Origin of the sequence: Alteromonas salexigens, assembly GCF_025628895.1 — a bacterium.
Classification (GTDB): Bacteria; Pseudomonadota; Gammaproteobacteria; order Enterobacterales; family Alteromonadaceae; genus Alteromonas; species Alteromonas salexigens.
Window position 1 is genome coordinate 288,357 of sequence record NZ_JAOTJC010000012.1, and the last position, 56,323, is coordinate 344,679.

Consider the following 56,323-nt stretch of genomic DNA (forward strand, 5'->3'; position numbering starts at 1 on the left):
GAATCCATTGATGTAGTGCCACATAAGAAATTGCGCGACGAAGTGAAGTTCGCTTCATTCGGTGCGTTAAAACAGCAAATTCAACGGGACGCCGAGCAAGCGCGTCTTTTTTTACAAGCCAACTCTGCGCTGTGACAGGTTCTCAGCAATAACAGAATAATGCTGGTCAGCACGCGCTGATACAGCGCGAAGAGTAAATGGGTATACCAAGTTTATGAGTGATTACAAAGCCACACTGAATCTTCCTGAAACGCCATTTCCAATGCGTGGCAACCTGGCCAAGCGTGAGCCAGATATGCTTAAAGCGTGGAGCAAAGACGGCCTGTACGAAAAAATCCGTGCAGCCAAAGCCGGTAAAAAGCCGTTTATTCTGCATGATGGCCCTCCGTATGCGAACGGCGATATTCATATCGGTCACGCGGTGAACAAGATCCTCAAAGACATTATTGTAAAGTCAAAAACCTTGTCTGACTTTGATGCCCCGTATGTGCCTGGCTGGGATTGTCACGGGCTGCCCATTGAGCTGATGGTTGAGAAGAAAGTCGGTAAGCCGGGTAACAAAGTCACTGCAGCTGAGTTTCGTCAAAAGTGCCGGGAGTATGCCGACAAACAAATTGATGGCCAGAAAGCGGACTTCAAGCGGCTGGGGATCTTCGGTGAGTGGGATAATCCGTATAAAACAATGGATTATCAGTCAGAGGCTGACATCATCCGGGCGCTGGGTAAAATCGTTGACTCAGGCCACCTTGAGAAAGGCTTTAAACCTGTCCACTGGTGTACCGATTGTGGTTCAGCGCTGGCTGAAGCAGAAGTCGAGTACAAAGATAAAGTCTCACCGGCTATTGACGTAAAATTCCCACTGGCGGATACCGATGCCATTGCCGCCGCATTTGGTGTGGCTGCCGACGACCTGATAGCACACAAAGCTGGCGTAGCAATCTGGACCACCACGCCATGGACGTTGCCGGCCAACCGTGCCATCAGTCTGCATCCTGAACTTACGTATTCACTGGTAGAATTACAACCGTCGAAAGAGTGGATTGTGGTCGCGCAGGATCTGCTGGAAAGCTGCATGAGCCGGTATGGTGTAGAAGATTTCCGTGAAGTGGCCTCCTGTATTGGTGAGTCACTGGACACCCTGCGGGTGAATCATCCGTTCCTGGATATCACCGTGCCGTTAGTGCTCGGTGACCATGTAACCACCGAATCCGGTACTGGCTGTGTTCACACCGCACCGGCCCACGGTGTGGACGACTTTAATGTTGGCAAACGCTATAACATCGAAGTGTATAACCCGGTGGGCAACAACGGTGTTTATCTGGATAACACGCCGCTGTTCGCGGGGCAGTTTGTATTTAAGGCTAACGATGCCATTGTCGAAACCGTGGCGGAGCGGGGCAACCTGCTGCTGAACGTGAAATACGAACACAGTTACCCGCATTGCTGGCGCCATAAAACCCCAATTATCTTCCGCGCCACACCGCAATGGTTTGTGAGCATGGACAACAAAGGGTTACGGGCTGAATCACTTGAGCAAATCAAGCAAACCAAATGGATCCCGGAGTGGGGACAAAACCGCATCGAGAAAATGGTCGAGGGACGTCCGGACTGGTGTATCTCCCGTCAGCGTACCTGGGGTGTGCCCATCCCCTTGTATGTACACAAGCAGACCGGTGAGCTGCACCCGGCTTCCTCGTCTCTGATTGAAAAGGTAGCGGAAAAGGTCGAACACGCCGGCATTCAGGCGTGGTGGGATCTTGACGATGCTGAGTTGCTGGGTGACGAGGTGGCTAATTACGACAAAGTACTGGATACACTGGATGTCTGGTTTGATTCCGGCGTTACCCACTATTTTGTCGTTGATCGCCGCGACGATATTCCTGCTTCCGCCGATCTCTATCTGGAAGGCTCCGATCAGCACCGCGGCTGGTTCATGTCATCGTTAATGACCTCGACGGCCATGTATGGTCACGCGCCCTACAAAGAAGTACTGACCCACGGCTTTACCGTAGACGCCCATGGCAAGAAAATGTCTAAGTCATTAGGCAATGTGGTCGCTCCGCAGCAGGTAACCAATAAACTGGGTGCCGATATCCTGCGCTTGTGGGTGGCCTCTACCGACTATCGCGGTGAAATTGCGGTGTCGGATGAAATACTGAAACGTGCCGCCGACAGCTATCGCCGTCTGCGCAACACGGCCCGCTTCCTGCTGGCCAACCTCAACGGTTTCACGCCGGCTGACGCTGTGCAGCCCGACGAGATGGTGGCGCTGGATCGCTGGATCGTGGCCCGTGCAAAAGCGCTGCAGGATGAGCTGATCAACGCATACGAAAAGTATGACCTGCTGGTGGTAACGCAGAAGCTAATGCATTTCTGCTCAATTGAGCTGGGCTCATTCTACCTGGATATCATCAAGGATCGTCAGTATACCGCCAAGCAAGACAGTAACGCCCGTCGCTCGTGCCAGACCGCCCTGTTTCATATCGTCGAAGGGCTGGTGCGCTGGATGGCGCCCATTACCAGCTTTACCGCGCAGGAAATCTGGCAGGAAATTCCTGGCGAGCGCGGCGAATACGTATTTACCGAAACCTGGTATGACGGTTTGCAGGATTTTACCGCTGACAGCACCTTCGATAACAGTTACTGGCAGACGGTCATGAAGGTAAAAGATGCCGCCAACCAGGCAATGGAACAGGCCCGGAAAGACGGTCGTCTTGGCGGTTCTCTGGAAGCCACTATCACGCTGTACGCTAACGATAACTTACTCAGTGATCTGCAAAAGCTGGAAGACGAGCTGCGTTTTGTGCTGATTACGTCAGCGGTAAACCTGAAGCCTGAAGCAGCGAAGTCTGATGCAGCTAACGCCACCGATGTTGACGGGCTATGGGTTGAAGTGGCTAAAAGTGATGGTGAAAAGTGCGCCCGTTGCTGGCACGTAAGAACCGATGTAGGCAGCGACAGCAGCCATCCAGAATTGTGTTCGCGTTGCGTGACTAACGTCGATGGCGAAGGGGAAGACCGTCACTATGCCTAATTTATTTCGCACTACCGGCTTGCGCTTCTTATGGATAAGCGTGGTTGGATTTGTGTTGGATCAATGGTCGAAATATGCCGTCATGGATGCCATGGCGCTTTACGACTCGGTACAGGTGTTGCCGTTTTTTAACATTACCTACGTACACAACTACGGCGCGGCGTTTAGTTTCCTGCACTCGGCGGGCGGCTGGCAACGGTGGTTTTTCACCGCTATCGCGCTGGTGGTGAGTGCCATGATCCTGTGGTGGTTGCGCCAGACGCCGAAAGAGCAGCGTCTGCTGCCGGTGGCTTTCGCCTTTATCTTGGGCGGGGCACTGGGCAATGTGTATGATCGCATTGTGCATGGCTACGTAATCGATTTTCTGGATTTTTACGTGGGCAACTGGTCATGGCCGGCTTTCAATATTGCGGACAGCGTAATTTTCATCGGTGCGGCACTGTTGATCCTGGATATGTTTATTAACCGGGAACAAGACAACGACAATGTGGCAGACAGTTCTGTCGAGAAGAAGTAGAGAGAGCGATTATGACCGAGGCACTTGCCATTGGCGAAAACTGTGAAGTGATTTTGCACTTTGACCTGAAACTGGAAGACGGCTCAGCCGCAGACAGCACCCGGGTGAACAATAAGCCTGCTAAGATGGTCATAGGAGACGGTAGCCTGACACCGAATTTTGAAGCGTGTTTATCAGGTTTAAAAGCAGGCGATAAAAAGTCGTTTACACTGGCGCCTGAAGACGCTTTCGGCCAGCCTGATCCGAATCAGATTCACTACATGGACAGAAGCCGTTTTGGTGCTGACATTGATGTCCAGGAAGGCGCTATACTGGCGTTCGCGCAACCGAACGGTACAGAAATTCCCGGCATTATCCGCAGTGTGGCGGGCACGTCTGTGACGGTGGATTTTAATCATCCACTGGCCGGGCAAACCGTTATTTTTGACGTAGAAATTATAGAAGTTCGTCAGCGTTAGACGAACTCTGAGGAGCACGATATGCAGATCCATCTGGCTAACCCGCGGGGTTTTTGTGCCGGCGTAGACAGAGCTATTACGATAGTGGAGCGGGCTCTGGAAATGTTTGAGCCACCCATCTATGTGCGCCACGAGGTGGTACATAACCGCTTTGTCGTAGAGGGCCTGAAAAAACGCGGCGCGCTGTTTGTGGATGAACTGGACGAAGTGCCAGACGACTGCATTGTGATTTTCTCTGCCCACGGCGTTTCCCAGGCTGTACGCAATGAAGCCGCTGAGCGCGGATTGAAAGTGTTTGATGCGACCTGCCCACTGGTAACAAAAGTGCATATGGAAGTGACCCGGGCCAGTAAAACCGGTACTGAATGCGTACTCATCGGCCATGCCGGCCACCCGGAGGTAGAAGGCACCATGGGCCAGTACAGTAATCCGGAAGGGGGCATCTATCTGGTGGAGTCGGTAGACGATGTGGCCAAACTGGAAGTTAAGAATTCACAGCGGTTGTATTATTGTAGTCAGACGACCCTGTCCGTGGATGATACTGCCGGTGTTATTGATGCCCTGCGAGAGCGCTTCCCGGCCATTGAAGGGCCGCGTAAAGATGATATTTGTTACGCTACGCAAAACCGTCAGGATGCGGTGCGCGAACTGGCCAGCGATTGTGAAGTACTGCTGGTGGTTGGCGCGCAGAACAGCTCCAATTCTAACCGCCTGCGGGAGCTGGCTGAGAAAGTCGGCGCCCGGGCGTACCTGATAGCCGATGCGAACTGTATTCAGCAATCCTGGCTGGAAGGTGTTGAGCATGTAGGTGTAACCGCGGGCGCTTCCGCGCCAGAAGTGCTGGTAAAAGGCGTGATTGACAGGCTGCTGGAGTGGGGCGCCGTGAAAGCCTCAGAACGTCCGGGCCGGGAAGAAAACATTGAGTTTGCGGTACCGAAAGAACTGCGTATTCGTCAGGTAGGCTGATGTAGTCTTGCTGAGATGATGAAAAAACCGAGGACGAACCCTCGGTTTTTTAATGCGCAGACATAAATCAGCTTACCAACACGCAGCAGGCGTCTTATTAGAAGACTGGTCGATAGTAAGTACCTTGCAATTTACGTCTTTAACCTGCTCGTTTTTAGCGGTGGCTACTAATGAAAACTGGGTGGCCGAAGCCCCCGTGACACTGAACGTGTAATAATCAGATGCGGGCATTCCAAGTTGGGCGGAAGTGGCATAGGCGTTATTGTCCAGGCGATAACTTTCCTGTCTTAACTTCAATTGAAGTAGTTCATTTTTTGCTTCCATGCGTCGCGACTCGCGAATATTTTCCAGGTAACTGGGGACTGCAATAGCTCCCAGAATTCCTACAATGGCGAGAGCTATCATTAGTTCCACTAGCGACCAACCGTGGTTAGCTGCGCGAAATCTGGCTTTGTTCATACGTTATCATCACTTTCAATACGGCGAAGTTTTTAACCTTCCTTTACTATTGTATCAGCGAGTAAAGGTTGGTAGCAGGAATATAATGATTCTAGGGCAAGTTTGGGCGGTTATAAGTTTGCTTGCTCATTCAAAGGTATAAATGCAATGACAACAAGACAGCAGGGCCTGACTCTGCTTGAACTCATGATTACTGTCGCGATTGTTTTGTTACTGATAACCGTCGGTTCACCCGCTATTGTCAGTGCGCAGCGTCATTTAAGCTTATCAGGTGCGGTTGAAAACACATATTTCATGTTTCAGCAGGCAAGAAGTCACGCTGTTCGTCAGTCTTCCGACATTGTTATGGATTTTGAAGGAGCAAGCTCATCATGGTGTATAGGCCTCACTGACCAGGCCGACTGTGACTGCAGTGTTGTAAATAGCTGCACTATTGATGGCGTAGATGCGGTGTTATCCAATGATGAGTTTCCGCATACCTGGTTGAAAAGTATCAGTTTCGATGACAATGATCAGGCCTTAATCGATGGCAGGCGTGGCCTTGCACTAAACAGTGCAGGTTCAGCAGTATTAAGCGATAGTAAAAACGCAGTGAGACTGGAATTAAACGCTGTGGGACGAGTAAAGATTTGTGTGACCGAAGGTGAACTAGGGAGCTACCCGCAATGCGACAGTTGAAGTGGCAGAATGGAGCCTCGTTGACAGAATTACTGATCGGCATGGCGCTTGGCACAGCCGCTCTGGCATCAATGGCCTCCCTTGTTGGCTATGGGATAGGAGTCAATGCCAACCTCCTGAATAGTTCCAGACTAAACGAGGAAGCATCGTCTATATTTTTGCTTATAGAAAGAGAAGTTCGTCGTGCGGGCTTTTCCGGAGATACCATCAATATGCTCCAGGACCCGGCGGCTAATCCGTCTCCCTTCGCAAATTCAATCACCGTCAGTGCATTTCCCGGGGAAGATCCGAATAGCTGTATCTTGTTTCGTTACGATGCCAACAATAATGGTGTATTCGATGGTGGCAATAACGGCGAGAATTTTGGCTTTCGGCTGCGTGAGGATCAGGTTGAGATGAGGGTCGGTGATCTGGATTGTGAGGCGTTAGGGTGGATTGCGTTATCCGATATTGACGTGGTTTCCATACAATCACTGAGCTTCATGCCAGTGCAGTCCATCAATGGCGGGGTGCCTACTACTTCGATTAATACCCTGATGGAAGCCGAAATTTTATCCGACGAAAAAGTCTCCCGGCGGTTTGAGTCGCAAACACTGGTAAGAAACTATGACGGCTAAAATGTGTGCCGGTCCGAATCGTCAGGGGGGCGTTATTATGCTCACCGCCGTGCTCCTGCTCTTGGTACTGGTGTCTCTGGTTACTCTCTCTACGGGTAGAATCAAATCTTTTGAGCATAAAATATTGCTTAACACCCAAAGTTACAGTATGGCCTTCAGTAGTGCTGAGGCGGGGCTGGCTCATGGTCTGGGCCTGCTCACTGAATTGCCATCATGGGATGGGGCGCCGGCCAATATAACCTTGCCTGGGCAAGGGCAGTTTACCGTCACAGGAAGCCGCCAGACTGTTAATCGACAATCAGGCTCGCTTCGTCTCGTAACCTTGTCCTCCGATGGTACCTCACCCGATGGTATTGCAACGGTAACCCTAACCCAGCAAGCCATTCAGTACTCAGTTCTTGCTAACCCACCTGATGTGCCGCTTATTGTAGCTGGTGGACTGGATGTCAGCGGGAATTTTGAAGTTGCGGCTAACCCTAATGGTGGGGGCGATGGAGTGCCACTTTCTATCTGGACTGACCTGGATGTGGATATGAACAACGGTAGCGGCACAACCTGTGGTCTTCAGGAGTTTTCGGATGGCGCCTGTAGCTCATCACCGTATTCGGAAAAAGGCTACCAAGGGCCGGACATTTTAGATAATGATGCTAATTTTCCAACCGATTTAATGGAATATTTGTTTAATGTGCCAGCTGATGACTGGCCGACATTAAAAGCCGATGCAGATCTGCGACTGACCTCTTGCGCTGGGTTGGGGCCTGCCTCTGTCGGACTTATTTGGGTGGATGGAGACTGTTCGTTAAACGCTAATGTGACAGTGGGCAGCATACAGGATCCGGTGATTCTTGTTGTTACAGATGGTGATCTCATAATGAATGGTGGGGCGGAAATAAACGGCATGGTATTTTCGTTTAAGAAGCCCACCACAGTAGGAAACTTTGAATTAGATATGGTGGGGTCTGCACGGGTCAATGGCGTAGTTGCGTCTAACCACCCGGTAGGTCACGCAAATGGTACCTACAATTCTGTTTACGACGCTGACGTTTTAGAAAGCCTGGAGCAAAATGATGCATTTCAGCGTGTCGCAATTGTCCCGGGGAGCTGGCGTGACTTTTAAAGGTGGTGATATGAAAGGCTTTACACTTGTCGAAGTATTGGTGGTTTCTTTTATCATCATGGTGGGCGTAACGGGGTTTGTTACGCTTCAGAGCGAGTTTATGCGCAATGATGCAAAACTGAACCTGCGGGGCGTTGCCATGCAGCTTGCGCAAGAAAAAATGGATGACCTTCGGCAATTTGATGTCCTTGAGGTAACCCCCGGAGAAGTTGCTTACAATGATATAGATGATGATCTCGGCGGTACGCTTGCAGCAGGCGAGGTCTTGGTGCGAATTAAGACTGATGCGGGCCGCACCTACTCATTCACTCGCAACTGGCAGGTCACTGACCAATACTATGTTGATACCGACGCCGACGGGCAGGCTGATACCTGGGTGCCGGAAGGTGATCCGGCGGTACCGGTGCCAACTCCTGTGTTATCAGGTAAGAAGGTAGTTGAGGTCTCCGTGACCTGGACGGAACACCAAGGCGGGACAAAGTCCTTGCAGCTTGAAGGTTCAGTGGCCCCGGTCCCGGTAAGCAGAAGTTTTCAGGCGACGAACGAAACAGATAATGCAAAAGCACAGCCGACGGTAAATTATACACCTGGCCTAGCCCCTGATGTTATTGCCTATGACCTGGGAAACGGCGAGAGCATTGAGACCAGCAAACCCGTCCCGGATATTGATAACCGGGGAGAGAATAATATTGTCCAGTTTGAGACCATCCGTTACATAGATCTTCCGGAACAGAATGACAAACTCGAGCAGGAAGATTTTCTGACGGTCAATTGTGCCTGCAAACTCGCCGGCAATGGAGAAGGCTTCACTCCTAGTATGACGATTTATGATGGCTCTGAACTCGTCGTTCAGTCTGGTGAAAAAATTTCGAAGACGACTGGTGTGGTGGCGGATAATCAGCAACCCCCTATTTGTAATGCATGCTGCAGAGACCATCATGACACGGGCGAGATGATTAGCTCGGAGGTCTATTATCGGGCCGAATCGGGGAATCCGCATAAGCACTACAAGAGACAACCAAATGGTTCCTTCACTGTAGCATCCGCCGTGGGAGACCCTTATGATGAAGTGTGTCGATTCCGAAGGGTAGACGGATACTTTGAAATATACCCTGACTGGCAACTGATTGATATTTTGGAGTTTGATGACAATTACCTGTCAACTGAAGCTGCGTTGGATACTTATCGCCGATATTCAGAAGGGGTGGTGGAAGCTAAAATCATGGGGAGTAGCCTGCCTGCTAAGCCGGCAGGACGCTCTATTACAGTAACTCCGGGGGGCTACCAACTCATAGCGCGGGGGATTTATCTGGACCGGATGACGGCCAGCCACAAATCAGCACTTGAGAGTATGATAAGAAGTGGAGAGTCCGACTGGAAAGCGATTGCGCCATTTTACGATGTAAATCTCACACTTCTCTCCAGTTGGTACTCAGATGATCCTGAGGTGGCGACGGTGACAAACCAGGCTATCGATACAATCGTAGATCCTGTGAATGACTTTTACGGCACCTACAGTCGCGGGAGAGTTGAAGCATTGAGCGATGGTGATGCGGGGATCCAGGTACTAGCGCTGGGTAATAACACGGGTATTACAGGTACTCCGGCAGTTTCTCCCTCGGATGTGGCGAACGCAAGGGTAGACAATTCACTCATCGTAACCGTGGATAGCAAATCTTCGTCGGAAAAGTTTTATGCATTGATAGGCGATATAAATTGCCTGATTACGGTCAACAATGCTGAGCAGTCTTGCGAAACCAATAACTCGAAAAAGAGTAATTACGTTGACCTGTCTTCGCTGGCAATCACAAACTCTCCGTCGCGTTTTACTTGCCCAATCACCATTCCTAAAGGCAAATCAACACCATTCTTCAGTTGTGAAGATATTTCTGAAAATTGGACAGGGGATATTATCTTCGCTTTCAGCAAGCCAGGATATCAGGTTACACTTAAAGTAACGCAGCCAGACGGCACTGTGGTTGAAGCAGACCGAATTACTATAAACCCGGGCCTTGAGGCCACGTCTACCAGGGAATACGGGTTGATAATAGAGCTCCACCCACAATAAAGACGTGAGAAATCACCCGCGTAGGACGCAGCATGCAATTAAATGAGACTTTAGTTATGGCAATGCTGGGTTGAATTGGGCCGGCCGGGGAAGCTTTATCAGCGGCCTGCTGTTTATTACACGATGACGCATGAGGGTGCCAGTCTGATTTTGTGATTGCCAGCTCATAACGACGACCACTACACGCGCATCCCGGGCTGAAACGCCCGCGAGCGGGTTGGTATGCCACCGCCGCGTTAAACCGCTGAGCTGAGCCACGGGGACATGGTTAAGCGCGCCGGCCGGCGCTGTACCACCCGCATCCGCCGTGATAAGTGTGCCCTGACCATTGGCCTCGGTGATAAGTATATCGGTGACCTTCTCATCCGCCGCCACGGCCGCGACCCGCCAGGTGGCCAGACTGACACTCACACTGATCTGTTGCTGATACAGGGTTAACAGCCCCAGACAGGTGAACGTAAACAGAGTGGTGGCTATTAAGCATTCGGTAAATCCGACACCCCGTGACGAAATCATCGACACACGTACGGTACGTGCTTTTACGTTATCAGAAGTCATGCCAACTGCCGGGGATGAATGCGACCTGCTGTAAGCCAGGTTGACGCTGAAGCGCCTCCAGGGTGGTAGTGTCGTAGTGTATGCGCAGCACACTGAGTGTAGTTAACGGCTGCATGTTCACCATTGCCCCGGTTACTTGCGCACTTGCTGCCATTGTGATGTCCCGTGGTAACGCGCTACGCTCTGGCACCAGCACCACTAATCCAAAAACCTGCGCGCCGCTGGCCATACTGAAGTGCCCGTCTTTTATTACCAACAACACCGGCTGCTGGGCAGTGCCCAGTTGCTGCCCCGCGCTCAGCTGGCAATCACCGGTAATCATCACGGGGTGATTATGTATAACAGGCAATGTCCGACAATCGGTTACCGGCGCTGACAAATTGAACCGCGTCGGTACCATTTCAGTGCGATTAATGCCAAACAGATAGTGCAAAAGACTGACAGGGAAGCTCAGCGGAGACGCAATTGCGGGAATACAGGGCGGTCTGCCATCTGCCTGGCAGCGGGTGAGTGTGGCGGCTGGATGAGGCGGTACTTTCAACCACAGGTCAGCCGCGGCAGTTGATGGGTTAAGTGTGGTTACTTGCAAACCCGCCGGCAGGACTGTTGTGCTAATTAATGCAGTGGGTGGCAGCGCCATTAATGCCGGGAAGCACAGCAGCGCAGTACGCATTCGGGTAGCACTGCGCCATTGGCCATTATTGTTAGCGTAATTGGCTTCCAGGGCGAACAATTCCAGGTAGGCACCGCGAATATTCAGCGGTTGATGTTGCTGTATCAAGCTACGCTGCAGGGGAGGAAGATTTTGCTGCCAGTTCGTGGTGGCACGTAGCGCATGCTGAAAAATTTTTAATTGCTGCCAGGCGGTATCGTTTAGCTGAGTATGTGTGTACTGACGTTGTGACGCAGAAACTGCCATACTGAGTACAGATGTGTAGCCGGTTAAGGCGACCGTGGTTATTGCCAGTAGCAGGCAGATCGGAACCAGTAATGTCATTCCCCGACACAGCATCTATGGCACCACTATATTCGGCATAGGTACCGTAAAGGTCACCGAATGTTGTAAGTTCGGATTGGCCACCGACTCCCCGGCAAGGGTCACCGGCAGGGCGGCGCCATAGCCGGCTGCTACCGGTGCGCCAATCACGAACTGACGCAAACGGATGTGTGCTGAAGAGGTTATATCCTGCCAGCCGCCCTGGGTACAGTTACGCCCGGCCATACGGTATTCCAGCGCCCCGTCCCGCAGTCGGAACCCCAGTAACTCAGCCGGGTTAAGGCTATTAGGTGTGCCATTTTTATTTTTATCATAAGCAAACAGGACGCAGCTGCCGGCCGGTTCGCCCGGATACGCGGCCAGGGTGAGTTGACCAAACACCGCTGCCGCAGGCGGGGGAGAAAGTCGCTGGCTAAGGGGCAATGCCACATAACCTCCCCGTTGTAACTCGGTGCGAATAGCACGGATCAGCAGCCGAATATCTTCTTCCAACATAAGCTGATGATGCAAAACAGCAAGCCGCGCCAGTTGTTGCAATGTGAGGGTGGCTGCGCTGGCAAAAAATGCGCTGGCGATAGCCAGTGACACCAGCAGTCCAACCAGCGTGACACCCCGTATAGCTCTTAACATGCGGGCAGCCCCCGAAAGGGCTCGGTCAGGCACATACGCACCCGGCCTAGGGCGCTGTATATCACTTTGCCTTCATACTGGCCGTGTTGAACCTTCAAACTAGTGGCAAATCCGGGCGTTATGCCTGAGTGCGGTGCAAAAACTACCAGCGGTGACCGCTGAGTAGCCGGCCACACCCAGACATCGGCAGCAGAGTCGGTTTGCAGCAGTACAGGGACGCCGTCAAACGGACAGGTGGGATCAGCCAGACAGGCACATTGCGCAGAAAAGGAAAGTCGCAGGCACCACTGGCTGCCACCGATCACACTCAGGTACACCTTTTTACCGCTGGTCTCAGCATGTTGAGCCCCGGTTCTCAGCACCTGGGCGATGGCATGCATGCGAGTTACCACCCGCTGTTGATGCTGCCATGATGCCAGCGAGGGAGCAGCAATAATACTGAGTAGCGCAATGATGGCCACGACGATAAGGCACTCGGGCAGGGTCACCCCCCGGTTACGCAGAAAACTGGACTTACAGGCACGTTTCATAACGTCTCCCAACTGATAGATTGTGCCATTGTAAACGCAAGTTCCAGGCAAGAGAGCTGATCGGAAGCCGGGTTTGAAAGAAAGCAGGAGAACGGGTATGCAGTATAAAGAGCGTTACAGAGGCATGACGCTGGTTGAGCTATTGGTGGTGATCGTGATTGTGGGAGTGCTTGCTACTCTCACTGTCAGCGCGGCAGGTGCGCAGATGAAGCGCCAGCAGTTGCTTGCTATGCAAACGGCACTGTTACATGCGCGGGCAGAACAGGCAAACTTCTGGTTAGTGCAGGGACGTTATAGCGGAACTGTGTTACTGACTGAGGATCCTCGCTTTAGTCTGCGGGTAGACCAGGCTGACACTACCACCTATACCCTGGTGGCGCAGTCGCAGACTACGCTGGATAATGGCTGTGAGAAGCTGGTGGTAACTGCCACCACCCTGTCACCTGCTCATTGCTGGCCTTAGTCATGGAGGAATGCCGGCAGCATTCTTATCTTTGAATGCTAGCTTTGGACGGAAGTTTGTAGAGCTATAAGGCATATAGCGGCGACCTTGTGTCCCCGTGTTTCGGCAGCCGTCTTTGCTCAGTATTCTTACAAGAGAGGTTCTCTTCGGCAACGTGCAAACTAAAACCGCAACGAGACAGTAGAATCGGTGGGCTAAGTGTAATCCATGCTGACTAGTGCCTGATGAAGTACAGTCCGGGTATTTTTCTGTGGCATATTTGTTGCCTGTTCATTGTCTGCTGACAGCGAAGGGGTGTTTAGCGTACACTCAGGGTACTGGGAGTCACGTTATACAAGTGAAAATACGATGCACAAACAAGCAGTTATAAATGAAATGCGGGTTCAGCCGCAAATTGATGCAGCGGCCGAGGTGGCGCGCCGGGTCGCGTTCATTAAAAACCACCTGACCCGTTCAGGATTAACATCACTGGTACTGGGGATCAGTGGCGGAATTGACTCCTGTACACTGGGTAAACTGGCACAATTAGCAGTTGATGAGCTGAACCGCTCGCAACCTGATACGTACCAGTTCGTAGCGGTCCGTTTGCCTTATGGCGTGCAGGCAGACGAGGACGACGCGCAACTGTCTATCGACTTTATCAAGCCATCCAAGTCATTGTCGGTCAACGTGCAACCAGGGGCGGATGCGATCCATGATGTGACGACCGCAGCGCTCAGCGAGGTTGCGCTTTTGCCTGCAGACGAGAGTAAGCAGGATTTTGTAAAGGGCAATGTGAAAGCCCGTACCCGGATGATTATCCAATATGAGATTGCGGGCATGGTGGATGGGTTAGTGCTGGGTACTGACCACAGCGCAGAAAACATCACGGGTTTTTACACCAAGTTTGGCGACGGCGCCTGCGATCTGGCACCGTTGTTTGGCTTAAACAAACGTCAGGTGCGTCAGGTGGCGGCTTATCTTGGGGCACCGGCAGCGGTCATTGATAAAGCGCCTACCGCTGATCTGGAATCGCTTAGCCCCCAAAAGGCTGACGAACAAGCCCTTGGCATGACCTATGACCAAATTGATGACTTTCTGGAAGGTAAGCCAGTAGATGCTGCCGTAGAAGAAAAGCTATTAACCATTTATACCCGTACACAACACAAACGGGTGCCGATTCCAACAATATACGATGATGAGTAGCCAGTTATGAAAAAAATTGAAGCGATCATTAAACCCTTCAAAATGGACGATGTCAGGGAAGCCCTCGCCGAAGTTGGCATTGCCGGAATGACGGTCACGGAAGTGAAAGGTTTCGGCCGTCAGAAGGGCCACACTGAACTCTATCGGGGAGCCGAGTATCAGGTAGATTTCTTGCCGAAAATTAAGATTGAACTGGTATTGGGTGATGAGATGGCTGACCAGGCAATCGAGGCTATTGAGCAATCAGCAAAAACCGGCAAGATTGGAGATGGCAAAATTTTTGTCTATCAGGTTGATACCGCCATTCGGATCCGTACCGGTGAACAGGACGAGGATGCCCTGTAAGGCTTTTTCCGGGTACAAAAAAAGGTGGCTGATGCCACCTTTTTTTGCCTAACCTGACGTTATGCAGGCTGTTCGCTTTTGCAGCCTTCCGGGCCATGTACATGCCCGTGTTCCAGCTCTTCAGCAGTGGCTTCACGAATATCTACCACTTCAACTTCAAACGTTAATGGCACGCCTGAAAGAGGGTGGTTGCCGTCTACTACCACGTCATCTTCCGTGGTTTCTACCACGATAACTGACTGGTCACCCTGGGGGGTAGAGGCGCGAAATGACATGCCCACTTCCACTTCCATGCCTTCAAACATCGACTTAGGTACACGCTGAACCAGCGCATCCACACGATGCCCGTATGCCTTCTCTGGCTCCACGGAAACGGTAAATGCGTCGCCTTTCTCTTTGCCTTCTAAAGCCTCTTCCAGGCCTTCAATCAGAAAGCGACGACCGTGCAGCACCGTTAAAGGCTCTTTGCCGAATGAGGAGTCTAGCTCGCTGCCATCCTCGGCGGAAACCTTATAATGTAATGTAACGACGCTGTCGGAGGTTATTGTCATAATCAATCCTGTTCAATTGGGAGTGCTCGTGCACTCATGAATTTTAGGCTATTTACGCCCTCGAATAGTGCTGCCTTTGTCTTCGACAATAGAATAAGGCAGAGGTTCTGCAGTCACCACATGCTCAGGCGCTTCGGCCAGTCTGTGGTTATCCTGCGGTTGGGTATCATTTGATAACACCGCCATCAGCCAGGTTTCTTCACCCAGTTGGGCAGCGCGAATAACAGTACCGCCACGGCGCCAGTTATCACCCACCTGTTTTTCTAGGGTATCATCTACAGCTGCTTTTGTCGCCACGGGGAGCCGGAAGCTAAAGGCAGCACGTTTGTTCTTACCCAGAAAGTGAGTCCGTGCCACCACTTCCTGGCCCATGTAACAGCCTTTATCAAAATCGATGCCCTTGAGCGCCTGTACATTCATCATCTGGGGCACGAACGCGTTTACGCTATTGCCGGAGACTGCCGGTATGCCATTGGCAATCTGAACGGCTTCGAATACTTCCGAGCCATACCAGACCACGGCGTCCTGGTCGCGCAGCGGAGCCAGGACTTTATCAGCTGACCGGCTCAGTAGCCAATACATCGGTGACGCGCCCGGCAGGGCAAATACCACGCTGTCGTCAGTTTGCAGGGTGGTTAGCTCAGCCTCTGGCAAGCTGCCAAAGTGAGACTGCAACGCGGCTTCTGCTTGCGGACCGTGGAGCAGCCACTGGCCGTAATCTTGCGAAGCGTCAGAAATGTCGACCTTGGAAAATACGCCGTATTTTTGTAACTGCGCTAACGATTGCGATAACGCGTCACGGTGCATAGTAAGCAACTGCGTCTCCTGATGGCGCAACGCATACATCAGTGCCCAGGCTTTACCTTTAAAATCACAGTGGGCAGCGTGTCGCACACTGTTGTGCGCAAACTCTTTGGTGTTGATCGTTAGCTGACCATGGAGGTAATCGTCGCGCTGCTCCCCGGTAATGGCGGCCACGCCATAATGCTCAACAGAAATAACCGCGTTTTCAGCAAGCTGCTCCAGACGGGCAAGACGCTCCATAGTAATCTCCTGACAATGTTTTCAAACCGCAGCTGGTGGTTTTACGTATTCCAGCCTGACTGTGTGAGGACATGGGGGGAGATTCACAGGAAACAAGTGTCCCGGGCGAAAATCCTGCGAAAAGGACAGTGATTTCCCACACACCCACATGCTATTATTTCGCACGAATTAAAAAGAAGTAGTGATTTATGTTTACACCAAAACGTTTAGCGAGATTGAGATGGGCCTGTCGTCGGGGCATGCTGGAACTCGACGTCCTGTTACTGCCTTTTGTTAACGAGGCTTTTGAGGATCTTACCTATCCACAACAAGAGACTTTCGAGCGACTGCTGACGTGTGACGATCCTGATCTCTACGCCTGGTTCATGGGCCACCAGAAAACCGACGATCCCGAACTTGCTGAAATGGTGGACATCATCATCCGGCGTGTCAAAGTTTAACCTTACAGTCACGGCACTCACACCGTACCGCATTGACTTTCTCATTCCTGTGACGGCTTTGCTGATAGCTACAGTGGCGATGCCTGCCCCCGTCTGGACCTGGCTTTCACCGTGGAGCGCAGCACTAATGCTTGTCGGATTAGGGCTGGTGGCGTGGCAATTGCCTTGGCGTCGACACATCACCAGTGAACAATTCAGTGTGGACGGGCGCGGGCTGATAACCCCCACAGCGGTGAACGGCAATCCTGTAGAGCCGGTAAGTTACGTGCTCAGTCATCAATCCCGGGTTACTGCCCTTGCCGTTTATCTTGAACTGGTTGCGCCGCAGCAGCCGGTGCAGCGAAGATGGTTATTCCGTTCACAATGCCACCCCAGAGATTTTCGCAGGCTAACCCGGCTGATCCTAAGTCAGGCGCAATCCGCCAGGGAGACACTATGATTTCGTTGTATACGCGCGCGCTACTCAAGCGCACAGACAAGCGGCCACTGCAGCAATTTAAGCCACCTCCGCTGCCGGGACGGACGTATTCCCGTACGGTAACAATAGATAACGATCACTATACGCGTTATTGCCAGCTGACCCGCTGGCCTGCGTCCTCAGCACTCCACCCCTGTTATCTGCAAACTCTGTCGCTGCCTTTGCAGATGCAGTGTTTGCTTGATAAGCGCAGTCCGTTTCCGTTGCTGGGGTTGGTGCATACTAAAAACAGCGTCTCGCAGCGGGCAGTAAACCGCGCTGTGCCACTGGAGCTGCGTGTCCGTTTCTCTGCTATTCGACAGCACCCCAAAGGGTGGGAGTGCGATGTGCAGGTGAGTGGCTTACAAAGCGGTAGCCAGGTTTATGAGGCCACCAGTACTTATCTGACCCGGGTAAAAGCCTCCCATGTGGTGCCCGGCAGGCGCACGACGGATGGCGCGTCGCAGCAACCTCTGGAGCAGGAGCCATTGGCGCGTCTGACGATCCCTGCCAGTATTGGACGCCAGTACGCGAGGGTATCAGGTGACTATAATCCAATCCATCTGCATGGGGTCACTGCGAAGCTGTTTGGTTTCAGACAGCCGATTGCACATGGTATGTGGACATTAGCGCGCAGTTTTGCCGCGTTGCCACAGAATAATCTGGAGGGGAGTGTGCAATTGCAGGCGGTGTTCGAAAAACCGGTTTTCTTACCGGCCTCAGTTCTTTTGCATAGCAATGAAGATACGCCGGGTAGCTTTACGTTATGGTCTGAAGATGGCAAGCACCGGCATCTGCAAGGCAGCGTAACGGCGCTGCCTCAGTAAAAATCAGGTGGCCAAGGTGCCAGGCTCGGCGAGTTGCCGGGTTTTCGATGGTATGAGAATAGTGGGTTGCGGGTTATCGCTGGTTTCCGGGTGATCCAGATTAAAGTGCAACCCCCGGCTTTCTTTGCGTTGCATAGCGCAACGCACAATGAGCTCGGCCACCGTCACCAGATTTCGAAGTTCAAGCAAGTTGTTGCTTACCCGGAAGTGGGCGTAATATTCTGCAATTTCCTGCTCCAGCAACTGAATGCGACGCAGTGCGCGCTCCAAACGTTTGTCCGTCCGGACTATACCAACGTAATCCCACATGAATAAACGCAGCTCATGCCAGTTGTGCTGAATAATCACCTCTTCATCAGAGTTGCTTACCTGAGACTCATCCCAGGGGGCAATTTCTTCATCAGTGGGAGTATCATCCAGACGAGAAAGGATGTGCTCTGCGGCTGAGCTGGCAAAAACCACACATTCCAGCAACGAGTTTGAGGCCATGCGGTTGGCACCATGCAGTCCTGTATACGCAACTTCGCCCACTGCGTAAACATTATCCAGATCGGTACGGGCATTAAAATCCGTCATGACGCCGCCGCAGCTGTAATGTGCGGCTGGCACCACGGGAATGGGTTGGCGGGTGATATCGATACCCAGTGAACGGCATTTTCGATAAATATTCGGAAAATGCTTAACGATGAAGTCCGCCGGCTTGTGGCTGATATCAAGATACATGCAATCGGCGCCAAGCCGCTTCATTTCATAGTCTATAGCGCGGGCGACCACGTCTCGCGGGGCCAGATCGCCACGCTCATCAAAGCGGGTCATAAACGGCGTCCCGTCTTCGTGTACCAGCCGGGCGCCTTCGCCACGCAGCGCTTCGCTAATCAGAAAATTACGCGCCTGCGGGTGATAAAGGCAGGTAGGATGAAACTGGTTAAATTCCATGTTGGCTACCCGGCACCCCGCGCGCCAGGCCATGGCCACACCATCACCGCTCGACACATCCGGGTTAGAGGTGTACTGGTACACTTTACTGCCGCCACCGCTGGCCAGGGTGATGAAGTTTGCTCTGATGACTTCCACGTGTTCGCGTTGACGGTTCCAAACATAGGCGCCAGTACAACTGCCCTCCCGCGTCTTCGACGGGATCAGGTCAATCGCATTATAGCGCTCGAAAAAGTGAATATTAGGATGCGCCGAGACAGCATCATTCAATGTAATTTGTAACGCTTCGCCAGTGGCATCGGCTGCATGTAGAATGCGGCGGTGACTGTGACCCCCTTCGCGGGTGAGATGATAACGCTGTTCGCCCTTGTCATCGGTTTCGGTATCAAAGGGTACGCCGAAACCAATCAGCCACTCCAGCGATGATTTTGCGCGTTCAGCTGTGAACCTGACGGCGGCTTCGTCGCACAGCCCTGCGCCGGCTAGCAGGGTATCCTGAACATGGGCGTCAATGGAGTCCTGCTCGTCGAATACCGCAGCAATACCACCCTGTGCGTAGCGGGTAGACCCTTCGTTGCGGTCACTTTTGCTAAGCACGATAACCTGACAATGCTGCGCCAGTTTGAGGGCCAGGCTCAAACCTGCAGCACCGCTACCGATAATGAGCACGTCACAACGATGTTCAATGGCGCTTGCGGCACCAGAGGGTGAAGGCAACTCTGATTTCATGTATTTTTAGCGTAGTAAGTCGGAGCGAAGATGCAGCAAGTCTAAAGGATGAGTGGTAAAACACAATCGCGAACAGTAGGCTATTACGTTTTTTTTAGAAAAACTGCCCTTATATCGAACTTTTCAGAAACCGGGCAGTCTACACATACGCTTGCGAGAGCTATTGTGTAGTAGACGTTAAGGAGTGATGGCTCGAATGAGCGAGCAAATAACCGATCAGCAACTGGTTGAAAAGGTACAGAGTGGCGATAAAAACGCTTTTAATCTTCTGGTAACCCGCTATCAGCACAAGGTAATGCATTTAGTCTCGCGCTATGTGAAAAATTCTGGTGACGTCGCAGACGTGACTCAGGATGCTTTCATTAAAGCGTATCGCGCATTACCTAACTTTCGTGGTGACAGCGCGTTTTATACCTGGCTATACCGGATCGCAGTAAACAGTGCAAAGAATTACCTGGTCGCGCAGGGCAGAAAGCCGCCGGCCAGTGATGTTGATGCCGATGAAGCCGATTATTACGAGGGCAGCGATGCACTGAAAGAGCAATCGACGCCTGAGCGCAGTTTGCTGTCTAATGAAATAGAAGCCACCTTATTCCGCGTGGTGGAAAAGCTGCCTGATGATTTACGCACAGCAATTACGCTGCGCGAAATTGAAGGGTTAAGTTACGAAGAAATTGCCACTGCCATGGACTGTCCCGTCGGGACTGTCAGGTCACGGATATTCCGGGCTCGCGAAGCAATTGATAAAGTTATACAACCGCTGTTAGAAAATTGAACTTTTCGTTTGTGAGGGTTACTAACAGCTGTGTTAGGGTGGTAAGTGATCAGCATTGATCAGGGTGTGAATATATGACGCAACAGCAAGAACAATTGTCCGCTTTCATGGACGGTGAAGCACAAGACAATGACATTATTGACGTAATTAAGCAGGATGCTGAATTGCGGGCAAAGTGGCAGCGCTACCACGTCATCCGTAGCGGCCTCCGTAAGGAAGCCAGTGTCGCGCCACAAGTAGACATTACCGCCAGCGTGGCAGCTGCGTTGGAAAATGAGCCTACGATTATGGCGCCGAAGAAGTCCCGGTGGAGCAAAGTACCGGTGCTTGGCAGTGTCGTGCCGTTTGCCAGACAGACCGGACAATATGCGGTAGCAGCCTCGGTGGCGGCAGCGTTTATCTTAGGCTACCAGCAGTTCAATCAGCCTGAGTTGCCGAATGAACCGTTTATGACAGCGCCGACTAACCCTCAGGGTGGCATGGCGCCGGTGAGCTTGCAGCAAACCCGTACGCTTCCCAGAAACGATATGGAAGTAATGCTGGAGAAAAAGCGCAAGGTGAATGCCCTGATTGCTGATCACGAGCAGCAGGTTAAAATTAAGCAAGCTGAAGAGCAAAGCGAAGAAGCTAAGCAAAACAATCAGCCAGAATCTCAGCCATAGTAGCGACAGCATGAATTTATGTAGTAACGTACCAGCCACTTCCGGGCTGGTACGTTTGTTTTCAGGAACAAGAAAGTGCCTGCTGGTGGGCGCAATGATCTGCGCCTTACCCGCCATGGGGCAAGAGTCGTCTGCGCAGCCGGACGTAATCTATACCGAAGAAGATAAGCTCAACCAGTCTGATCAAGGTGAAAGTGATGCCCACTCATCCGCTGCCGCTGACGATGAAGCCCCCACCACCACCGGCGACTGGCTTGAACGGTTAACCCAGGCCACCCAAAACCTCAATTTTCAGGTCACTTTTGTGCAAAGCCGGGCGGGTCAGGAAACGGTGCCTTACCTGTGGCGGCATGCCGTGGACAAAAACGGTCAATCCCTCGAGCAACTGAACCTGCAGAACGGGCCGGGCAGGGAGCTAATCCGGGTAGGCAGCGTGGTAAGCATCTTTGAGCCCGATGTGCCGCCGTACAGTTTACGGTCAGATTATATTAACGGCCCTATCCCCAGTGAGCTGCTGTATCATCCGGATGCGCTGCGAAAGGGCTATGAGTTTGTGAGCGTGGGCAGGGCGCGGGTAGCAGGGCGGCCTGCACAGCAAATTAGGATAGTGAGCCGGGATAACAGCCGGTTTAACTACCAATTGTGGCTGGACGAGAAAACCGGCATGTTGCTGAAGCTGAATATGCTTGACCTGCAAGGGGCATTGTTAGAGCAAATACAGGTGACCTCACTGACAATTACTGACGCGCCACATGCTTACTTTCAGCGGGTAAATCAGGCATCGTTGCCGAAGCCAATGGCTATTTCTCCCAGTAAAACCCGGGATCACGCCTGGGAAGTGACCTATTTGCCTACCGGAATGCATGAGGTACGTCGTGATATCCGTCGGCTGGCTCTGACCGGTCAGGTGGTGGAATACAAGATGTTCAGCGACGGGCTGGTGGATGTCTCGGTTTATGTGCAGCCGGCTGCGGATGCACTTGGCTCGGATCTGGTGTTGCGGCATAACCTGAATACGTTTCTCACCCTCACTGACGGAAAAGCACAGGTGACGGTAGTGGGAGAAATTCCACCGAAAACGGCCGAATCAATTGCCACCTCATTGTCGCTGACCGGAGACACAGAGTGATTACTGAGACGGCCACAGTGGTGCAGGTGGATGAAGACCGGGTCGTGGTAGAAGCCGCGATCAAAACCACCTGCTCCAGTTGTCAGGCGCAATCAGACTGTGGCACCGGCGCCATTTCCCGGGCGCTGGCGCCTAAAGTGCAGCAACTTAGTTTGCGCTCACCTATGCCGGTGAAAGTAGGTGATAAGGTTCAGGTCGGTATTCCGGAAGCCGGCATCGTCAGTGCCTCGGCACTGCTTTACTTATTGCCGTTGGTTATGTTTATTGCCAGCGCCGTGCTCTTCAGTGCGGTGTTGCCCGCCATGGGACTGGTCAGCGAACTGTGGGTGTTACTCGGGAGCGTGCTGGTCACCCTCGCAGGCTTTGTGGCGTTATCCGGCTGGATTAAAAAGCTCGACAGCCGTCGTTTCGAGCCAGTATTGCTGGCGAAATCTCAACCCGCTATGTCCCCCGACAAGCCTGTGGTGTAAGGGTTAATCCTCGGCGCTGAATGCTACGCCTGGCAATATTTCTCTGCTGTACATTTGCCGCCTTTCGGCGGACTTCATTCGCTTTTCCGGTAAGAAATGGGTAAAATCCGCTCGCGCTGCGGGGTGACGTGGAACGACGTTTCCTTCCCCGGGTGATCACCCTCTGTGCAGACAGAGTAAAAAGTAAGTTTAACGATAATTTTTTGCAGGTAATTTCCAGCATTATGCAACATTCGCACATTCGTAATTTCAGTATCATTGCTCACATCGACCACGGTAAATCAACGTTGTCAGACCGCCTTATTCAACATTGTGGAGGGCTGACCGAGCGTGAGATGGCCGAGCAGGTACTCGACTCCATGGATCTCGAGAGAGAGCGGGGAATTACGATTAAGGCGCAGAGTGTCACGCTGAACTATACCGCCCGTAACGGCGAAACCTATCAGCTTAACTTCATTGATACCCCCGGACACGTGGATTTTACCTATGAAGTGTCGCGCTCGCTGGCGGCCTGTGAAGGTGCGCTGCTGGTAGTAGACGCCGGACAGGGCGTAGAAGCGCAAACCCTGGCAAACTGCTATACCGCTATCGATATGGATATGGAAGTAGTGCCAATCCTGAACAAAATCGATTTGCCGCAGGCAGAACCCGATCGGGTCGCTGAAGAAATTGAAGACATTGTAGGCATTGACGCCTTGGAGGCCGTGCGCTGTTCTGCTAAGACCGGTGTGGGTATCGAAGATGTGCTTGAAGTCATTGTTAACAAAATTCCGCCGCCAGAAGGCGACCGTGAGGCCCCGCTGCGGGCACTCATTGTTGACTCCTGGTTTGATAACTATCAGGGCGTAGTGTCGCTGGTACGTATCATGGAAGGTGAGCTCAACGTAAAAGACAAAATTCAGATCATGTCGAATGGCCAGACGCACCAGGCCGACAAAGTCGGAATCTTTACCCCGAAACCCGTTGAAACCGGCACGCTACGGGCCGGAGAAGTGGGCTTTGTGATTGCCGGCATTAAAGATATTCAGGGCGCCCCGGTAGGTGACACGATTACGCTGGCCAAAAAGCCGGCCGAAAAAATGTTGCCAGGCTTTAAAAAAGTGAAGCCGCAGGTTTATGCCGGCGTGTTCCCAATCAGCTCGGATGACTACGAAGACTTCCGTGACGCCCTGGCAAAACTTAGCCTGAATGATGCCTCGCTGTTCTATGAACCAGAAAGTTCAGCCGCGCTGGGTTTTGGGTTCCGTATTGGTTTTCTGGGTATGCTGCACATGGAAATTATCCAGGAGCGACTGGAACGTGAATACGATCTTGGTCTGATCACCACGGCGCCTACGGTAATTTATGAAGTAGTGACGACCAAGGGAGAGACACTGAGTGTAGATAACCCGTCTAAACTGCCGCCGGTGAATGATATTGAAGAAATTCATGAGCCAATGGTAGAGGCTAACATTCTGGTACCGCAGGAATTTCTGGGCAATGTCATTACCTTGTGTGTGGACAAACGCGGAATGCAGACGAACATGGCCTACCACGGTAAACAGGTGGCGGTCACTTATGAACTGCCTATGGCAGAAGTGGTCATGGACTTTTTTGACCGCCTGAAGTCTACCAGTCGCGGGTTCGCTTCGCTGGACTATAATTTTAAACGCTTCCAGGCATCAGACATGGTGCGGGTAGATATTTTAATCAATGGCGAGCGGGTTGACGCGCTGGCCATCATCACCCACCGCGACCAGGCCCAGACCCGTGGCCGCGAGCTGGTGGATAAGCTACGCGAGCTGATCCCACGGCAGATGTTTGATATTGCGATTCAGGCGGCCATTGGTAACCATGTGGTGGCGCGGAGTACGGTGAAGCAGCTAAGGAAAAACGTTATTGCCAAATGTTATGGCGGTGACGTGAGCCGGAAGAAAAAGCTATTGCAAAAGCAAAAGGAAGGGAAAAAGCGCATGAAGCAAATTGGTAACGTTGAATTGCCACAGGACGCGTTCCTGGCCGTATTGAAGGTAGGCAAGTAATGGCGAACTATTTTTCCTTATTGCTGGTTTTTCTGACGCTGGCGACAGGGCTTATCTGGTTGTTAGACAGCCTGATTTTTGCGCCCAAGCGCAGAGCGAGGATGGCAGATACGGCGGCCGCCGCCGGCAGCACTTCGGGCATGGATCCGCAACCGGAGTTACCGTACCTGGTCGATACCTCGCAACAGGTTTTTCCGGTCATTGCCTTCGTACTGGTATTACGGTCTTTTTTCTACGAACCGTTTCAAATCCCGTCTGGCTCTATGATGCCTACATTACTGGTGGGTGATTTCATTCTGGTAGAAAAGTACGCCTATGGGGTCAAAGACCCGGTATTTCGGGAAAAGTTGATTGAAACCGGCGCGCCTGAACGGGGTGACGTAGTGGTATTTAAATATCCCGAAGCACCCAATGTAGATTATATCAAGCGGGTAATTGGCTTACCGGGCGATACCATTGTCTATCGCAATAAGCAGGTATTCATTAAACCTAAATGTGATGGAGACAGTGATACGTCGGCGTGTGGGGAATTACGGGCGATTCCGCAGGAATTTGTCAGCCGCGGCGAGTTTGTCCAAGAGATGGCTCCGTTGCTGCGCTACCGTGAAACGCTGGGTGACGTGACCCATGATGTGCTGCGCCATCCTCGCCGGGAATTTGGCAGCGCCAGCTTCTACTCCCAGCCTGGCACCCGCCGCGATGAATGGATTGTGCCGGAAGGCGAATACTTTGTGCTGGGTGACAATCGCGACAACAGCCGTGACAGCCGTTTCTGGGGTTTCGTACCTGATGATAACCTGGTAGGCAAGGCGGTCGCCATTTGGATCAGCTTTGAATTTGAACGGGGCACCGACAGCTGGCTACCAAGCTGGATCCCCACCGGCGTGCGATTTGACCGTGTAGGTGGCATTGACTGATGCAAGGTATTAACCCGTATCGTCGTTTATATGCCGCACTGGGTTATGAGTTTCAGGATGTGACTATGCTGGAACAGGCCCTGACCCACCGCAGCGCCGCCAAAGAGCATAACGAACGACTGGAATTCCTCGGCGATGCCGTATTAGGCATGGTGATTGGTGAAGAGCTTTTTCGTCATTTTCCTGCCGAGCCCGAGGGCAAACTTACCCGCATGCGCTCCACGCTGGTTAAGGGTGACACGCTGGCCGAGTTAGCCCGTGAAACCAGTATTGGCGAGTTACTTAAACTGGGGCCGGGCGAGCTGAAAAGTGGCGGCCATCGCCGTAGCTCAATTCTGGCCGATGCGGTGGAAGCGATTATCGGTGCAATCTATCTGGAAGCCGGGCTTGAGCAGGTACGCACTGTCATTCTGAGTTTATGGCAGTCGCGGATAACCCGGCTGGACCCTAACGCGCATCCGAAAGACAGCAAAACCCGCCTGCAGGAGTTTCTGCAATCGCGTAAGCAACCACTGCCGCAGTACGAGGTAGTGTCTATTACAGGTAAAGATCACGCGCAAACCTTTGAGGTAAGCTGCACTGTCAGCAGTCGTGAGGAACCTATTACTGCCGCTGGCAACAGTCGGCGCAAAGCGGAACAGGAAGCCGCACGCTTAATGCTGGAGGTGTTGGATGACAACGCACAATGATCAGCCTCGCTGTGGCCTGGTGGCTATAGTTGGTCGCCCAAATGTTGGCAAGTCCACACTACTGAATCGTCTGCTGGGGCTTAAAGTCAGCATTACGTCCCGTAAGCCGCAAACTACCCGTCATCGGATTATGGGAATCGATACCGAAGGCCAGTGCCAGGCTATCTACGTCGATACGCCGGGTCTGCATCAGGAAGAAAAACGCGCTATTAATCGCTATATGAACCGGGCCGCCAGTAGCTCACTGGCCGAAGTGGGCCTGGTAATTATGGTGGTAGAAGGAACCCGTTGGACCGACGATGACGATATGGTACTGAGGAAGGTGAAAGAATCTGGTTTGCCAGCCTACCTGGTGATTAACAAAGTCGACAAAGTACAGGATAAAGAGCAGTTGATGCTACACCTGCAAAGTTTGTCGCAAAAACATCAGTTCGATCATATTGTACCGGTGAGCGCTAAACAGGGAAAAATGGTCAGCGATCTTAAAGAGCTAGTGATGGATAGTTTACCTGAAAGTGAATTTTATTATCCCGATGACTACATCACGGACCGCTCCAGTCGTTTTATGGCGGCAGAAATCATTCGCGAAAAGCTGATGCGTTTCACCGGCGACGAGCTGCCTTATTCGACCACCGTCGAAATCGAACAGTTTAAAATGACCGATAACGGGGTGTATCGGATCAGCGGCCTTATTCTGGTGGAGCGAGAAACCCAGAAGCGTATGGTGATCGGCAAAAAAGGCCACCACCTGAAAACTATCGGTGAACAGGCACGTAAAGACATGGAAAACCTGTTTGACAATAAGGTTTTTCTGGAGCTGTGGGTAAAAGTTAAGCAAGGCTGGGCAGACGATGAGCGGGCGTTACGGTCGCTGGGCTACGGTGACGATTACCAGCAGTAGCACGCAGTAAACAACAGAGGCGGTTATGGCAATTTCAGATTTGCGACGGCAATACACCCTGGGTGAATTAACTGAAGAACAGTTAACGGCGCATCCCATCGCATTGTTTAATCGCTGGTTGCAGGACGCTATCGATGCCGGTATCCCGGATCCAACCGCCATGACTGTGGCCACAGTAGCCAGTGATGGTCAGCCATCACAACGCATTGTGTTGCTTAAGGACGTGTCTGAAGACGGGTTTGTGTTTTTCACTAATCTGGGCAGCCGCAAAGCCGCTGAACTGGCGGCCAATCCTAAAGTGTCCTGCCACTTTCCCTGGTTTTTTATGGAGCGCCAGGTGAGGGTGTGCGGCACTGCTGAAAAGTTATCGCTAAAAGAGAACGCCAGTTACTTCCTGTCCCGTCCCAAGGATAGTCAGATTGCTGCATACGCATCCAGACAGAGTCAGCCGCTGTCAGCCAAGACCGCATTGTTAAGCCAGTTTTCACAGCTTAAACAGAAGTTTGCCGACAAAGCCTTGCCGGTCCCTAATTTCTGGGGCGGTTACCGAATACGTCCCCATCAGATCGAATTCTGGCAAGGAGGGAAAGATCGCCTGCACGACCGCTTTGAATATAACCTGGCAGAGGGTGGCCGCTGGCAAACCCAGCGCTTAATGCCCTGATGATAGACAGTCATTGTCATCTCGATTTTGATGACTTCACTGACGATATCTCCGAGGTACTGGAACGCGCCCGTAACCAGGGTGTGACACGCTTTCTTATCCCCGGCACCACGCCCTCTGGCTGGCAGCGACAGTGTCAGCTACACGGCCAACATGATGACATAGACATTGCCTTCGGCCTGCACCCCTATTTTCTGCAGCAGGACAATGAACAAGCACTTGGCTCTCTCGAACAACAATTAGCCCATGCTGCTGACCAGGCTGTGGCGGTAGGGGAAATTGGCCTTGATGCGACAGTGGATGTACCGGAGAAAGAGCAAATAGCGGTACTGGATCGTCAGTTGTCCCTGGCAAAAGAGGCCAGGTTACCGGTTATTCTGCATCACAGAAAAACTCATCATCTGCTGCTTGCCCGGCTGAAAGCCACCGGATTTGATCAGGGCGGCGTCATTCACGCTTTCTCAGGCAGTAAAGAAGTAGCCGATGCGTACCGGGACCATGGCTTTCTTCTCGGTATAGGCGGCACGGTTACCTACTCCCGCGCTAAGAAAACCCGGGCTACTGTTGCGGCTATGCCGGTGTCGGCTCTGTTGCTGGAGACCGACTCTCCGGACATGCCCGTATGCGGTTATCAGGGTAAGCGCAATGAACCGGTGCGGGTCACCGATGTGGCGGCCGAACTGGCAGCAATACGCGACTGCGCGGTAAACGAGATAGATGCTGCCACCACGAATAACTATCAGCGTCTTTTTTCATCGAACTGAGCTGCGGGTGCGGCTGCTCGGGTGCGGTACTGACGAAGCGCAGGACGGGCCTTATAAAAGCCCCGAGTAAGATATATTCCCAGTATGAACGCCAGAAACATACAGCCAAACAGTATTTGTAGTCTGCTTTTTTGCAGCGACAGCGGTTTTCCTAATACCACCACCGGATCGATAATGACACGCAAGTAGCCAATGGTTGAGCCACTGTCGTTAACGATATCCTGGATATGGGTAACCGGCGGAATGTCGCTCAGATAGGCTTTACTGACTACAGACGTGTAGTGTTCAAGTGGTGCGACCACCATGCCTCTGTCGTCATACACATTGGCCTCAATAACCGTAGGTTCCTGCTGTAAATTGGCCAGCAACGTCGCCAGGGCCTCATTGTCTTTCGTGGCCAGCGGTTCCGCCAGAATTTGACTGTATTGCCGGGCCAGTGGCTGGCCCGGTTGACTGGTCTGCATCTTCAGCCAGCGCTGTTGTTGTTGCTGATACTCCAACAAGGTGGTGATGGCCACGATAATGGTCACGCCCAACAACAGCGAGTGAACCAGCCTTTTCATCACTACATAGGCGCTGTGTGAAAAGGCGGGACTTTGCCGACGATCCGAGGATATATAAGAGGTTGAGGTTAGTTGTTGCTTCGGCATAGGGATTCCTGTCTATCTTTTTACACCATATCTCAAACGGCAGCGTAAAGTCACCTCCTGTCTGTACTTTGGGCGGTTCGGTTGGGCCGCGTGATAAGTTATTCTTCGCTGAGGGTTTGCTTGCTGTATGAGTTCAGCTAGGATAAACGCCAGTTTGGAGACCTGATAAGAGTACGCCTTGAAGTTAATTACCCCACCTGAAGGCAGCCGCCATCAATCCGCCGCGCTGATATCCATGCTGGATGTTCATCATACCGTCCGGTTTGAACCGGCTGATCGGCAGTGGTACGCCTGCGAAGCCAGCAGTCAGGATCAGGCGATATTAACCCTGTTCTGCCAGTCGCTTACCGTCGCACAGTGTGAAGCCGTGATAGACGGGTTAAATGATTATTTATGTGTAGGCGGCTTGTCTGCTCATCCGTTGTCCGGCCGCTATGGCGAGACTGTGTTGCGCGCCCCCGTGCTATACAAGCAACGGCAGGGACTGGCGGCGCGCTGCTCACAACTGTCGACTGCCCTGGGCGTGGAGCTTGGCGTTCAGGATACGCAGCCAGCGTTAGCACAGCCCGGCGTACTGGTGATGGATATGGACAGCACCGTTATCCAGATAGAGTGTATCGATGAAATTGCCAAACTGGCAGGGTTGGGAGAGCAGGTCTCGCAGGTGACTGAAAAGGCCATGCGCGGCGAGCTGGACTTCGCTCAAAGTTTGATTTCACGGGTGGCTTGTCTGCAAGGCGTTGAACAGGCGCAATTAGCGCAAATACGGGATCAAATCCCGCTGATGCCAGGCATCAGTGTGCTGATCGGGGAGTTAAAGCGGCATGGCTGGCGCATTGCTCTGGCTTCAGGCGGCTTTACCTTTTTTGCCAACTACCTGCAATCCCGGCTTGGGTTGGACAGAGCTTATGCCAATGAGCTTGAGGTTGTAGACGGCACACTGACCGGCAAGGTAGCAGGCGATATTGTAGACGCTGATACAAAGGCTGCCGTGGTGTCGGCCATGGCTGAAGAGTATCAGGTCGCCCGTGGTCAAACGGTGGCGCTAGGCGACGGGGCTAACGATTTAGTAATGATGCGGCAGGCAGGACTGGGCGTGGCCTGCCATGGTAAACCCGTGGTGAATGAAAAGGCAGATGTGGCTATCCGTTTCAGTGGCCTGCACGGACTCTTGTACTTCCTGCGCTAGTCAGCGCTGGCAATCAGGCGCGTAACAGCGCCTGAATACCGTTAGGCTCTATCACATGCTGGGCTGTATTTTCGCGGTTTCGGGCAATTTCCGCCGGCTCAAAATTGTAGCGCATCATGACCTCATCGGTGATGTCTACCAGATGCGAACAGGCTGCAATACTCCACAGTTTTTCTTCCAGCTCTTTCGCCCGGTGGATGGCGTAGACGCTTACATAGTTTATTTCCGCCTGTAGCATATCCAAATCAGGCTTGCCGGTGGTCGTCAGCATCACATGCAAGGCAATAAACTGTCCGCGACCCATGGCTTCTTTGATGAAGTTGTGGCGGGTGTCATCTGAGGTGAACTGGTTATCAAAACGCGGAATGATGGCCATTCGTGAGTCTTTCTGCGCGGGATCAAAAGCAATAAACACTTCCTGACGAATTGGCAGGTTTTCCACTTTAACCTGTTTGATCCCATGCTGAACGAAGGGAGAGTCGAGGTTGCGATCCCGGAACATAAACTCCAGGTTCACTTCATCTTTCCCCCCGAAATGACTGGCCAGCCGGGATACCCGGTCGTCTTGCTTGCCGATGATACTGGCTTCCGGTTTATAACGAACCCCGTCTTTACTCAGCAAAAACGACAATGACATTACATTGCGGGCGTTGATGATGCGCAGGGCATGGCCGATACCGGGAATTTCTTCCTCTTCCGGATAACTTTTAAGGGTGTTGCGGTTCTGTTTAATCAGATCATCGAAAAAGTGCCGGGCGCTTTGACCTGGCTCACCGTGCGCACTTTTCAAATGCACAATGTTGCGGTCCGGATTGAAGTGCACCACATCGTACTGCAGCGACATCACATCGTGCTTGCTGGTTAATTCCTGCAGTTTAGGAAAGGACACGGTAACCCTATCGTCAATCTGACCGGTAAATTCACCGTTCAGTTCCAGTCGCAGGCCGTGTACCGAAATGTCTTCGCTGACCCCTTTGACCGGGCGGCCGTCCACGTGCATACGCAATTCAATATTCGAGCGCAGCAGATAGCGTGATTCCAGGCGTTTATCCTGTGATTTAAACCGGAAGATAGGTATTTCCTGGGGAACCCGGTTGCGTGGGTGACCAAATACGCGCAGGTGGCTCAGGTTATTCCGGTTAAACTTATACTCACTGTAACGGCGCTGGCCGGCGTCACTGGTTACATCGGTAATGTGCACCAGGTAGCGTAAATTTTTAAGTTTCGACATTAAGCGTGGAGCCGGAGGGGTATTCTGACGCTTAATTTTACTGCTGACACTGTCCGGAATAGACAGTGGCGCATGGGCCTGATCAGGACTCATATCGGTCATGGTCAGCTTAAAGATACGCCAACTGGCTTTGCGCGAGCCAAATCCAAGAAACGCACCGCGTAACACGTCTTTATCGGCAAGTTCGTCGGCACTGGCCGAATAAAAATACACTTTTTCATTCTGCAAGTGGGTAAAACTGTATACAAACAGCTCCCGTCGGTCGGCTTTTTTCTGTAACAGCGCCGCCAGACGTTTGCTGTTCAGCAAAAATCCTAATCGGCTTTCGTCCTGCTCATCACTCCAGTAATGCAGTATTTCGCGGTTCACTTCATTTGCCATGGCGTAGCGGGGCACAGGGGAACCGTTAATGTCATCTATGTAAACCGGCAGGGTTGGACACCGCGGTGAAAAATATTGCTCGCAGGATTTATTACGAATGGCGTCGATGGTGTTGGCCATGTTTACTTTGTAGCGGCGTTTATTGCCATGGATAAAACTTTCAAGAAATTTGTCGAACGCCGGGTTGGGAAATTCTTTGGCACGGCGCAGTGACAAGTACTGGATATCTTTCTTACGGCCAATCTTTACCACCGTGTAGGCAATACCGTTTTTCTTGTCCATAGCGAATTCATCTTCCAGTCCACGGAAGTAGATAAACACTTTCTCGCCGGTTTTAAATAAAGATTCTTTGCTGAGTTTAACCTGGATGCCTTCAGTGGAGACGTCCACACTGATCCCACGGATTGAATGGTTACTCTCGTTAAATATTTCCAGCGCAACCGCAAAGTTCATGCGCTCAGTGTCGCGTCTGCTGTAATCGAGCAGATTGACTACAGGTACGCTAAAGCGGGCCATAGTGTGTGTGCTTTTTGATGACTGGCCGCCTTGCTCCGATTGCTGTTGGCTGGATTCGGCACGCTCACGCATGACACGGTAATTATTCTCAGTCTGCTGAACCGCTTCATAGACACCAAAACTATAATGGCCGAAGACCCTTATTTGCTGTTCAAACATATCTATGGCGATGTCATCGAGATAATGCTTGATGCCGTCGTATTCGTACAGCTGACAGTTACCATCGACCTGACCGCGCAAGTCAATTGAGCGCATGCAGGGACGGGCGAGCCGCTTCACTTCCATTTTAATCAGGAAACGTTTTTCTTTGGGTAGGCCACCGGCGACCTGCGTTAACACCTGATTGAACTCGGGCTCGTTAACCATCGGCTTGAGTTGTTCAATAATGTCGGCGTACTGCTGAAGGTCTTGAGTCATCTTTTTTTTTCGGGATGATTATTAAATTATTATTAATTAATGTTATCGGCTTGACAATTATTTACTAAACAGCCGTTTACAAATACTACCAGAAGTCAGGATGCATGTGGGAAATTTAAAATGGTAAGCTACAGGCCATTGAACATCCGTAAAGTAGTATCCTCCTATGGCAAAGCGAAAGACCGCGTATGTCTGTTCCGACTGCGGAGCAGAATTTCCACGCTGGCAGGGGCAGTGCAGTGAATGTAAGGCCTGGAATACCATCAGTGAATTTGTTGTCAGTCCGGCGAAAACTTCAAGCCGGACCGTGCATTCAGGTTATGCAGGGCAGACCGCTGCCAAAATAGAGCGTCTTAACGCCATTGATTTAGAAGCATTACCTCGCTTCAGCTCCGGCTTTAAAGAGCTCGACCGGGTACTGGGTGGGGGCATCGTGCCTGGCGCTGCCATGCTTATAGGCGGATCGCCCGGAGCGGGTAAAAGTACCTTGTTGCTGCAGGTTATGTGTACTATGGCCGCAGGCCAGAGCGCGCTATATGTTACCGGGGAAGAGTCGTTACAGCAGGTGGCAATGCGGGCAAACCGCCTGGGGCTGCCTGATGATAAGTTAATGATGCTGGCCGAAACCAATGTGGAAACGATTTGCGAGCTGGCGTTGCAGAATAAACCCCGCATCATGGTGATTGACTCTATTCAGGTAATGCATGTAGCCGATGTTCAATCCGCGCCCGGTAGTGTTTCGCAAGTGAGGGAGAGCGCGGCCTATCTGACCCGTTTTGCCAAGCAGCACCATATTTCCATGTTTATCGTAGGGCATGTCACAAAAGACGGTAACTTGGCAGGACCCAAAGTACTGGAGCACTGTATTGACAGTTCCATGATGCTCGATGGTGACAGTGACGGACGCTACCGAACCCTGCGCAGTCATAAGAACCGTTTTGGTGCGGTCAATGAGTTGGGCGTCTTTGCGATGACCGAACGGGGCTTAAAAGAAGTTAAGAACCCCTCGGCAATTTTTCTGAGTCGCTCTGAGCATCAGTCACCGGGTTCCAGTGTGATGGTAATTTGGGAAGGCACCCGGCCGCTGCTGGTGGAGATTCAGGCGTTAGTCGATTATTCGCAGATGGCGAACCCACGTCGTGTCACAGTGGGGCTGGAGCAAAACCGTCTGGCCATGCTGTTAGCCGTGTTGCATCGCCACGGCAATGTGCAAATGAACGATCAGGATGTCTTTGTGAATGTGGTGGGGGGCGTCAAAGTGTCGGAAACCAGCGCCGATCTCGCACTGCTGCTGGCCATTCTTTCCAGCTTTAGAAACCGTCCACTGCCCCGCGAACTCATCGTGTTCGGCGAAGTAGGGCTGGCAGGCGAAATCAGGCCGGTACCCAATGGCACAGAACGTATTCTTGAAGCCGCAAAACATGGTTTCAAACGGGCTATTGTGCCCAAAGCCAACGCACCCAAACAGGGCGTGGAAGGGTTGCAAATAGTGCCGGTTTCTCAGTTGTCAGAGGCGCTGGACGCACTGGTATAGATGGCATTAATTAACGCATCCAAATCCTGTTCGCTAATATCGTTATCGGCGCTGTTCAGCATGATAAGACGGCGTAATGCGCTCACGCTGTCTAACGGGATATGGGCCACTTTGCACCCCATATATGTACGTGGTGTGTGGGGATCGGACTGCCGGTACAACTGCTCTAGCTGCATCGTTATGGCCGGGCTGTCCTGATTCGCTTTAAAGGATACTTCGTAGGGATCGTGGCTGTCGAAGGGCAGGGCCGCCAGATCTTCTTCTGTGGCGCTCAGGCGGATCCCCCGCAGTGATACATCTTCCGCCATTACCGGCACGCTGGTGTGCTGATGACGCAGACTGGCTGCCACTTGTAACGGTACCCGCTGGAATTGCCGTTTATCTGTCATGCTGTTCTCCCGCCCGACTCTCTGGAAATTAAAGCGGTAACCGCATCGCAGGTCAATGACTAATTATTAACCTGCATTTGCCTCCCTTCTAAAATACTGACATAAAAAAGCCGGGTTACCCCGGCTTGTGTGCGTTACTTTTTCGTCATGCGCTTGTATTTAAGGCGATGGGGCTCTACTACATCCTGCCCGAACTCCTGTTTCAGCCAGGCTTCGTAATCGTGGTAGTTGCCTTCGAAGAAGTTCACCTTACCTTCGTCACGGTAATCCAGAATGTGCGTCGCCACACGGTCAAGGAACCAGCGATCATGCGAAATAACCATGGCACAGCCAGGGAATTCTAATAGCGCATTCTCAAGCGCCCGCAGCGTCTCTACATCAAGGTCATTGGTAGGCTCATCGAGCAGCAGCATGTTACCGCCGGCTTTCAGAAGTTTGGCCAGATGCACCCGATTGCGCTCACCGCCGGAGAGGTCTTTGATGTATTTCTGCTGATCATTGCCCTTGAAGTTAAAGCGGCTGCAATAGGCGCGGCTGTTAATTTCAAAGTTACCAATACGGATGATGTCCTGATCATCAGAAATTTCTTTCCACACCGTGTTATTTTCATTCATATGGTCACGGAACTGATCGACACTGGCAATTTGCACACTTTCGCCCACGTCAATTTTGCCCGAGTCTGGTTGTTCGGTGCCACTGATCATCTTAAACAGGGTGGATTTACCCGCTCCGTTGGGACCGACAATCCCCACGATTGCGCCTTTCGGTACCTTAAAGGACAGGTCATCGATAAGCATACGGTCGCCATAGGATTTCGTCAGGTTTTCTACTTCGATCACCTTGTCGCCAAGACGCTCACCGGGCGGGATAAACAGTTCGTTGGTTTCATTACGCTTCTGGTAGTCGCCGGTAGACAATTCTTCGAACCGGGCCATCCGCGCCTTACTTTTCGCATGGCGGCCCTTCGGGTTAGAGCGAACCCATTCAAGCTCCTGCTTGATAGATTTTTGGCGGGCAGATTCGCTGCGCTCTTCCTGCTCCAGGCGCTTCTCTTTTTGTTCCAGCCACGAAGAATAGTTGCCTTCCCATGGAATGCCCTGACCACGGTCGAGTTCGAGGATCCAACCGGCGACATTATCAAGGAAATACCGATCGTGGGTAATCGCCACCACAGTCCCTTCATAATCGTGCAGAAAGCGCTCCAGCCAGGCTACGGATTCCGCATCCAGGTGGTTGGTAGGTTCATCCAGCAGCAACATATCTGGCTTTTCCAACAGCAGGCGACACAGTGCAACACGACGGCGCTCGCCCCCGGACAGCTTGGATACATCGGCATCCCAGGCCGGCAAGCGCAACGCGTCAGCGGCACGTTCCAGCGCATTCTCCAGGTTGTGCCCGTCTTTCGCCTGGATAATGGCTTCCAGTTCGCCCTGTTCTTTGGCCAGTGCATCGAAATCGGCATCTGGATCGGCGTACGCGGCATACACTTCATCAAGGCGGGTCAGCGCATGGGCAACATCGGCCACGGCTTCTTCTATATTACCGCGCACATCTTTGCTTTCGTCCAGCTGAGGTTCCTGTGGCAGGTAACCAATGTTGATACCCGGCTGGGGACGCGCCTCGCCTTCAATTTCAGTGTCAACGCCGGCCATTATGCGCAGCAGCGTTGATTTACCGGCACCATTAAGACCCAGTACGCCGATTTTCGCGCCTGGGAAAAAGCTGAGAGAAATATCTTTGAGTATGAAGCGGTTAGGCGGAACAATCTTACCTACCCGGTGCATACTGTATACGTACTGTGACATATCGTGTCCTTGCCCGAAAATAAAGGCCGTATTGTACGCCCAATCAGCCCGTTAAGGCTAGGGGCTGACTATGCTCTTCGCTGATAATCCCATCAATCAGCTCAGCACTTAGGGGAGTAGCGTAGCTTGCCGCTCTTCGAAGGCGTATTTGGTTAACGGTCATGCTGAAAAGCAGGTTCTTTCATCAAAACCTGTTTAATGACAGACAAATTAGCCCGACACACAGGACGGCTGTTAAAAAATGCAGTAGCATTCAACGCATTGTGTAAATTGTAGGGAAGTCTTATGACGACAGTGAATACACCTGTTTATTCTTTGCAGGAGCTGGCTGGACACGTTAAGGGTGAAATCATCGGGGATGCGACGATTTCGTTGTCGGGAGTGGGGACGTTATCCGGCGCAACAAAGCAGCAAATCTCCTTTCTAACCAATACCAAGTACAAACCTCAGCTGGCCACAACAGGTGCCGGCGCAGTCATCGTGCATGAGAAGATGCGCGATGATGTGACAGGGAATGCACTGGTGGTGGCTAACCCTCATGCTGCTTTTGCGCGGATCGCGCAGTTGTTTGACACCACGCCGGCAGTAGCAGCTGGCCGGGCGGCCAGTGCGGTGGTGGCAACCTCGGCGAAGCTGGGGAATAACATTGCGCTGGGCGAGCACGTGATCATCGAAGACAACGTGGTGCTGGGCGACAATGTGGTGATTGGCGCTAACTCGGTTATCCGTAAAGGCGCCCACATATTAGAAGACAGTGTGATTCACCCGAATGTCACGGTGTATCCTGATGTTAAGATTGGTAAGCGGGTTACTGTGCACAGCCAGACTGTGATCGGCGCGGCCGGGTTTGGCTATGCAAATGACGGCGGTACCTGGCTGCCCATCCCTCAGACAGGCTCAGTACAAATCGGCGATGACAGTCAAATCGGCGCCAGCAGTACGATCGACCGCGGTGCCATGGAAGACACGATCATTGGTAAAAATGTGATTGTGGATAACCAGGTGCAGATTGGCCATAACTGTATTATTGGCGATCACTCCTGCATTTGTGGAGCTACCGGTATCGCGGGCAGCTGTCATATCGGCAAGTACGTGATTATCGGCGGCGGTGTGGGCATCAATGGTCACATCTCTATCTGCGATAATGTGCAGGTCACCGGTTATACCATGATTGTGCAGGATATCACCGAGCCAGGCGTGTATTCATCAGGACAGCCGGCCATGCCAAATCGCGACTGGCGTAAAAACGCTATCCGTTTGCGGCAGATCGACAGCCTGTACGAGCGCGTGAAAAAACTGGAAAAAGCACAACAATAATCATCGTTACCGGTAAACCACTGCGATCGCGCAGTGGTACCCGGCTTGCCCGAGGGTCCCTCCCCATCCTGGATGGTAATAACCTCATCGGGCTGTCAACCTCGCCATCCACCCCACACAATCATAAAAGCGCCACAAAGCGGTATACATAGCGGCCAAAATGACTAGAATATGCGTTCGCTATTGCCATATTAACCGCAGTTAAGGAGCCTCCATGTTACCTCGCGAATCGAACATAGCTGATTTTGATCCCGAACTGGCCGACGCCATGGCCAAAGAAGTCACCCGTCAGGAAGAGCATATAGAGCTTATTGCTTCTGAAAATTATTGCAGTCCACGGGTTATGGAGGCACAGGGTTCTCAGCTGACCAATAAGTACGCTGAAGGCTACCCGGGCAAGCGTTACTACGGTGGTTGTGAACATGTTGATGTGGTTGAGCAGCTGGCTATCGATCGCGCCAAACAACTGTTTGGTGCCGAATATGCAAACGTCCAGCCTCACTCAGGCTCACAGGCTAACTCTGCCGTATTTATGGCGTTACTTGATGCTGGTGATACCGTGCTGGGCATGAGCTTGTCAGAAGGCGGCCACCTTACTCACGGCTCGCATGTGAATTTTTCGGGTAAGACCTACAATGCAGTACAGTACGGTTTAAACCACGACACCGGTGAAATCGATTACGAGCAGGTTGAAGCGCTGGCCGAAGAGCACAAACCAAAAATGATTATTGGTGGCTTCTCCGCATACTCAGGCGTAGTTGACTGGCAGCGTTTCCGTGAGATTGCCGACAAGGTCGGGGCGTACCTGCTGGTGGATATGGCTCATGTGGCGGGTCTGATTGCGGCAGGGGTTTACCCAAATCCGTTACCACACGCACACGTTGTGACCACCACCACGCACAAAACCCTGGCCGGCCCCCGCAGTGGTTTGATTCTGTCCGCCTGTGGTGATGAAACCATCTACAAAAAATTAAACAGCTCGGTATTCCCTGGGAATCAGGGTGGTCCGCTGTGTCATGTGATTGCGGCGAAAGCGGTGGCGTTTAAAGAAGCGCTGCAACCAGAGTTTAAAACGTACCAGCAGCAGGTAGTAAAAAACGCCAAGGCTATGGTAGCAGTATTGCAGGAACGCGGTTATAAAGTTGTGTCGAACGGCACCGAAAACCACTTGTTCCTGCTGGATCTTATCGATAAAGACATCACCGGCAAAGATGCTGACGCTGCCCTCGGCCGCGCCAACATTACTGTGAATAAAAACTCAGTACCTAACGATCCCCGTTCACCGTTCGTTACCAGTGGTCTGCGTATTGGTAGCCCGGCGATCACGCGCCGTGGTTTCAAGGAAGCTGAAGCTGAACAGGTTGCGGCCTGGATGTGTGACGTACTGGATAACCTCGGTGATGATGCTGTGGAAGCACGTGTGAAACAGGAAGTCATCGAGCTGTGCGCTAAATTCCCGGTCTATTCGTAACGGCATAGCAGGCGTTGTTCTCTGTGTGGGGGCAACGCCCCCATTAACGAGGATCCTGCATGTTTTGCCCATTCTGTTCCGCCCAGGAAACAAAAGTCATTGATTCACGGCTGGTTGCTGAAGGGCATCAGGTGCGTCGTCGTCGCGAATGTCTGGAATGCCACGAGCGGTTCACTACCTTTGAAAGTGCCGAGCTGGTTATGCCAAGGGTGATTAAGCGGGATGGTTCCCGTGAACCCTTTAACGAAGACAAGCTCAGAGCCGGCCTGCAACGTGCCCTGGAAAAGCGTCCGGTGAGCACAGAAAAGGTGGAACAATGTGTGTTGTCGCTGAAATCACAACTGCGCGCCACGGGCGAGCGGGAAGTGGAAAGCGAACTGTTGGGAACCTTAATCATGAACGCGCTTAAAGAGCTTGATAAAGTTGCCTATGTCCGCTTTGCGTCAGTATACCGGTCGTTCGAAGACATCCGGGAGTTTGGGGAAGAGATTGCCAGACTCGGCGAAAAGTAACCTTAACAGGCGGGGGTAAGCTAATGCCTCATGCGATAGCAACCGATTACCACTGGATGGCGCAGGCCATTCAGCTTGCCCGACGCGGTTTGTATACCACCTCTCCCAACCCCAGAGTGGGCTGCATCATTCTCGATAAAAATGGCACACTGGCTGGCAAAGGCTATCACGTCGAAGCTGGCACTGCTCACGCTGAAGTACATGCCTTGCAAGAAGCCGGCGCGTCTTCGCGCGGGGGGACGGCATATGTCACGCTGGAACCCTGTAGCCATTTCGGTCGTACACCACCCTGTGCTAACGCATTAATAGAGGCCGGTGTTGCCAGAGTGGTGGTGGCGATGACCGACCCGAATCCTAACGTCAGCGGCAGCGGCATCGCCCGGTTGCAGGAGGCGGGGATTGAAGTGATAAGTGACGTGATGGCCGCTCAGGCGGCAGCACTGAACCCCGGCTTTATCAAACGAATGATGACCGGCAAACCTTTCGTCCGGGTGAAGCTCGGAGTGAGTCTGGATGGTAAAATTGCCCTGGCGAATGGCGTCAGTCAGTGGATCACCGGACCTGCCGCGCGCCGGGATGTACAGCGCTTCCGGGCACAAAGTTGTGCCATACTCACTGGCTCAGGGACGGCGCGCGCCGATAACCCCAGTTTATTAGTGAGACCCAGCGAGGCCCGGTTCGAAGATTATCCGCTGCATAATATTCGTCAGCCAGTGCGGGTCGTGGTAGACAGCAAGCAGTCGTTGCCAGCAGAGTTACAGTTATTCAATGACGGTAAGACCACCTATGTGGCGACGACCCGGCAACCTGCTGAAACTGAAAGCCCGTCCCATGTATTGTCCCTGCCCGGGAAAGGCGGTCAGGTAGACTTAAGTGCACTTATGGAGCGGCTGGGCGCGATGCAGTTAAACGAGGTCTGGGTAGAAGCCGGGCCAGGACTGGCGGGAGCTCTGTTGCAGCAGGGTGAGGTTGACGAACTGATTGTGTATCAGGCGCCCAAATTGCTTGGAGATAACGCTATCTCTATGGTTTCTTTACCCGCCTTCGATACCCTTGCTGAAGCGGTTGAACTGCGTATGACGGATAGTCGCAGAGTGGGCAACGATATGCGATTACAGTTTGCAGTCAGCAGTCGTTCAGAAGTTGATTAATTGAGAGAGACGTTATGTTTACCGGAATTATAGAGGCGCTGGGTAGCATCACCAGTCTGGAAAACCGCGGTGACAATATCCGCCTGAAGGTATCGTCAGATAAACTGGACATGTCTGACGTGGCGCTTGGCGACAGCATTGCCACCAACGGTGTCTGTCTGACCGTTACTGATATGGGTGAACATCATTATTGTGCCGATGTCTCAGCGGAAACGATAAAATATACGGGCTTTGCCCACTACAAAGTTGGCTCAAAGGTGAATCTCGAAAAAGCAATGCGGCCTACCGACCGTTTCGGTGGTCACATTGTGTCCGGGCACGTGGACGGCGTAGGCGAAGTCAGCAACGTTACTCATCACACCGACTATGTTGAAATTTGGGTGAAAGCACCTACGTCTATTGCTAAATATATCGCCCACAAAGGCAGCATCACGGTGGATGGTGTCAGCCTGACGGTCAACGAAGTGAATGGCGCAGAGTTTATGCTGTGGATTATTCCCCATACCCTTCAGGAAACCGTTATTGGCACGTACCAGACCGGAACCCAGGTAAATCTGGAAGTGGATGTGGTGGCCCGATATCTTGAAAGGCTTATGCTAGGCGATAAAGCGGCCAATCCTGAGACTAAAAGCGGCATCGACATGGCGTTTCTGGCCGAAAATGGCTTTTTACGAAAATAAATACCCTACAAGAAGCACAACTATTATGGCATTGAATACTCCCCAGGAAATAATTGAAGACATTCGTCAGGGCAAGATGGTTATCCTGATGGACGATGAAGATCGTGAAAATGAAGGCGATCTCATCATGGCAGCAGAGCATGTCACACCGGAAGCTATTAACTTCATGGTAACTCATGCCCGCGGCCTGGTCTGTATGCCCATGACACAGGAACGCTGTAAGCGGTTAAACCTGCCACTGATGGTGGATAAAAACGAAGCGCAGTTCGCCACTAACTTTACCGTCTCCATCGAAGCCGCCCGGGGCGTTACTACCGGTATCTCGGCCGCCGATCGTGCCACTACCATCCTGGCAGCCGTCTCGCCGGACGCCAAAGCGACTGACATTGTTCAGCCTGGTCATATTTTTCCGCTGATCGCCAAAGAAGGCGGCGTGCTGAACCGTGCCGGTCATACCGAAGCGGGGGTGGACTTACCGCGTCTGGCCGGGTGTGAGCCAGCCGGTGTGATTGTCGAAATTCTCAATGAAGATGGCACCATGGCCCGGCGCCCTCAACTGGAAACGTTCGCCAAAAAACACAACCTAAAAATTGGCACCATTGCCGATTTGATTGAATACCGTAACCTGAACGAAACCACCATCGAAAAAGTCGCACAGTGCCACTTACCTACCGAGTACGGCGACTTTGAGCTGCATACGTTTAAGGATGTTATCGACAACCAGGTCCACTTCGCGCTGAAAAAAGGGGAAGTGAGTGAAGACACGCCCACCTTAGTGCGTGTGCATTTACATAATACGTTCAGCGATTTGCTTGGCTCTACCCGTGGTATCCATCGGTCAATGACGCTGCCTGAAGCCATGACCCGGATTGCCGATGAGGGTGGGGTAGTGGTTATCCTGGGCAAGGAAGAACAAATTGAAAGCCAGGTGCGCCGCTTCGCCGCAGAAGATCGCGGTGAACAGCCCGCCGGGGCAGAATGGCAGGGCTCATCAAGAACGATTGGTGTGGGCAGCCAGATACTCGCCAGCCTGGGCGTGCAGAAAATGCGCCTGCTCAGTAAGCCGATTAAGTATCATGCGCTGTCAGGTTATGGCCTGGAAGTTGTAGAATATATCCACGATCAGCAGGACTGATTCCTGCCAACATTCAATGTAGTTTGCGCGTGGTTATGCTATACTGCGCGCCGTTTTTCTCGAGGAAAGAAATCATGCAGGTCATAGAAGGTAATATCAGAGCGACCGGTAAGAAATTCGCCATTGTCGTGTCACGGTTCAATAGTTTTGTGGTTGAAAGCTTGCTGGAAGGCGCGCTGGATACACTTGAGCGTCACGGCGAGGTGAGCGACGACGACATTACGGTTGTACGCGTACCGGGCGCATATGAGCTGCCGGTTGTGGCCAAAAAACTGGCTGAAAAACAGTCGTTCGATGCCATTATCGCATTAGGCGCGGTTATCCGCGGGGGGACACCCCACTTTGACTTTGTTGCCGGTGAGTGCAACAAAGGTTTAGCACAGGTGTCGCTGGAGTACGGCGTGCCGCTGTCTTTCGGTGTTATCACCACAGATTCTATTGAGCAGGCCATTGAGCGTTCAGGCACCAAAGCGGGCAACAAAGGTGCAGAAGCTGCACTGGGCGCGCTGGAAATGGTGAATGTCATCGACGCTGTCGACAAATTATAAGGTAGGCGGCATAAGTGAAAGTTTCAGCACGTCATAAAGCCCGGGAACTGGCCCTTCAGGGGATCTATTCCTGGCAGTTAAGTAAGAATCCCATCGAACAGGTGGAATTATCTCTGGCAACCAGCAACGACATGCAAAAAGTCGACATGCCATACTTCCAGGCCCTGATCCGGGGCGTGGCGGCACAGTCAGCAACGTTGGACAGTGCCATTAAACCCTACCTGGGGCGTCTGCCCGAGGAGCTGGATGCCATCGAAAAAGCCATTCTGCGGCTGGCAACCTACGAACTTACCCAACGCATGGACGTGCCATACCGGGTCATTATCAACGAAGCCATAGAACTGGCGAAATCGTTTGGTGCCGAAGAAAGTCATAAATTCATTAACGGCGCACTGGATAAAGCTGTTCGCACCCTACGCAAGGACGAACGCGGCTAGGTGGTGAACCTAAAGCGTGACCGGCTCTGGTCACGCGATGACGCAATAGTTGGAAATGTGAAAGAATTTGATCTTATCGGTCGCTATTTCTCTGAAGGCGGCCATCAGCGCAAGGACGTCGTGGTAGGGATTGGCGACGACTGTGCGGTAACGACTGTGGCTGAAAACCAGCAGCTCGCTGTAACAACCGATACGTTAGTAGCTGGCGTGCATTTCTTAGCAGATGCGCCGGCCCGTTCGATTGCGCACAAAGCAGTGGCCGTCAACCTCAGCGATCTTGCTGCCATGGGGGCGGAGCCTGCGTGGATAAGCCTGTCCCTGTCCTTACCTGAACTGCAGGAAAGCTGGCTTGAAGAGTTTGTCAGCGGGTTATACGAGCTCACTCAGTATTATTCCGTACAGCTTATTGGCGGTGATACTGTGCGCGGGCCGATGGCACTGACCATTACTGCACAAGGCTTCATACCGCCGGGTTCGGCACTGCAACGTTCTCAGGCAAGACCCGGCGACTGGCTGTATGTTACGGGTACCCTTGGCGATGCCGGTGCAGGACTGGATATCTTGCAGGACAAACTGATTGCACAGGGCGAAGAGCGGGATTTTCTGGTTAAACGTCACCAGTACCCAACGCCTCGGGTGGCTGCAGGCACTGCGCTGCGTCGCACGGCAAGTGCATGCATTGATGTCTCAGATGGCTTGCTGGCTGATTTATCTCATATCTTACGCCAGTCTGGTTGTGGTGCCTGCGTGCATGTAGACAAACTGCCGATTTCACGGGCGTTAAGACATGTGACCGATATCGAGCAGGCTTACCAGTATGCCCTGGCCGCAGGCGATGATTATGAGCTTATCTTTACTGTGAGTGAGGAGCAGCGCGGCAATCTGGAAACCTCTCTGGCCAGCACAAACGTTAAAGCCACCTGTATAGGCCAGCTAACCGGTCACCGTGAAAACATTGAGCTGAAGCTGAATAACCAGCCTTATCGTCTGCCAGCCAAAGCCGGCTATGAGCACGAGTTTTAATGCAACGGGTATATCGGCAGCGGGTTAGCATGAAAAATCCGGTTCACTGCCTTGCCCTGGGTTTTGGCAGTGGACTGATCCCGTTTATGCCAGGCACGTTCGGCTCTTTAGCTGCCATTCCGCTGTTGCTGGCTGCGTCATCGCTTAGCCCCACCGGGTTTCTGCTATGTACCGTGCTGATCAGTGTAACCGGTATTTATTTCTGCGGAAAAACCGCCCACGACATGCAGGTGCATGATCATGGTTCCATTGTGTGGGATGAAATTGCCGGCATGTTTGTTACTTTTCTGATGCTGCCGCTCACGGTGCCTTATCTGGTCGCAGGTTTCGTCCTGTTCCGAATTTTCGACATTCTTAAGCCCTGGCCTATTGGTATTATTGATAAACGCCTGCACGGCGGCACAGGCATTATGCTGGATGATATACTGGCGGGGGCCATGGTATGTGGTAGCTTGCACCTCATTTCCATGTTGTGGCCTGCCTGGTTGCTCTGGTAGCTCCTTCAGGCTAACACAGCCCAGCGAAACACTGTGAAGCCGGAAACGTACAGAGGTTAATCAGTCTTTACTGGGGCATGTTTTTGTAGAAACGCTTCCGTTTTTTCATATACCGCTTTTACATTTTCTTCTTTACAGAAAACGCAGTGCCCGGTTTCCTCTAAAGGGATGAATTCCACAGGTTTGTTGTTCTCCTCCAATGCATCACGCATTAGCTGTGCCTGATCATAAGGAACGACATTATCCTCCTCGCCATGTACTAATAAAATGGGAGTGGTGATTGTCGCCGCGTGCAATGCAGGCGACCGGTCATGCAGCATAGCTTTGTCTTCTTCGGGGTGACCAATACTGTTTTTAATGTAAGTTCGTATCTTTTCGGTTTCAAATTTGTCGAGATCGTATTCAACCTGCTCAGACAAATGGGTTACGCCGTTGATGCTCACTGCACATCTAAACAGTTCAGGAGTTTTCACAGTGCCCATCAGAGCAGCGTAGCCACCGTATGATAGTCCGACCATGCAAACCCGATCCGGATCAGTAATCTCGTTGGCAACCAGAAAGCGCACAACATCTTCCAGATCTTCCTGCATTTTGCCACCCCATTCCTTATATCCGGCTAATTCGTGTTCCTTTCCATAGCCGGTAGAGCCCCGGAAGTTTGGCTTCACCACAATGTAACCACGTGTGGCAATAAACTGTGCAAAATCATCCCAACCCATATAGTCCCGATGCTGAGGACCACCATGAGGCAACACGACAGTAGGCATAGCCTGAGAACCATTGTAGTCAGGGGGAAGTAAAATGTAGCTGTCGATAATGTGGCCATCGCGGGTCTGATATTGAATTTTCGTTCCTCTGGCGAGGTGTTCTTCAGGTAGCGTCGTGTAAGCATAGCTCAGTAGTTTGATTTGATGTTGCGTATGGTCGTAGATGAAATAGGAACCCGGGTTGTTCATGCCCCAGGAGACCAAAATCGCAAGCTCATTATTTTCTGAGGTACTTGGGGCGACAAAGTTTTCACCTTCAAAATGGCTGGAGATTGCGTCGTAAAAGTCCTGATCCTGCTTGTCAAAGTAACGCGAGCGGTAGACGTCGGTGAGAACAGTGTAACCAATAACTTCATTTCTATAGCCATTGGTAACCACGCCGACAATATCAGTATCAGGCAGACTCACCAGAACCTGTTTCTCACCATCAACAATAGTTATCAGTTCGTGGAAGCCGGTTTCCGGATTCTTTTTTCGATATACAAGGGCATCATCTTTAACGCCAACCAGGTCTTTTATTTCAATGCTGTTTCTGTCCGCATCTTCATCATTAAAGTATATTTCTTCAATTTCCAGCCAGTCCTGTTGCTGGGTATAATTAAAAATTTCTATGGTGTGAGCAATGCGCTTGTAATCGTATCGAAAAAGTACTTTGCCCTCTTCACTGGTGATAAATGCAACAGTTCGGGAGCCTGCGGAGGCTATCATCTCAGACTTGCCCGTATTTACGTTCACTTTATAAAGCGTTCTGCGACCGAGACGATAAGACGACATCAGCACGTGCTCAGGGTCGGCAGGCAAATAGTTCTGAATGCGCGCCAGGTTGATGACCCTTTCTGCTGAGCGCTCATCATTAAGTAATTTTACCAGGCCGGTACCATCGATATTAGTGGAGACAATACGTCCAAACATAAAATAGTCGTCGAGATCGAAATCCTCATTACGTTCAGCATCGCGACGGGCACCTTCCGTGCCGTAGGGGACCCTTAGCTTAACCAGGAGCCGCTCATTGTTAGCCCAGCTTACGTGGTAAGGCCGAATTACATTGTCGCCAAACTTTGTTTTAATCTTGTTTTGCTTCAGATCAAGCACCACAACCACACGACGGTCGTCTTCATTCCATACCGTTGCTAAATGCTTTCCGTCTGGTGAGAGACTGGCGGAAACGAGCCCAGGTTTGGCAATAAAGTCGTCGACGGAGAGTGTGGCAGCAGTTTTCGCCAATAGGGGAGAGCACCAAACTACCAACGAAATTAAAATACATCGAAGCATGCGCGGCCTTTCTTATTATTATTCCAATTGAGTTTTTAATGGAGAGTAGAGCGTTTTCACTGGGGAAGCAACTGAGCCCTTTTATGCGGAGGGATGACCAGTAGTATAGAAAAGGCAAGAGCCGGTCGGGCATAAGGGCATTGCTTTGGTGGCCGACATGACAACGGTAGCGGGGGCACATAAGGCCAAACCCGCTATCAACGGCCAATAAACGAGAGGAGTAACACTAGCCTAATACCGCGTTAACTTGCTCAACGATTCCTTTGCTGTCCAGCCGGTGCTCGGCATACATTTCCTGTTGCGTACCTTGCAGAATAAACTCATCCGGCAGGCCAAGAGTGAGTATACGACGCAGCGTCGGTAAGCTTTGTATGTGCTCCATGACAGCACTGCCGGCTCCGCCTGCTACACAGCCATCTTCCAGAGTCACAATCAGCTCATGTGACTCACAGGCACGTTTAACGGCTTCGGTGTCCAGAGGCTTCACAAAGCGCATATCAATCAGTGTGGCATTTAATGACTCTGCTGCCTCTTCAGCAAAGGGTAGCAAGGTACCGAAGTTGAGTATGGCAACCTTTTCTCCGCTGCGGCATTGGCGGGATTCCCCCAATGCGATGGTGTGCATTTGGTTATCCGGGGTAATGCCTTTACCTGCGCCACGAGGATAACGGACGGCAGCGGGTCGGGATGCCAGGTGCCCCGTGTAGAGCATCTGACGGCACTCGTTTTCATCTGACGGGGTCATGATGATCATATTAGGAATACAGCGCAGATACGCTATATCGAAGGCTCCCTGATGGGTCGGCCCATCGGCCCCCACAATACCCGCACGATCTATCGCAAACAGGACCGGCAGATTTTGCAGTGCGACATCATGAATTACCTGATCATACGCCCGCTGTAAGAAAGTGGAGTAAATAGCCACTACCGCATTGAAGCCTTCTTTGGCCAGCCCGGCTGCAAAAGTCACCGCGTGCTGTTCGGCAATAGCGACATCAAAATATTGATCCGGATATTGCTGAGAAAATGCCACCATACCAGAGCCTTCGCGCATGGCAGGGGTGACTGCCATCAGCTTTTTATCCTGCTTGGCCATGTCACACAACCACTGCCCGAATATGGCAGAGAAAGTAGGCGCAGAAGGTTTTGCTTTGGGCAGGGCGTTCTCGGCCGGGTTAAACTTGGGTACCGCGTGGAATTTAATGGGATCTTTTTCAGCGGACGGGTAGCCCTTGCCTTTGCGGGTCACCACGTGCAGTAACTGGGGGCCTTTAAATTTGCGCATGTTGCGCAGTGTATCAACCATCGCGTCCACATCATGGCCGTCGATGGGGCCGATATAATTAAAGCCTAACTCTTCGAAAATGGTGCCCGGTACGACCATGCCTTTCAGGTGCTCTTCGGCGCGGCTGGCAAACTCTTTGATGGGCGGTACATTGCTAAGCAATTTTTTACCACCATCACGAATGGTATTAAAGAAATTGCCGGTTAGCAGGCGAGCAAGGTGGCTATTCAGGGCACCGACGTTTTCGGAAATAGACATTTCGTTGTCGTTGAGCACTACCACCATGTCTTTGTTGATATCACCTGCATGGTTAAGGGCTTCAAACGCCATACCCGCAGTCATTGCACCATCACCGATGACCGCTACTACTTTACGACCGGCGTTTTCGTTCTCGGCGGCGACCGCCATGCCCAGCGCAGCACTGATAGAAGTGGAGGAATGGCCTACGGCAAAGGTGTCGTAATCACTTTCTGGCGGCCATGGGAACGGGTGCAAGCCGTCTTTCTGCCGAATGGTAGACATGCGTCCTGCGCGCCCGGTCAGGATCTTATGCGGATAGGCCTGATGGCCCACGTCCCATAATAACCGGTCGAATGGGGTGTTATACACATAGTGCAGGGCCACGGTCAGCTCAACGGTGCCCAGACCAGAGGCGAAATGGCCGCTACTCTGACTTACACAGTTAAGCAGGTATTCACGCAGCTCATCAGCAAGCTTTTTTAATTGTTCCTGGGACAGGGTTCGCAACGCTTCGGGCGTGGTCGCCTGGGCCAGGGTAGGGTAATGCTTCAGATCTAAAGTCATGCGTTTTATTCTTTATACGTAAACGCGTTAGCGCTCAATGATCACGTTTCACCATCAGCTCGCTGAACGCGGCTAGATGATCCGTATTGTAGGGTAAACTCTCCAGCGCCTGAAGAGCACTTTCATGTAGCGAGGCCAGTTCCCGTTTTGCACTGTCCATGCCCAGTAAGGCAGGGAAGGTATTTTTACCATGGCCTTCGTCAGAGCCCAATGGCTTACCTATCAGCTCGGCATTACCTTCTACGTCCAGAATGTCATCCTGGACTTGAAAGGCCAGTCCCATCAGGCGGGCAAATTCAATCAGCGCCTGGCGACTGTCGTCAGCCAGGTCTTCACAGACCAGGGTTACCATTTCAGCGCACGCGCACAGCAGTGCCCCGGTCTTTAGCTGATGTAACTGCGTCAGTGCCGCTACTGAAATAGACTCTCCGGTGGCGGCCAGGTCGATGGCCTGCCCCCCGCACATACCCAGATAACCGGCAGATTTGGCCAGGACCGAAACCAGCTTCGCCCGCTGCGCGTCACCGAGTTCGCTCATCGGGTAGTCGGCAAGCACGGTGAACGCCAGCGTTTGCAATGCATCCCCGGCCAGAATGGCAGTGGCTTCGTCAAAAGCGATATGGCAGGTAGGCACGCCACGACGTAAATCGTCATCATCCATGGCAGGCAAGTCATCATGCACCAGCGAATAGGCGTGAATGCACTCGATGGCCATGCTGATGGTAAGCAGGTCGCGCCGGGGTACGTCCAGGGTATCACCGATCAGATGAACCAGCAGCGGTCGCATACGTTTGCCGCCCGCCAACAGCGCATGGCGCATAGCGGCTTGCAGACGCGGCGCGTGCGCTGGCAACATACTCATTAACTGGCTAAGAGCATCATCGGTTTGTTGTTTAATCTGCTGATGCAGGGCCAAAAATTCCATAGCGGGACCTGTTAAGCTGACACGGACACAGGATGTGAGGTGGCTAATTGTTGTCGTCTTGTTTAAGCGGTGTCAGTGTTTCCTGACCTTGCTCAGAGAGTAAAATTTTTACTTTCTGTTCGGCTTGTTCAAGCGATTGCTGACTCTGACGAGACAATTTGATACCGCGTTCAAACTTTTCCAGTGCAGTATGCAGCGGCAGATCACCGTTTTCCATTTCATTCACGATAGCTTCCAGCTCTGAAAGGCTTTCTTCGAACGTTGGTGTGGGAGTTTTATCCGTCACAGGCTCACTCGTTTGTGGGTATTAAATAGAATAGGCGCACATTAACCGAGGCCGCGCGACGGGTCAAATGGTTTGTCCAGTACAGGGACGGCGGGGGGCGTGCGTTTCTCAACACAGAGGAGGGTATATCCATTAGACGGATTTCAACAAATTGGTTATAGAATTCTACAGCCATGCCGATAGAATAGCTGGCACTATAATTATAAACGTGTTGTAAGACGCTGAAGAATCAAAGCAAATTAATAGCCTAGCGGCTATTGGCAACACGGGTTGGCGCAATTTATGAGGAACAGTTTGTGGATTTAGCTACCGTCATAGGCATGTTGGGGGCCATCGGCTTCGTTGTTATGGCCATGGTGCTTGGCGGCGACATGGGCATGTTTATCAACGTCCCTTCAATTCTGATCGTATTTGGCGGAACCACCTTTGTGGTGTTGTCGCAGTTCACGCTTGCGCAGTTTTTCGGGGCCGGCAAAATAGCGGCCAAAGCGTTTATGTTCAAAATCGACTCGCCGGAATCTTTGATCGAAAAAGTTGTCGAAATGGCGGATGCCGCGCGTAAAGGTGGCTTTCTGGCATTGGAAGAGGCGGAAATTGAGAGCCCGTTTATGCAGAAAGGCGTCGATATGCTGGTGGATGGCCATGATATTGAAGTTGTGCGGGAGACTCTTGCCAAAGATATCTCCATGACAACTGAGCGCCATGAGTTCGGCGCGACTATATTCAAAGGCATGGGCGATGTAGCACCGGCCATGGGGATGATTGGTACTCTGATTGGTCTGGTGGCCATGCTGTCAAACATGGATGACCCTAAAGCCATTGGCCCGGCCATGGCGGTAGCCTTGTTGACCACCTTGTACGGTGCTTTCTTTGCCAACGTTATCTGTTTGCCGATGGCGTTTAAACTTAACGTACGTGCTCAGGAAGAAAAGCTGAACCAGAAGCTGATCCTGGATGGCATTGTGGGTATTGCAGACGGACAGAATCCCCGGGTTATTGAGGGCATCCTGAAAAACTATCTGGCAGCGAGTAAACGTGCAACCGGTGCCGAGGATGAATAATCATGGCTGAACAAGAAGAGTGTCCCAAATGCCCCCCGGAGGGCCTTCCCGCGTGGATGGGGACATTTGCCGATCTGATGTCGCTGCTAATGTGCTTCTTCGTTCTGCTGCTGGCGTTTTCGGAAATGGATGTACTGAAATTCAAGCAAATCGCCGGCTCCATGAAGTTTGCTTTTGGTGTGCAGAATAAAATCGAAGTAAAGGATATTCCAAAAGGCACCAGCGTGATTGCCATGGAGTTTCGTCCCGGTCGACCGGATCCCACGCCAATTGAGTCTATTCAGCAACAAACCATCGAAATGACGCAGCAGATGCTGGAGTTTCAGGCCGGTGATGAAGATGCGGCCGGCGGGCGTCAGAAACAGCGGGGCACCCAGCGTGGTGGTCAGGCACAGCAAACGGCTACCGATCAATCCTCTGCCGCGGCGAAAAGTGCGGAGCAGTCAGAAACCAGTGAGCTGATGAAGAAAGTGGCGCAGCAGCTGCAGAAACAAATTCTGGATGGCTCTATTGAGATGGAGTCACTGGGTCAGCAGCTCACCATCCGTATCCGGGAAAACGGTTCATTCTCGGCCGGTTCTGCATTTTTGCAACCGCAGTTCAAGCCGGTCATCCGGCAAATTGGCGAGTTACTGGCAGATGTACCTGGCGAAGTGGAAATTTCCGGCCATAGTGACGGCCAGCATATCGCCAATGAACTGTACAGTTCGAACTGGGATCTGTCGTCGCAACGGGCAGTCGCGGTAGCAGAGGAGCTCCGTCGGGCGCAGGGCTTCGATGAAAGTCGGATGTCGGTAACGGGGAAAGCAGATACTGTACCGATGGTAGAAAATGCCAGCACCAGCGATGAGCGGGCGCGCAACCGGCGGGTTGAGATCAACATCAATCAGGGTAAGCCTATGGTCTCCAAGCCTATTTCCGTGATTGAAGGGGACGGTCAGTAACCCCGCTGCGTAGCGCCACGTCCGGCGCTTGTCGGTACAAAGAATAGCAAATAAGAAGCCGCCGTGCGGCTTCATTGCTATATTGCTAGCCGCGGTACAGTAATTCGCGGTGCGCGGGTTTGCTCAGAACCAGCTGCACGGTGGATATCGTCCGCTCTAAGAATCCCCCTTCGCAATACTTCAGGTAGTACGTCCACATTCTTACAAAGCGCTCGTCATAACCGTCAGTCAGCAGCGCTTCTTTTGCGGCGGTGAACGCCACATACCAGTCGTGCAGTGTCTTGGCGTAATCCAAGCCGATATCATGCAAGTCTCTGATCATGAAATCACTGTGATCTTTCATGTGTGCATTCAGCTCGTACTGCGAGGGCAGGAAGCCGCCAGGGAAAATATATTTCTGAATGAAATCGACACTGTTGGCGTAACTCTCAAAGCGGCGATCATCAATGGTTATCGACTGCAGTAACATCAGGCCGTCCGACCTTAGCAGCGACGCACATTTCTGGAAAAAGTTGCCCAGAAACTTTCTGCCAACCGCTTCAATCATCTCAATTGATACCAGTTTCGTGTATTGCCCTGTCAGCGTACGGTAGTCCTGTTTAAGCAGGGTGACTTTATCTTCCAGCGACTCTTTGGCTACCCACTCGCTGGCATAAGCAAACTGCTCTTCCGAGATGGTTGTGGTGGTGACCTTACAGCCATAGTATTTGGCCGCATACACAGCGAGACCGCCCCAGCCGGTACCAATTTCCAGCAAGTGATCGTCCGACGTCAGCATAAGCTTGTCGCAGATTGTTTTCAGCTTATGATGCTGGGCATCGCCAAGGCTGGCGTTGGGATCAGGGTAGATGGCGGAGGAGTACATCATGGTCTGATCCAAGAAGCGGGTGTACAGCTTGTTGCCTAAATCATAATGGGCTTCAATGTTCTTCTTAGCTTGTTGCTTGGTGTTGCGGTTAAGAAAATGCTGCCACTTCATCACTGGCATAGTGAGCCATTTAAACTTGTTTTCCCAGTAGTCCAGGGTAGGCAGGTTGCGGGCAAAGATTCGGATAACCGCCGTAAGGTCATCGGTTTCCCACTGCTTCTCCATGTAGGTTTCCCCGGCAGCGATACTTCCGCCTAAGAGTAGCCGCTTGTAAGCAACCAGTTCCTGAATATCAACCACTGCTCTAAGCTCACTGGAGGCATCGCCAAACTCGCCCACCGTTTCTCCCCGCTCTTTAATGGTGAGCTGGCCCTCTGGCATGTGGGACAAACATTTTAAAAAAGCCGCCCGGCAAGCACGCAGACCCAGTGAGGGCGCCTCGCGGGAAGTGATGATAGTTTCGCCTTGTGACATCTTTCTATCCTGAGTTTCTTATGGGTGGGAGTAAACAGGTGTGCGCTTAAGCCAGAGCTTAAGTGCCTGCCAGTAAATTCCAAACACCGTTTTTATTGTCATACTTGGTATGCGTTTCATTACGTTAGCCAATGTGTCCGAGTTCAGTGGCATACGGTGGAGGTGAAAGCCGGCAGAAAAGTCCTTGTGCTCCTGATGGCAATCCATGACCAGTGAAAACGTTTCGGCGGGTATGCCAATGCGCCATTTATACGTCATGCGTATGGGGTTGAACGGTGATACATGAAACGCTTTTTTAGTGTCATTTTGTTGTTTTAAATCAACCAGGTAGTGGTGTCTCTCATTCCAAGGGGTATTACTTACCTCCGCAAGCATATGGGTATAATGCCCCGCGTTGTCACGTAAAAAATAAAAGTTAACCGGACTAAAATACATTCCGAAAGCGCGCAATTGGCAAAGCATGAAGATGTCACCGGTCAGCGGCGCTCCATGAAGTTCACTCATTCGGGATAACACTGATTTTTCAATGGGTTGGAAAGGATCTCCCAAGTAATCGCTGCGTTTAAAGCGGGCGGGGGCAAACCGGGAGCATGAAAAATTCTTAACATTTCTTTCCAGGTCATCCAGCTCCGACAACTTCAGCCAGAAAAGGTAAATGTGATAATTAAAGGCATGCTGGGTAGGCCGGAAGCGCCGGTGGAACAAATCGCCCTGGTAAATTGCGCTCTCGGTCATAACGAGGCCCCGAAACGCTGACACACATCCAGGGCACTGCGTACACCATCCTCATGGAAACCGTTATACCAATAGGCGCCACAAAAATGCAGATTGTCCTGGCCGCAGATCAGGTTGCGCTGTGACTGCGCACTGACCATGTCATCACTATACTGGGGGTGCGCATAGCGGTAGCGACCGAGCACCTTAGCCGGATCGATAGCGTCAGAATTATTCAGCGTCACGCAAAAGGTGGTATCGCTTTCCAGGCATTGCAGTATGTTCATGTTGTAAGTCACCGTAGCCGGTGCCTCTTCCGCACTGTCGAGATCATTCAGCTGATAATTCCAGCTTGCCCACGCCAGCCGGCGTCGCGGTAGCAGGCTTGTGTCGGTATGCATGACCACGTCATTTTCTGCATAGGGAATATTGCCAAGAATATTGCGGTGATCGTCAGAGGGCGAGGCCAGCATGGCGAGGGCCTGATTGCTGTGACACGCAAAAATAACCTCATCGAACACTTCAACTCCACCGGTAGTGTCTTCTACGCACCATTTATCATGTTGTTTGAATACCTGTTTAACGGGAGTATTCAGGCGAATTGCCTGCTCAAACCCGGCTACAAGGGGAGCGATATACTGGCTGGAACCCCCTTTAAGTGTATACCACTGAGGGCGGTCAGTGATATTCAGTAACCCGTGGTTCATGAAAAACTGCAGAAAAAAAGTCAAAGGAAACTGACGGGTCTGGGCAAGGCTGGCCGACCAGATTGCCGCACACATGGGTAGAATATAGTAATTCGCAAAGTCGTCGCTCAGGTTCAGTTCCCGTATATAGCTGTACAGGGTTTTACCGGATGTATCTGCACCGCTGGCCACCAGTGCTTTACAGGCCTTATTGAACGCCAGGATGTCTTTTACAATCCGCCAGAAGCGTGGGCGTAGGATATTTCGACGCTGCGCAAACAGCGTATTCAGCGTATTGCCGTTGTACTCAAGGTTGGCGCTGGCACTGGTGACCGAAAAGCTCATTTCCGTGGGCTGGCTGGCTATGCCCAGGCGCTCCATCAGCTTAATGAAGTTAGGGTAGGTCCAGTCGTTGTAAACAATAAAGCCTGTATCAATGGCGTATTCTTTGCCTTCTACAGTGACTTGTTTAGTCGCAGTGTGCCCGCCAATGTAATCATTGGTTTCATACACCACCAACTCGTTTTCTTGGTGAAGCAAATAGCCACAGGTTAACCCGGAAATTCCCGTTCCGACGATGGCAATACGTTTTGTCATTATTTTTATTACCTTTACTGCTTGTCTCGCATGGCGAGAGAAAGTTTCCGCTGTATCGGGGTAGGTAAGATATGCAAAAACCGCATGATCCAGCCAAACCTGCGCGGAAAGAATATAGTTTGTTTTTTCTGTTCTATCCCGCGAAGAAATTGTCTGGCC

General features: G+C 51.9%; 59 protein-coding genes (2 of these 59 only partly in view). 39 read left to right on the forward strand and 20 right to left on the reverse strand.

Annotated features, from left to right (window positions below; all coding sequences use genetic code 11):
* The 5 genes from ribF to ispH form a co-directional block, all read left to right on the forward strand.
* Positions 1–135, forward strand: partial view of a bifunctional riboflavin kinase/FAD synthetase gene (ribF, locus tag OCL06_RS14090; protein WP_262995641.1) — the final stretch only. It extends 801 nt beyond the left edge of the window; 135 of the gene's 936 nt are visible here — the last part of the coding sequence; the start codon falls outside the window, past its left edge; it ends in the stop codon at positions 133–135.
* 79 nt (positions 136–214) lie between these two features.
* Positions 215–3,034: an isoleucine--tRNA ligase gene (ileS, locus tag OCL06_RS14095; protein ID WP_262995643.1), complete on the forward strand. Its 2,820-nt coding sequence runs from the start codon at positions 215–217 to the stop codon at positions 3,032–3,034.
* Positions 3,027–3,551 (forward strand): signal peptidase II, encoded by a 525-nt coding sequence (gene lspA / locus OCL06_RS14100; protein ID WP_262995645.1) that lies wholly within the window; start codon positions 3,027–3,029, stop codon positions 3,549–3,551. Before ileS ends, lspA begins: the two co-directional genes overlap by 8 nt.
* An 11-nt stretch (positions 3,552–3,562) precedes the next feature.
* On the forward strand, positions 3,563–4,009 hold the full coding sequence (fkpB, locus tag OCL06_RS14105; RefSeq protein WP_262995647.1) for an FKBP-type peptidyl-prolyl cis-trans isomerase: 447 nt from the start codon (positions 3,563–3,565) through the stop codon (positions 4,007–4,009).
* Positions 4,010–4,030: 21 nt separating this feature from the next.
* On the forward strand, positions 4,031–4,975 hold the full coding sequence (ispH, locus tag OCL06_RS14110) for a 4-hydroxy-3-methylbut-2-enyl diphosphate reductase (protein ID WP_262995648.1): 945 nt from the start codon (positions 4,031–4,033) through the stop codon (positions 4,973–4,975).
* Positions 4,976–5,047: 72 nt separating this feature from the next.
* On the opposite strand, the gene OCL06_RS14115 is transcribed toward ispH, so the two are convergent.
* Complete coding sequence (locus tag OCL06_RS14115) at positions 5,048–5,434, reverse strand: type IV pilin protein (protein WP_262995650.1); 387 nt, start codon at positions 5,432–5,434, stop codon at positions 5,048–5,050.
* Positions 5,435–5,581: 147 nt separating this feature from the next.
* Here OCL06_RS14115 and OCL06_RS14120 point away from each other — a divergent pair, with 147 nt between their 5' ends.
* Genes OCL06_RS14120 through OCL06_RS14135 form a run of 4 tightly spaced genes read left to right on the forward strand, consistent with a single transcriptional unit; the run spans position 5,582 to position 9,914 of the window.
* A complete protein-coding gene (locus OCL06_RS14120) occupies positions 5,582–6,112 on the forward strand; it encodes a GspH/FimT family pseudopilin (RefSeq protein ID WP_262995652.1) in 531 nt (176 codons plus the stop codon).
* Positions 6,100–6,729 (forward strand): prepilin cleavage protein, encoded by a 630-nt coding sequence (locus OCL06_RS14125; RefSeq protein ID WP_262995654.1) that lies wholly within the window; start codon positions 6,100–6,102, stop codon positions 6,727–6,729. The genes OCL06_RS14120 and OCL06_RS14125 overlap by 13 nt, the downstream gene beginning before the upstream one ends.
* Positions 6,719–7,846, forward strand: a complete 1,128-nt coding sequence (locus OCL06_RS14130; protein WP_262995656.1) for a hypothetical protein — start codon at positions 6,719–6,721, stop codon at positions 7,844–7,846. Before OCL06_RS14125 ends, OCL06_RS14130 begins: the two co-directional genes overlap by 11 nt.
* Positions 7,794–9,914, forward strand: a complete 2,121-nt coding sequence (locus tag OCL06_RS14135) for a prepilin-type N-terminal cleavage/methylation domain-containing protein (protein WP_262995658.1) — start codon at positions 7,794–7,796, stop codon at positions 9,912–9,914. The genes OCL06_RS14130 and OCL06_RS14135 overlap by 53 nt, the downstream gene beginning before the upstream one ends.
* A 54-nt stretch (positions 9,915–9,968) precedes the next feature.
* Here the strand turns inward: OCL06_RS14135 and OCL06_RS14140 are convergent, their stop codons facing one another.
* From OCL06_RS14140 to OCL06_RS14155, 4 genes are read right to left on the reverse strand one after another with little or no spacing between them, the layout of a single operon-like run.
* On the reverse strand, positions 9,969–10,472 hold the full coding sequence (locus tag OCL06_RS14140) for a hypothetical protein (protein WP_262995660.1): 504 nt from the start codon (positions 10,470–10,472) through the stop codon (positions 9,969–9,971).
* Positions 10,462–11,469, reverse strand: a complete 1,008-nt coding sequence (locus OCL06_RS14145) for a hypothetical protein (RefSeq protein ID WP_262995662.1) — start codon at positions 11,467–11,469, stop codon at positions 10,462–10,464. The genes OCL06_RS14140 and OCL06_RS14145 overlap by 11 nt, the downstream gene beginning before the upstream one ends.
* A gap of 15 nt (positions 11,470–11,484) precedes the next feature.
* Positions 11,485–12,099 (reverse strand): hypothetical protein, encoded by a 615-nt coding sequence (locus OCL06_RS14150; protein WP_262995664.1) that lies wholly within the window; start codon positions 12,097–12,099, stop codon positions 11,485–11,487.
* On the reverse strand, positions 12,093–12,629 hold the full coding sequence (locus OCL06_RS14155) for a prepilin-type N-terminal cleavage/methylation domain-containing protein (protein ID WP_262995666.1): 537 nt from the start codon (positions 12,627–12,629) through the stop codon (positions 12,093–12,095). Before OCL06_RS14155 ends, OCL06_RS14150 begins: the two co-directional genes overlap by 7 nt.
* A 97-nt stretch (positions 12,630–12,726) precedes the next feature.
* Here OCL06_RS14155 and OCL06_RS14160 point away from each other — a divergent pair, with 97 nt between their 5' ends.
* The 3 genes from OCL06_RS14160 (at position 12,727) to OCL06_RS14170 (ending at position 14,622) form a co-directional block, all read left to right on the forward strand.
* Complete coding sequence (locus OCL06_RS14160; RefSeq protein ID WP_262995668.1) at positions 12,727–13,092, forward strand: prepilin-type N-terminal cleavage/methylation domain-containing protein; 366 nt, start codon at positions 12,727–12,729, stop codon at positions 13,090–13,092.
* A gap of 348 nt (positions 13,093–13,440) precedes the next feature.
* Positions 13,441–14,277, forward strand: a complete 837-nt coding sequence (gene nadE / locus OCL06_RS14165; protein ID WP_262995671.1) for an NAD(+) synthase — start codon at positions 13,441–13,443, stop codon at positions 14,275–14,277.
* Positions 14,278–14,283: 6 nt separating this feature from the next.
* Positions 14,284–14,622, forward strand: a complete 339-nt coding sequence (locus OCL06_RS14170; RefSeq protein ID WP_262995673.1) for a P-II family nitrogen regulator — start codon at positions 14,284–14,286, stop codon at positions 14,620–14,622.
* Positions 14,623–14,681: 59 nt separating this feature from the next.
* Here OCL06_RS14170 and OCL06_RS14175 read toward each other — a convergent pair whose 3' ends face one another.
* Together OCL06_RS14175 and ygfZ are read right to left on the reverse strand one after the other, a co-directional pair.
* Positions 14,682–15,173: an FKBP-type peptidyl-prolyl cis-trans isomerase gene (locus tag OCL06_RS14175; RefSeq protein ID WP_262995675.1), complete on the reverse strand. Its 492-nt coding sequence runs from the start codon at positions 15,171–15,173 to the stop codon at positions 14,682–14,684.
* Between the two features lie 48 nt (positions 15,174–15,221).
* Positions 15,222–16,217 (reverse strand): CAF17-like 4Fe-4S cluster assembly/insertion protein YgfZ, encoded by a 996-nt coding sequence (gene ygfZ / locus OCL06_RS14180; RefSeq protein ID WP_262995677.1) that lies wholly within the window; start codon positions 16,215–16,217, stop codon positions 15,222–15,224.
* Positions 16,218–16,405: 188 nt separating this feature from the next.
* Between ygfZ and OCL06_RS14185 the strand changes: the two genes are divergently transcribed.
* Genes OCL06_RS14185 through OCL06_RS14195 form a run of 3 tightly spaced genes read left to right on the forward strand, consistent with a single transcriptional unit; the run spans position 16,406 to position 17,941 of the window.
* Positions 16,406–16,657 carry an FAD assembly factor SdhE gene (locus OCL06_RS14185; RefSeq protein WP_262995678.1) on the forward strand — a complete coding sequence of 84 codons (252 nt, stop codon included), beginning with the start codon at positions 16,406–16,408 and terminating at the stop codon, positions 16,655–16,657.
* Complete coding sequence (locus tag OCL06_RS14190; protein ID WP_262995680.1) at positions 16,644–17,096, forward strand: protein YgfX; 453 nt, start codon at positions 16,644–16,646, stop codon at positions 17,094–17,096. Before OCL06_RS14185 ends, OCL06_RS14190 begins: the two co-directional genes overlap by 14 nt.
* Positions 17,093–17,941 (forward strand): MaoC/PaaZ C-terminal domain-containing protein, encoded by an 849-nt coding sequence (locus tag OCL06_RS14195; RefSeq protein ID WP_262995682.1) that lies wholly within the window; start codon positions 17,093–17,095, stop codon positions 17,939–17,941. The genes OCL06_RS14190 and OCL06_RS14195 overlap by 4 nt, the downstream gene beginning before the upstream one ends.
* Positions 17,942–17,944: 3 nt before the next feature.
* On the opposite strand, the gene nadB is transcribed toward OCL06_RS14195, so the two are convergent.
* Positions 17,945–19,606 (reverse strand): L-aspartate oxidase, encoded by a 1,662-nt coding sequence (gene nadB, locus OCL06_RS14200; RefSeq protein ID WP_262995684.1) that lies wholly within the window; start codon positions 19,604–19,606, stop codon positions 17,945–17,947.
* Positions 19,607–19,802: 196 nt separating this feature from the next.
* Between nadB and rpoE the strand changes: the two genes are divergently transcribed.
* The 10 genes from rpoE to OCL06_RS14250 all read left to right on the forward strand — a co-directional run bounded on the left by rpoE (position 19,803) and on the right by OCL06_RS14250 (position 28,598).
* Positions 19,803–20,381: an RNA polymerase sigma factor RpoE gene (gene rpoE, locus OCL06_RS14205; protein ID WP_262995686.1), complete on the forward strand. Its 579-nt coding sequence runs from the start codon at positions 19,803–19,805 to the stop codon at positions 20,379–20,381.
* Between the two features lie 74 nt (positions 20,382–20,455).
* On the forward strand, positions 20,456–21,043 hold the full coding sequence (locus tag OCL06_RS14210) for a sigma-E factor negative regulatory protein (protein WP_262995688.1): 588 nt from the start codon (positions 20,456–20,458) through the stop codon (positions 21,041–21,043).
* Positions 21,044–21,053: 10 nt separating this feature from the next.
* A complete protein-coding gene (locus OCL06_RS14215) occupies positions 21,054–22,172 on the forward strand; it encodes a MucB/RseB C-terminal domain-containing protein (protein WP_262995690.1) in 1,119 nt (372 codons plus the stop codon).
* Positions 22,169–22,642 (forward strand): SoxR reducing system RseC family protein, encoded by a 474-nt coding sequence (locus OCL06_RS14220; protein ID WP_262995692.1) that lies wholly within the window; start codon positions 22,169–22,171, stop codon positions 22,640–22,642. Before OCL06_RS14215 ends, OCL06_RS14220 begins: the two co-directional genes overlap by 4 nt.
* Before the next feature lie 224 nt (positions 22,643–22,866).
* Positions 22,867–24,663, forward strand: coding sequence for a translation elongation factor 4 (gene lepA / locus OCL06_RS14225; protein WP_262995796.1), 1,797 nt, complete (start codon positions 22,867–22,869; stop codon positions 24,661–24,663).
* Positions 24,663–25,580, forward strand: coding sequence for a signal peptidase I (lepB, locus tag OCL06_RS14230; RefSeq protein WP_262995694.1), 918 nt, complete (start codon positions 24,663–24,665; stop codon positions 25,578–25,580). The genes lepA and lepB overlap by 1 nt, the downstream gene beginning before the upstream one ends.
* Entirely contained in the window at positions 25,580–26,269 is a 690-nt protein-coding gene (gene rnc / locus OCL06_RS14235) for a ribonuclease III (protein WP_262995696.1), read from the forward strand. Before lepB ends, rnc begins: the two co-directional genes overlap by 1 nt.
* Positions 26,253–27,170: a GTPase Era gene (era, locus tag OCL06_RS14240; RefSeq protein ID WP_262995698.1), complete on the forward strand. Its 918-nt coding sequence runs from the start codon at positions 26,253–26,255 to the stop codon at positions 27,168–27,170. The genes rnc and era overlap by 17 nt, the downstream gene beginning before the upstream one ends.
* A gap of 25 nt (positions 27,171–27,195) precedes the next feature.
* A complete protein-coding gene (gene pdxH / locus OCL06_RS14245; RefSeq protein ID WP_262995700.1) occupies positions 27,196–27,834 on the forward strand; it encodes a pyridoxamine 5'-phosphate oxidase in 639 nt (212 codons plus the stop codon).
* Positions 27,834–28,598, forward strand: coding sequence for a TatD family hydrolase (locus OCL06_RS14250; protein WP_262995703.1), 765 nt, complete (start codon positions 27,834–27,836; stop codon positions 28,596–28,598). Before pdxH ends, OCL06_RS14250 begins: the two co-directional genes overlap by 1 nt.
* Here OCL06_RS14250 and OCL06_RS14255 read toward each other — a convergent pair.
* Positions 28,574–29,248: an AhpA/YtjB family protein gene (locus OCL06_RS14255; RefSeq protein WP_262995704.1), complete on the reverse strand. Its 675-nt coding sequence runs from the start codon at positions 29,246–29,248 to the stop codon at positions 28,574–28,576. The genes OCL06_RS14250 and OCL06_RS14255 overlap by 25 nt on opposite strands.
* A gap of 178 nt (positions 29,249–29,426) precedes the next feature.
* Here OCL06_RS14255 and serB point away from each other — a divergent pair, with 178 nt between their 5' ends.
* A complete protein-coding gene (gene serB, locus OCL06_RS14260; RefSeq protein WP_262995706.1) occupies positions 29,427–30,437 on the forward strand; it encodes a phosphoserine phosphatase SerB in 1,011 nt (336 codons plus the stop codon).
* A 13-nt stretch (positions 30,438–30,450) separates the two neighbouring features.
* Here serB and OCL06_RS14265 read toward each other — a convergent pair whose 3' ends face one another.
* Positions 30,451–32,982: a PilZ domain-containing protein gene (locus OCL06_RS14265; protein WP_262995707.1), complete on the reverse strand. Its 2,532-nt coding sequence runs from the start codon at positions 32,980–32,982 to the stop codon at positions 30,451–30,453.
* Positions 32,983–33,148: 166 nt separating this feature from the next.
* Between OCL06_RS14265 and radA the strand changes: the two genes are divergently transcribed.
* Positions 33,149–34,516 carry a DNA repair protein RadA gene (radA, locus tag OCL06_RS14270; protein ID WP_262995708.1) on the forward strand — a complete coding sequence of 456 codons (1,368 nt, stop codon included), beginning with the start codon at positions 33,149–33,151 and terminating at the stop codon, positions 34,514–34,516.
* Here radA and OCL06_RS14275 read toward each other — a convergent pair.
* Positions 34,483–34,905, reverse strand: coding sequence for a PilZ domain-containing protein (locus tag OCL06_RS14275; protein ID WP_262995709.1), 423 nt, complete (start codon positions 34,903–34,905; stop codon positions 34,483–34,485). The genes radA and OCL06_RS14275 overlap by 34 nt on opposite strands.
* Before the next feature lie 134 nt (positions 34,906–35,039).
* Complete coding sequence (gene ettA, locus OCL06_RS14280; RefSeq protein ID WP_262995711.1) at positions 35,040–36,710, reverse strand: energy-dependent translational throttle protein EttA; 1,671 nt, start codon at positions 36,708–36,710, stop codon at positions 35,040–35,042.
* Between the two features lie 285 nt (positions 36,711–36,995).
* Between ettA and lpxD the strand changes: the two genes are divergently transcribed.
* From lpxD to OCL06_RS14330, 10 genes are all read left to right on the forward strand, one after another.
* Positions 36,996–38,027, forward strand: coding sequence for a UDP-3-O-(3-hydroxymyristoyl)glucosamine N-acyltransferase (gene lpxD / locus OCL06_RS14285; protein WP_262995713.1), 1,032 nt, complete (start codon positions 36,996–36,998; stop codon positions 38,025–38,027).
* Positions 38,028–38,241: 214 nt separating this feature from the next.
* Complete coding sequence (gene glyA / locus OCL06_RS14290; protein WP_262995715.1) at positions 38,242–39,498, forward strand: serine hydroxymethyltransferase; 1,257 nt, start codon at positions 38,242–38,244, stop codon at positions 39,496–39,498.
* A gap of 59 nt (positions 39,499–39,557) precedes the next feature.
* Positions 39,558–40,010, forward strand: coding sequence for a transcriptional regulator NrdR (gene nrdR / locus OCL06_RS14295; protein WP_262995717.1), 453 nt, complete (start codon positions 39,558–39,560; stop codon positions 40,008–40,010).
* Between the two features lie 23 nt (positions 40,011–40,033).
* Entirely contained in the window at positions 40,034–41,161 is a 1,128-nt protein-coding gene (gene ribD / locus OCL06_RS14300) for a bifunctional diaminohydroxyphosphoribosylaminopyrimidine deaminase/5-amino-6-(5-phosphoribosylamino)uracil reductase RibD (protein ID WP_262995719.1), read from the forward strand.
* 14 nt (positions 41,162–41,175) lie between these two features.
* Positions 41,176–41,841, forward strand: a complete 666-nt coding sequence (locus OCL06_RS14305; RefSeq protein WP_262995721.1) for a riboflavin synthase — start codon at positions 41,176–41,178, stop codon at positions 41,839–41,841.
* 25 nt (positions 41,842–41,866) lie between these two features.
* Positions 41,867–42,976 carry a bifunctional 3,4-dihydroxy-2-butanone-4-phosphate synthase/GTP cyclohydrolase II gene (gene ribBA, locus OCL06_RS14310; RefSeq protein WP_262995724.1) on the forward strand — a complete coding sequence of 370 codons (1,110 nt, stop codon included), beginning with the start codon at positions 41,867–41,869 and terminating at the stop codon, positions 42,974–42,976.
* Positions 42,977–43,050: 74 nt separating this feature from the next.
* The gene (gene ribH, locus OCL06_RS14315) at positions 43,051–43,524 is read left to right on the forward strand and encodes a 6,7-dimethyl-8-ribityllumazine synthase (protein WP_262995726.1); all 474 of its coding nucleotides are present in this window, start codon (positions 43,051–43,053) and stop codon (positions 43,522–43,524) included.
* A 14-nt stretch (positions 43,525–43,538) separates the two neighbouring features.
* Positions 43,539–43,961 carry a transcription antitermination factor NusB gene (nusB, locus tag OCL06_RS14320; RefSeq protein ID WP_262995728.1) on the forward strand — a complete coding sequence of 141 codons (423 nt, stop codon included), beginning with the start codon at positions 43,539–43,541 and terminating at the stop codon, positions 43,959–43,961.
* Between the two features lie 57 nt (positions 43,962–44,018).
* Positions 44,019–44,984, forward strand: coding sequence for a thiamine-phosphate kinase (gene thiL / locus OCL06_RS14325; protein WP_262995730.1), 966 nt, complete (start codon positions 44,019–44,021; stop codon positions 44,982–44,984).
* Positions 44,984–45,481 (forward strand): phosphatidylglycerophosphatase A family protein, encoded by a 498-nt coding sequence (locus OCL06_RS14330; protein WP_262995732.1) that lies wholly within the window; start codon positions 44,984–44,986, stop codon positions 45,479–45,481. Before thiL ends, OCL06_RS14330 begins: the two co-directional genes overlap by 1 nt.
* A 56-nt stretch (positions 45,482–45,537) precedes the next feature.
* Here OCL06_RS14330 and OCL06_RS14335 read toward each other — a convergent pair whose 3' ends face one another.
* The 4 genes from OCL06_RS14335 to xseB all read right to left on the reverse strand — a co-directional run bounded on the left by OCL06_RS14335 (position 45,538) and on the right by xseB (position 50,820).
* On the reverse strand, positions 45,538–47,472 hold the full coding sequence (locus OCL06_RS14335; RefSeq protein ID WP_262995734.1) for an alpha/beta hydrolase family protein: 1,935 nt from the start codon (positions 47,470–47,472) through the stop codon (positions 45,538–45,540).
* Positions 47,473–47,746: 274 nt separating this feature from the next.
* Positions 47,747–49,609 carry a 1-deoxy-D-xylulose-5-phosphate synthase gene (gene dxs / locus OCL06_RS14340; RefSeq protein ID WP_262995736.1) on the reverse strand — a complete coding sequence of 621 codons (1,863 nt, stop codon included), beginning with the start codon at positions 49,607–49,609 and terminating at the stop codon, positions 47,747–47,749.
* Positions 49,610–49,643: 34 nt separating this feature from the next.
* Positions 49,644–50,534 (reverse strand): farnesyl diphosphate synthase, encoded by an 891-nt coding sequence (locus OCL06_RS14345; RefSeq protein ID WP_262995738.1) that lies wholly within the window; start codon positions 50,532–50,534, stop codon positions 49,644–49,646.
* Positions 50,535–50,577: 43 nt separating this feature from the next.
* The gene (gene xseB, locus OCL06_RS14350) at positions 50,578–50,820 is read right to left on the reverse strand and encodes an exodeoxyribonuclease VII small subunit (protein ID WP_262995740.1); all 243 of its coding nucleotides are present in this window, start codon (positions 50,818–50,820) and stop codon (positions 50,578–50,580) included.
* A 296-nt stretch (positions 50,821–51,116) separates the two neighbouring features.
* Between xseB and pomA the strand changes: the two genes are divergently transcribed.
* A complete protein-coding gene (pomA, locus tag OCL06_RS14355) occupies positions 51,117–51,881 on the forward strand; it encodes a flagellar motor protein PomA (RefSeq protein ID WP_262995742.1) in 765 nt (254 codons plus the stop codon).
* A 2-nt stretch (positions 51,882–51,883) separates the two neighbouring features.
* Positions 51,884–52,825: a flagellar motor protein MotB gene (locus OCL06_RS14360; protein WP_262995744.1), complete on the forward strand. Its 942-nt coding sequence runs from the start codon at positions 51,884–51,886 to the stop codon at positions 52,823–52,825.
* Positions 52,826–52,910: 85 nt separating this feature from the next.
* On the opposite strand, the gene OCL06_RS14365 is transcribed toward OCL06_RS14360, so the two are convergent.
* The 4 genes in view from OCL06_RS14365 to OCL06_RS14380 are tightly spaced (at most 18 nt apart) and all read right to left on the reverse strand, a layout consistent with a single transcriptional unit that may run on beyond the window.
* Entirely contained in the window at positions 52,911–54,167 is a 1,257-nt protein-coding gene (locus OCL06_RS14365; protein WP_262995746.1) for an SAM-dependent methyltransferase, read from the reverse strand.
* 18 nt (positions 54,168–54,185) lie between these two features.
* On the reverse strand, positions 54,186–54,902 hold the full coding sequence (locus OCL06_RS14370; RefSeq protein WP_262995748.1) for a DUF1365 domain-containing protein: 717 nt from the start codon (positions 54,900–54,902) through the stop codon (positions 54,186–54,188).
* On the reverse strand, positions 54,899–56,164 hold the full coding sequence (locus tag OCL06_RS14375; protein WP_262995751.1) for an NAD(P)/FAD-dependent oxidoreductase: 1,266 nt from the start codon (positions 56,162–56,164) through the stop codon (positions 54,899–54,901). Before OCL06_RS14375 ends, OCL06_RS14370 begins: the two co-directional genes overlap by 4 nt.
* Before the next feature lie 14 nt (positions 56,165–56,178).
* A protein-coding gene (locus OCL06_RS14380; protein ID WP_262995754.1) for an SDR family NAD(P)-dependent oxidoreductase crosses the window boundary here: on the reverse strand, positions 56,179–56,323 show its 3' end. It continues 575 nt past the right edge of the window; 145 of the gene's 720 nt are visible here — the last part of the coding sequence; its start codon lies beyond the right edge, outside the window; the stop codon is at positions 56,179–56,181.

Excerpts from the sequence above, each read along its gene's own strand:
- ileS (WP_262995643.1), top strand. The coding sequence starts at position 215 with ATGAGTGATTACAAAGCCACACTGAATCTTCCTGAAACGCCATTTCCA.
- lspA (WP_262995645.1), top strand. The coding sequence starts at position 3,027 with ATGCCTAATTTATTTCGCACTACCGGCTTGCGCTTCTTATGGATAAGC.
- fkpB (WP_262995647.1), top strand. The coding sequence starts at position 3,563 with ATGACCGAGGCACTTGCCATTGGCGAAAACTGTGAAGTGATTTTGCAC.
- ispH (WP_262995648.1), top strand. The coding sequence starts at position 4,031 with ATGCAGATCCATCTGGCTAACCCGCGGGGTTTTTGTGCCGGCGTAGAC.
- OCL06_RS14115 (WP_262995650.1), bottom strand. The coding sequence starts at position 5,434 with ATGAACAAAGCCAGATTTCGCGCAGCTAACCACGGTTGGTCGCTAGTG.
- OCL06_RS14120 (WP_262995652.1), top strand. The coding sequence starts at position 5,582 with ATGACAACAAGACAGCAGGGCCTGACTCTGCTTGAACTCATGATTACT.
- OCL06_RS14125 (WP_262995654.1), top strand. The coding sequence starts at position 6,100 with ATGCGACAGTTGAAGTGGCAGAATGGAGCCTCGTTGACAGAATTACTG.
- OCL06_RS14130 (WP_262995656.1), top strand. The coding sequence starts at position 6,719 with ATGACGGCTAAAATGTGTGCCGGTCCGAATCGTCAGGGGGGCGTTATT.
- OCL06_RS14135 (WP_262995658.1), top strand. The coding sequence starts at position 7,794 with ATGATGCATTTCAGCGTGTCGCAATTGTCCCGGGGAGCTGGCGTGACT.
- OCL06_RS14140 (WP_262995660.1), bottom strand. The coding sequence starts at position 10,472 with ATGACTTCTGATAACGTAAAAGCACGTACCGTACGTGTGTCGATGATT.
- OCL06_RS14145 (WP_262995662.1), bottom strand. The coding sequence starts at position 11,469 with ATGACATTACTGGTTCCGATCTGCCTGCTACTGGCAATAACCACGGTC.
- OCL06_RS14150 (WP_262995664.1), bottom strand. The coding sequence starts at position 12,099 with ATGTTAAGAGCTATACGGGGTGTCACGCTGGTTGGACTGCTGGTGTCA.
- OCL06_RS14155 (WP_262995666.1), bottom strand. The coding sequence starts at position 12,629 with ATGAAACGTGCCTGTAAGTCCAGTTTTCTGCGTAACCGGGGGGTGACC.
- OCL06_RS14160 (WP_262995668.1), top strand. The coding sequence starts at position 12,727 with ATGCAGTATAAAGAGCGTTACAGAGGCATGACGCTGGTTGAGCTATTG.
- nadE (WP_262995671.1), top strand. The coding sequence starts at position 13,441 with ATGCACAAACAAGCAGTTATAAATGAAATGCGGGTTCAGCCGCAAATT.
- OCL06_RS14170 (WP_262995673.1), top strand. The coding sequence starts at position 14,284 with ATGAAAAAAATTGAAGCGATCATTAAACCCTTCAAAATGGACGATGTC.
- OCL06_RS14175 (WP_262995675.1), bottom strand. The coding sequence starts at position 15,173 with ATGACAATAACCTCCGACAGCGTCGTTACATTACATTATAAGGTTTCC.
- ygfZ (WP_262995677.1), bottom strand. The coding sequence starts at position 16,217 with ATGGAGCGTCTTGCCCGTCTGGAGCAGCTTGCTGAAAACGCGGTTATT.
- OCL06_RS14185 (WP_262995678.1), top strand. The coding sequence starts at position 16,406 with ATGTTTACACCAAAACGTTTAGCGAGATTGAGATGGGCCTGTCGTCGG.
- OCL06_RS14195 (WP_262995682.1), top strand. The coding sequence starts at position 17,093 with ATGATTTCGTTGTATACGCGCGCGCTACTCAAGCGCACAGACAAGCGG.
- nadB (WP_262995684.1), bottom strand. The coding sequence starts at position 19,606 with ATGAAATCAGAGTTGCCTTCACCCTCTGGTGCCGCAAGCGCCATTGAA.
- rpoE (WP_262995686.1), top strand. The coding sequence starts at position 19,803 with ATGAGCGAGCAAATAACCGATCAGCAACTGGTTGAAAAGGTACAGAGT.
- OCL06_RS14210 (WP_262995688.1), top strand. The coding sequence starts at position 20,456 with ATGACGCAACAGCAAGAACAATTGTCCGCTTTCATGGACGGTGAAGCA.
- OCL06_RS14215 (WP_262995690.1), top strand. The coding sequence starts at position 21,054 with ATGAATTTATGTAGTAACGTACCAGCCACTTCCGGGCTGGTACGTTTG.
- lepA (WP_262995796.1), top strand. The coding sequence starts at position 22,867 with ATGCAACATTCGCACATTCGTAATTTCAGTATCATTGCTCACATCGAC.
- lepB (WP_262995694.1), top strand. The coding sequence starts at position 24,663 with ATGGCGAACTATTTTTCCTTATTGCTGGTTTTTCTGACGCTGGCGACA.
- rnc (WP_262995696.1), top strand. The coding sequence starts at position 25,580 with ATGCAAGGTATTAACCCGTATCGTCGTTTATATGCCGCACTGGGTTAT.
- era (WP_262995698.1), top strand. The coding sequence starts at position 26,253 with ATGACAACGCACAATGATCAGCCTCGCTGTGGCCTGGTGGCTATAGTT.
- pdxH (WP_262995700.1), top strand. The coding sequence starts at position 27,196 with ATGGCAATTTCAGATTTGCGACGGCAATACACCCTGGGTGAATTAACT.
- OCL06_RS14250 (WP_262995703.1), top strand. The coding sequence starts at position 27,834 with ATGATAGACAGTCATTGTCATCTCGATTTTGATGACTTCACTGACGAT.
- OCL06_RS14255 (WP_262995704.1), bottom strand. The coding sequence starts at position 29,248 with ATGCCGAAGCAACAACTAACCTCAACCTCTTATATATCCTCGGATCGT.
- OCL06_RS14265 (WP_262995707.1), bottom strand. The coding sequence starts at position 32,982 with ATGACTCAAGACCTTCAGCAGTACGCCGACATTATTGAACAACTCAAG.
- radA (WP_262995708.1), top strand. The coding sequence starts at position 33,149 with ATGGCAAAGCGAAAGACCGCGTATGTCTGTTCCGACTGCGGAGCAGAA.
- OCL06_RS14275 (WP_262995709.1), bottom strand. The coding sequence starts at position 34,905 with ATGACAGATAAACGGCAATTCCAGCGGGTACCGTTACAAGTGGCAGCC.
- ettA (WP_262995711.1), bottom strand. The coding sequence starts at position 36,710 with ATGTCACAGTACGTATACAGTATGCACCGGGTAGGTAAGATTGTTCCG.
- lpxD (WP_262995713.1), top strand. The coding sequence starts at position 36,996 with ATGACGACAGTGAATACACCTGTTTATTCTTTGCAGGAGCTGGCTGGA.
- glyA (WP_262995715.1), top strand. The coding sequence starts at position 38,242 with ATGTTACCTCGCGAATCGAACATAGCTGATTTTGATCCCGAACTGGCC.
- nrdR (WP_262995717.1), top strand. The coding sequence starts at position 39,558 with ATGTTTTGCCCATTCTGTTCCGCCCAGGAAACAAAAGTCATTGATTCA.
- ribD (WP_262995719.1), top strand. The coding sequence starts at position 40,034 with ATGCCTCATGCGATAGCAACCGATTACCACTGGATGGCGCAGGCCATT.
- OCL06_RS14305 (WP_262995721.1), top strand. The coding sequence starts at position 41,176 with ATGTTTACCGGAATTATAGAGGCGCTGGGTAGCATCACCAGTCTGGAA.
- ribBA (WP_262995724.1), top strand. The coding sequence starts at position 41,867 with ATGGCATTGAATACTCCCCAGGAAATAATTGAAGACATTCGTCAGGGC.
- ribH (WP_262995726.1), top strand. The coding sequence starts at position 43,051 with ATGCAGGTCATAGAAGGTAATATCAGAGCGACCGGTAAGAAATTCGCC.
- OCL06_RS14330 (WP_262995732.1), top strand. The coding sequence starts at position 44,984 with ATGCAACGGGTATATCGGCAGCGGGTTAGCATGAAAAATCCGGTTCAC.
- dxs (WP_262995736.1), bottom strand. The coding sequence starts at position 49,609 with ATGACTTTAGATCTGAAGCATTACCCTACCCTGGCCCAGGCGACCACG.
- OCL06_RS14345 (WP_262995738.1), bottom strand. The coding sequence starts at position 50,534 with ATGGAATTTTTGGCCCTGCATCAGCAGATTAAACAACAAACCGATGAT.
- OCL06_RS14360 (WP_262995744.1), top strand. The coding sequence starts at position 51,884 with ATGGCTGAACAAGAAGAGTGTCCCAAATGCCCCCCGGAGGGCCTTCCC.
- OCL06_RS14365 (WP_262995746.1), bottom strand. The coding sequence starts at position 54,167 with ATGTCACAAGGCGAAACTATCATCACTTCCCGCGAGGCGCCCTCACTG.
- OCL06_RS14370 (WP_262995748.1), bottom strand. The coding sequence starts at position 54,902 with ATGACCGAGAGCGCAATTTACCAGGGCGATTTGTTCCACCGGCGCTTC.
- OCL06_RS14375 (WP_262995751.1), bottom strand. The coding sequence starts at position 56,164 with ATGACAAAACGTATTGCCATCGTCGGAACGGGAATTTCCGGGTTAACC.